The sequence below is a fragment of the Roseiconus nitratireducens genome (assembly GCF_008629675.1).
GTDB lineage: Bacteria > Planctomycetota > Planctomycetia > Pirellulales > Pirellulaceae > Stieleria > Stieleria nitratireducens.
Genome location: NZ_VWOX01000007.1, coordinates 230,687 through 288,357, shown reverse-complemented (window position 1 = coordinate 288,357; position 57,671 = coordinate 230,687). Strand labels below are relative to the sequence as shown.

The following is a 57,671-nucleotide window of genomic DNA, read 5'->3' as shown; positions in this document are numbered from 1 at the left end:
ACCGATGACACGACAGTCGATCCCCGCTGGGGAAAGGTGGGCAAGCAAAAAATCACGGACATGGGCCCGCTGCCGCCCCATCCAACCGAAGGTGTCAAGTTGAACATGGAGACCGTCGACGACGTCATCCTGGACCACACCTTCGAGTTCATGAACAAGGCCAAGAAGGATGACAAGCCCTTCTTCGTTTGGCTGAACCCGACCCGCATGCACGTCTTTACTCACCTGGCACCCAAGTACGAGAAGCTCCGGACTTCGGAAAACGGCTGGGGCGTGTATGAAGCCGGCATGGCTCAGTTCGACGAAATCATCGGCAGCGTGATGAAACAATTGGACGAGATGGGTGTCGCCGACAACACCATGATCGTCGTCACCACGGACAACGGGGCCGAAGGGTTCACCTGGCCCGATGGCGGAACGACGCCGTTTAAGGGTTGGAAAGGAATGGGCGCCGAGGGCGGCTTCCGCGTTCCATGTGTCGTCCGGTGGCCGGGCAAGATCAAACCCGCGGTGGCCAACGGCGTGATGTCAGGCATGGACTGGTTCCCAACCTTGGCCGCTGCGGCCGGATACAAGGGCGACATCGTCGCGGACCTGAAGAAGGGCAAGACGCTCAACGGCAAGAAGTACAAAGTCCATCTTGACGGCTATGACCAAACGAAAATGCTTGTCGATGGTGGAGAGTCGGCGCGGAACGAACTTTGGTACTTCACTGAATCAACATTGGCCGCCGCCCGCGTCGGCGACTACAAGTACGTGTTCATCGAGCAGCCGGACGGTTGGTTCGGCCCTAAGGTAAAAGTGGACTGGCCCGGCATCTACAACCTGCGGCTGGATCCGTTCGAGAAGATGAACCTGGGCGAGTCACTATTTGCCGGCGAATGGTGGGCGTTCGAATTCTGGCGGTTTGTGTTCATCCAAAAGGAAGTTGGAAAACTCGCGCAGTCGGCACTTGATTTCCCACCGATGCAGGCCGGCGCCAGCTTCAACCTCTCGGCGGTCAAGGACAGAATCGAGAAGGCGATGGCGAACCGAACGGGCAACTAGCTTCCTTGCCTGTAATTCCAGCCTCCCTCCGTGCCCGGGGGGAGGCTGAAGCAAAGCGGCACGACCTCTGGAAAGAAGGGTGAATCAAAACTTCTCGACCTCCAGTCGCGAAGCGCCGCCACCCCCCTGCCGTCGGCGCAAGCCGACGGACACCGCCTCTCAATTCCAGCAACCGCGAAGCGGCGACAGCAACACAAAGACCAGCTTCCAATCGGGATACCAAGCCACTTCACAAAAGTTGCTAAAATTCGTCGCGTGAATCTCGCTTCGCAAACGACATGAATCGGAGCAAACTTCATTTGCCGCCGCGGTTCGATCGCGACGCGTCCCGGCACCGTCTTTTCTAGTATTCGGCAAGAAATGTCTTCCGCTTTCCGATCTCGGCCAGATGTCATCTCAGCCGAACGATGCAAGCGGTCTTCGTCGGCAATGGTTCCGACTCTCGCCCTGCTCGTGGCAGACGTTCTGGCTGGTGGCCATGCCCTGCCAGTCCGTGCCGGTGACCCGGACTCGACGGCACTCAATCGCATCTTTGGCGAGAGCACCCTTCAGCAGAACGCCGTGCAGGCCTGCCGATCGGCCCGTCACCTGCCACTTGCCGAACATTACGACAGTTTGATGCACTGGGTGTTGCCGGGTGACGGCCATGGACTTCGCATTGCCGGGGCAATCGTTCGAACGCCCGGGCGTTCGCCCGATCAAGCCGATCCACAGGTGATTGCGTTGGCCGACTACCCTGAATCGGACTGGATCCTCTGCCCGGCTCGCGATCTGGTCCAGATTTCGGAGAAGTTGGGTCGCTTGTCGGATTTAAGAGCACGCATCGACGCGGTCCAGCCTTCGAGCGAACAACATTCGCTCGCGAAACGAACGTTGATGACGTTGATCGACGTGGCCGTCAACGACCGTGACGCCATCGAACAGGCGTTGGCGGATCGATTCTCCGGGCTGCGACGCTCGACAGACGAACATGCTCACGACCAGTGGTGGACGGACCTGTTGGTGCTGTGGACGGTGACGGAAAATCCCGACACGTCGGATTTGGTGATCGAGGACTTTTTCGGTGTCTATCCGGAGCTTCGTCTCAAGATTGTCGATCCCACACTCGATGTGATCGCCGATTACTTGAGTTTTCTTCACGGCCATCGCACCCGACAGAATTACGCGTTCGATTTGCCGGTCAATGAACAACCACTTGAAGGCCTCGACGTTTTTAGTCGATCCGATGCGGCGTCGCATGGACGAGCCGCGCCCCTGACACGGTTTTGTTTTGATGATCGAGGCGTCGTGAAGGTGTCCGGCCACGAAGTGGATTACATCGCATGCCGCAGCCCGGTGGCGGGAGGTTTTGAAGTCGTCGGTGAAGTGGCAACCCGTCCCAACGCATTCAGTAAATTGATGGTCGACGGAGTCGCGTGCCAACCGATGCCCGATTCGAACAAAGTCTCCGTCGCCCGCTTTGGTGGCGGCAGTCAAACTCGCACGATTGACCCTGGCTTGGAACCGCTCGACGGCCGCACGTTGCTGCGTGCGGTGAGCCGCGATGCGAAGACCGAACACTACTGCAACGGCCGCCTGGTTTTTTCCACCGCCCCGACAGGCTCGTCTGCCCCCTGGGCGGCCATTCAAAGTTGGCGACGCTCCATCTGTGAGATCACCGACTTCAGGCTGGCCGGCGATCCCGCCGTGCCTGATCGCATCGACCTGCTAGCCGACGATTCACTTTCGGGCTGGGCTTCCTATGACGATCCGGCGCTGGGCGACTGGCGAGCCGTGGTCGACGAGAAGGGAAACACGATGGTGGTGGAGGAGCGGTCGGCAAGCCCGGCAGGTAGTCATGACGAAAGCCTGCTGTATTACGTGCGGCCGATCGTCTGGGATGCACGGATCACCTACGAGTTTCAATTCCGCGACGGCGTGTGCTCGGTCGATCCCTGCCTGGGGCGGTCGGTCTTCCAGATTCGTCCCGATGGCGTTCGGCTGCACCGAATCACGGACGGGCGTTTTGAACGGTCCGAACTCCGTCCCGACAATTCCCTCTCCTTGAACCTCGATTCCAAAGAGCCATCGTCCGGGGTCAACCCAACACCGCCTTTGCAGGACGGATGGAACCAGGCAGAGCTTTCAATCCAAGGAGATCAACTTGAGATTTTTTTGAATGGCGACCCAATCGTGCGGCATCGCATCAAGCCGCACACCGTTCGCACGTTCGGCCTTTTCCACAATCGGGACCGAACGCGTGCGGTGGTCCGCCACGTCAACCTGGCGGGAGACTGGCCGAAATCGATCCCTCCCCTTCAAGAACAGACGCTCGCTTCGAAGATCGTGAACGAGCTGAATGCGGCCTCCGAGCGACTACCCCAACGGTGGCAACACGATTTTCGCCGCGGTGCCCCCAGCGAATTCTTTCACTTGGGCGGCAACACTGACCGAGTCTCGCAGCAGCCGGACGGTTTGCACATGGACCGAATCGACGACTCGGACAAGCTGGCGATGGATTTCTGTGGCATCATCGACGGAGACTTCGATGTCGTTGCTTCATTCAAGGATCTCAAGATCGGCACCCAGAAGCCCACCTGGCACTGCGGTTTCGGGATAGCAACGCATTTGCAGAACCAGGACCGCAGTCGACTGGACCTCTGCTTGCGTCGCGACCGGCTGAACAGCCTTCACCACATCGCGTTTTCACACAACGAAGTCAACAAATATGGTGGGATCCGTTGGATCAGCGATTCCACTTCACGCGATCAATCCAGCTCGGGCCGACTCCGCTTGATTCGTCGTGGCCGGACGGTGCACGGATTCTTTGCCGGCGGCGATTCGACCTGCTTCCGGCCGATCGGCTCCGCGACGGTTCCACTCGGTCCCGTGCCGCCTCAGTTGCTGCGCCTTTACACCGTCGGCGGCGACGGAATGCACGTCAGTGGCACCTGGGTCGACCTGTCCATTCGTGCCGAACGCATCGACCTGTTGAAACCGGACAACGAATCTGCTTCGCTGAGAGTCCTGAATCAGGAGCGTGACCAGAAAGCTGAACTCCAAATCGATTTCGCCAAACAAACGCTTGAGGAATCCGGTTTGACGATTTCATCAGGCCGTGCGGAGGACCTGGAGCGGACACCGCGTGGTTGGGTCATGAACGCCGGCGGCGGGACGGCGCCGAATCGGATTGCGGTCACCAGGCCGATGCGGCCGACCCGTGCGTTCGACATCGAATGGGAATTCGAGCGACAACGCGCCTCCGGCAAGGTCGCCGACCAAATGACGGGTGAAGCGGTCCTCCGACTCCGTTTGGCGGAGCAGGCACGAACGAAAGACGACCCCACCTACTTGCCGGTCTTGGAAGCCATTTTGACTTTCCGGCACGAGCCCGACGGCCGCATCGCCCTCACGCCAAGCCTCGTGGTCCGTCGACGCGACGGCAAGTTGATGCCCGTTCGGCTACGGACGCGCGAGATCGAAACGCCAGAAACACTCCGCATCGTGCAACACGCTGACCAGCTTTACTTTCTCTATCGCGACACCGGATCCCCCACCGACCGGATCATCGCGACCTACCCACTGAAGTACCCCGTCAGCGCCACCTCAACGGAAGTCTCGGCCGCTGGCACCCGAGACAACGGAACGATGCAGATCCTTTCGAAGCGTTTGACGATTCGCAGCGGCAACGTAGCTTTGTCTGAAACCGAATAGCGACGCTCGCCAGAGCGTGGTTTTCCGCCGCGAACGCGACGGCAGCTACCGAGTTCTGCAAGTTTTCAGCCAGGGTCTGGTTCCGAAAGGCGACTCGGAGGATGACTCAATTCGACGATTCATCTCTGGCAAGCCATCAGAACGTTGCAGGGACCTCTTCTCAGCACCCCCGGGTATCTGGACCGCGGCTCAAACGACACCTTGCGCCGAAGGCGCGACCATTTACCCAGCCCCGCCCGATGGGCTGGGCAATGGACCGGGGCGTTGCCACGGCAGGCGAGCCCGCTGATGTAAAAGTGGACTTGTCTCGGACACCGTGTTTTTCTAGCGTCGCCCGAAGTGCGCCGGCGCCAAGGCCGGTTGATGGAATCATTTCGCGTAAAGTTGAAAGGTGCTCGTGTGCCAAAGGTAACTCGGAACATCGTGACGATTTTGGTCCTGGTCGTCGCCGCGACCATCGGCAATCGTGCTGCCGCAGCCGATTTTCCTGCGCAGATCAAAGCTGGAGAGCATCGTCTGCTACTCAACGGCTGGGGAGCGCGTACCAAGTTCTATCTGGAGATGTACGTCGCCGGACTCTATCTGACCAAGACCAACAGCGATCCCGCAGCCATTGCTGCCGCCAATGAGCCGATGTCGATCCGAGTGAAGATCACCTCGGGCATGGTCAGCCAGGCAAAAATGGTGCAGTCGCTCACGGATGGGTTTCACAATGCGACAGGCGGGAACGTGGCATCGATCCAGCCAGAGATCAATCAATTCCGGAAGTGCCTGACCGAAGCGATTACGAAAGGTGACACGTTCGATTTTGTCTACCTGCCAGAGCATGGGGTTATGATCAGCAAGAACGGCAAGCTCAAGGGCGTCGTCGCTGGAATCGAATTCAAAAAGGCATTGTTCAACATCTGGCTGTCCGACAAGCCGGCGGATGCCAACCTGAAGAAAGCCATGCTCACCCGATCGCTGCGCCGATAGTCCCCGGCTGAAAACGCGCAAAACCCCGCCGTGGCCGTCGCGATTGCGGCAGAAAGCCAAGAGAAAGGGGACGGCGGTGGGACGGGAGTCCTTTTTCTCGCTCGTGCCGATCACATCTGAAGCCGGAGGGTGACTCGTCGATCGCCACAGGAACGGACGCTCCGGAATCGGCCGCAGGGGCATCAGGCCGGCTGAGTTGCGTCGGTCTCCCTCACCGAAACGCCGCAAAGAATTGCTGGACATGTGTCGGTTCGCCCAACCGATGCACCGAAGCGAGTCGTTGAGCCGCATCACGAAACGCGGACTGTGTTCCGTTCGTCTGCTGGTCGACCGGTGTGGCGGCAAACGCCAACAGGTTCGCAACTGTTCTTAGGCTGAGGCTTTGGCGTGCGACGCATGGATACCACGTTGCAGCACGATTGCATCACCCTTGGTCGGACCACATTGAAGCTTTAGCGTGGCAATCGGGCAGGGTAAAACGAGGACCGTACGGTCGATGTCAGATTGCAAAGAACCAGTCGACTGCCTTTCGATTTTAATTGTTGACAGAAGACCTTTAGTTGGCCGACCGACACCGCCGAGAACTGATCGACGCCCTCAAAGTCTAGGAGAACACGGGAGTCATTCTGAAGCAGGTCGGCCAATCGCGAGAAATCTTTCGCGAACGGACAGGTTGATCGGTCCTCGCGGACATCCGTCTGCACAAGAGTTACTCGCACGAAATTTTCGATTTGTTGAATCGTTAAGCGTGTTAACGACGTCGGGATCTCGTTTGGGATCTTGCGCGAATCACGCGGCCGAACGCTCAATGTCGCAACAGCTTCGTTGTAGAGTTCGAACATCTCAAATGTTCGGTGGTGGTACTTGGCCATGAATCGGAGAGATCCGAGGGATTCGCAGCATCAGATGGTTTGCTGCTAAGAAGGAAGACCGCCAGCGATCAGGCTTGCTAGACCGCGGGCGCTGGACGGTCGTCGACGACAGATCAGCGTCACGTGTTCTTTCGCGGAACGCCAATTGCTTTACCAGCTTCGGCCGCGTTCGGCTCGCGGCTTCGCTTCATTGACGGTCACGTCCCGTCCACAAATCGACTTTTGATCAATCGCACTGATCGCTTCCATTCCCGACTCGCGGTTTTGCATTTCAACAAAACCAAAGCCACGAGAGCGACCGGTTTCGCGATCTTTGATCACGTTGACTGATTTGACGGCCCCAAACTCACCGAAGGCTGCTTCGATGTCGTTTTCGGTCGCATCGAAACTTAGATTTCCAACATAAATGTTCATAAGATGAACTCCTTAAAGAAGATTCCGCAACAGCGGACGCATAGGAGTCAAAAGGAGCGATCCCATGGCCTCAGCCAAGAGATAGTGAGTGGCGATGCCACTATAGAGTTTCCAGCCTAGAGCGCCAGAAGAATTAGCATGGATCAGAGAGAACTATGAATAGCCCGGCTCGAAACGAAATCCAACTCAACCGTTACGACAACTGTCCGAATCTACTTTACCAAAGCTCTCTCAATCTTCCTTTGTCGTGGAGTGGTCGTTGCGCACGAAGCGTCATAATTGACCACATAAATCACGAGCAAGCGAACTATACCATGGATCGGCAGCATTTCGACGTGCGTCCATCGGTTTGTCGTCGATTCCCAATCTCAGTTTTACGTAACGCGAGGCGTACACATTCTTTGGGAAAGAATTCAAAGTCCCGAAATAACTTCTAATTTCGACTCGCACCTCCCGGCGCGGCCCTTCGCTAGCAACGATTTTGGACTTCACCAGTCGAGCGGAGGCTCAGATACGGCTGATTTCACAAGGGTGTTCATGCCCCCGTGAACGAACCTGCATGCAGCCAGGCTGCATCGCCTGAGATGGGTTCGGTCGGGCTCAAATCCGCGGCGGTCAAATTCACCTTCGCGATGAAATCTCGTTCACTTCGGTGCTCCGGTTTCATCGACCGGGGCACCGAAGCATTAACTCGCCGAAGTCGGCCACCGGAGCGTTGAAACGAGTCCGGCTAATTCGCTTCGGTCACCCACACCGACTCGCTGAAGCGAGGCGCGGAATTTGCGTGGGCTTGGTCCAACTTCGGCGGCGAACGAACGCGGCTGTCAGTTCGTTCAAGGGCGACCACCCCGACGGGATGAGCGAAGCCATCGCACGTCGTACCGGCGGTAGGGGCGAAGCCCCGGTCATTTGCCCAGCCCAGCCCAACGGGCTGGGAAGAGAATGAACAGAAATGAAATGTTAGGGCCAACGGCCCGGCCCTATGTTTGTCAGTGTGCTTCAGCGTTCATCGAGAGTTGATTCTCACGGCACCGGGGCAATCGATACGCTTGGGACTGAATGCAAATGGCCGGGCCGTTGGCCCTCAGGTTTTCACTGGATTCTGAGACCCAGTCCGTTGGACTGGGCTAGGTAAACGGCAGGGCCTTCAGCCCGGACGATTCTGTGTTGGACGTTATCAAAGGCGCAAGGATTACCGCTGACCATCTTTGCTTTCGGCCACCTACCTGCTTCGGTTGCATCAACCGAACGGGTGAAGCCCGGTTGCTAACTCGCTTCGGTCCAATTCACCGAAGTTGGGAAGGACCATTGCGTTGAGCTCGAGGTGGGTCCAACCTCAGCACTGAACAATGATCGCAACTGATTTGATGAACGGAAGGGATTCCCGCCTTGCAATCAAGTCGCCGTAGGTGGCTTGAGGGTAACGCGGGGTTACGATCGTCGTTTCGCAATGGCCACACATTCCACCGAAGGGCGCGCGTGGGAACGACATCACTTTAACTCGATATCCACGTTCGTGATCGTCCCACTGAATCCGTGGGGTGCCACGTAAGCCTCTGATACGGTAGATCCCAGATCGGAACCAATGTCCAGCGTCTCGGTGGCGGAGAATCGCTTTGGCACGACATGTGGCACGTTGCCGCTTGCGACGCGTTTTCCATTCACTGTCAAAGAAACCGTTCCTCCGATAGCCGGATTGTCTTTCGTGACTGGCTTCTGCTGGTAGTCCATCGCGACCTCGACCTCGCCGCTGGGCAGTTTGGTGTCCGACACGACCCTGTTGCGTTCCTTACCAAAGAAGTTGTACTCGTAAACCAACTTGCCATTTTCGACGTAAAGTGTGAATCCGCCGGAGCTGCCTCCTTCAGCCAGAATCACACCATCGCTACCATCGTCACTCACTTTGAGCGAAGCGGTTATCGTGTGCGAACGCTGATAAATTGGCGGCGCACTGCCTTCGGGGATACGTGTCGTCCCAGGGGCGTAGCTAAAGGACGTTCGGCCACGGGCCACGGAGGGCCGCTCGGGGTTGACGACTCGCTCGGCAAATCGGTCGTCGAGTGGGTAGACCTTGAACTTCTCAGCTTCCTGGTCAAAGATCGCCTGCAACTGCTTGAGCTTCTCTGGGGCCTCGTCGGCTAGATCAACGGCTTCCGAGAAATCTTGTTCGATGTTGTAAAGTTCCCACTTGGTGTTGTCGAAACCTTTCGATCCAGTCAACTCCCAGGGGACGCCTTGAAACGCGGTAGCAACCCAACCGTCATGATAGATGGCGCGGTGGCCGCCCGTTTCAAAGTACTGCGTTTTACGTCGCCCGTCGGCGTTGGGGTTGGCAATCGTGTACCCCATACTGATGCCCGCGATTGGCGTCTGCTTAATTCCATTGACTATCTGCGGTTCCGGAATTCCCACCGCTTCGTAGATTGTCGGGGCAATGTCGATCACGTGATGAAACTGGCTACGGATGCTGCCCGCGTCCTTTACCTTGGCGGGCCACGAAATCACCAATCCGTTGCGAGTGCCGCCAAAGTGTGAGGGGACTCGCTTCATCCACTGAAATGGTGACGAACCGGCCCATGCCCAACCAACTGGGAAATGATTCTCGTGCTTGGGGCCGCCAATTTCTTCCATCTCTTCAAGCTGCGCCTCAACCGTGTCTGGAATCCCGTTTTGAGTCATCACGTTGTTGGTAGTCCCTGTGAGGCTCCCTTCGGCGCTGGGACCGTTATCGCCAGCGACGTAGACAATCATGGTGTTTTCCGCATCGGGCAACGCTCGCACTGCCTCGATCAATCGCCCCACGTGATAGTCAGTGTGAGCGAGGAAGCCAGCAAACACTTCTTGATGCCGCGCGTACAGTCGCTTTGCATCGTTCGACAGACTGTCCCAGGCATCAATCTCGTTCGGCCGAGGAGTGAGTTTGGTGTTCTCCGGAACGATGCCTAATTTTTTCTGACGGGCGAGGGTTTCTTCGCGCACTTTGTCCCATCCGCGATCGAACTCGCCCTCGAACTTGTCGATCCATTCGTCGGGCGCGTGCAGAGGAGCGTGTGTAGCGCCGGTTGCAAAGTAAACAAAATATGGCTTATCAGGACTGATTGATTGCTGCCTTTGAATCCAAGCGATGGCGTCATCGGCCAAGTCTTCGGTCAGGTGGTAACCTTCATCGGGTGTCTTTGCAATCTCAATGGGCGTCGTGTTTCGAAACAACTGAGGGTACCACTGACTGGTTTCGCCACCTTGAAAGCCGTAAAAGTACTCGAAGCCGAGACCCGTGGGCCAGCGCTCGAACGGACCGATAGGACTCGTTTCCCAGTCAGGGGTGTTGTGCCACTTACCCCAAGCGGCAGTACTGTAGCCGTTCTCCTTGAGCACTTCGGCAATTGATGCGCAACTCCGTGGCCACACGGAGTGATAGCCAGGGTAACCGGTGGACAGCTCGGTGATGGTTCCAAAGCCGCACTCGTGATGGTTGCGGCCTGTGAGCAACGCGGCCCGCGTTGGTGAGCAAATGGCCGTGGTGTGGAATCGGTTGTACTTGACGCCAGACTCGGCGAGGCGGTCGAGTGCGGGTGTTGGAATGGGGCCGCCAAACGTCGATGGATGCCCAAATCCCAAGTCGTCGATCAGGATCAGCACGACGTTCGGCGCGCCTTTTGGAGGCGACACTGGCTGTGGGTAGTCCTGCTTCGAACCCTCGAAGGTCTTGTCGATCTTGCCCTTAAACGGGGCATCGGGCAACGGAAGTTTCGAACGGTCGACCTGCTGAGCAAGACAAGGTGGTGCGAAAAAAGCTGCAAACACACACGCGAGACATCTGTCGATGCGGATCATCGTAGGCTCCGGATTCAGTTCATCACAAATAACTTGGCGGGATTAACAGAATCGCCGCCGGCCTTATGGTACCTCAGCGTCCTATTGCCTTCGAATTGATCATGTCGCTGACGCTGCCAACCTGTACCGACATGCTCTCTTGGCTGAGTGGATGCTCCTTGAATGTTTCAACGAACTTGGCGATCCCTTTGCCTGCCTGACCGAGAATCCAGCTTCGGTTTTCAGCCCACTCGTCATAGCCACGGGCTTCAATGAAACGCTCGAACGGGTCGAGTTTCAAGTTGATGATGTATGGAGTGCTCAGGGCAGTCTGTTCGCCTCGAAACCATTCTTCCTGGTCGATGAACAGAAGTTTCCAGTCCCCGTACCGCATCCCATGGAAGGTTGTCTCGGTGAAATAGAAGAACTCTTTACGATTGCTCTTGCCGTTATCCAGCGGAGGAGAAGCATCGCAGCCACCTAACAGTCATGGAGTGGACAAGGAAAATCAGCTGAATTTAGCTTATTGCCGATTATAGAGCCTGGAAAAGGCTTGGCGAGCCTGCTGGCAGGGAAAGGTATTGATTGGACATTAAGATCGGATCCTGGACGCGCAGGTGCGCGTCAAAACACGGGCTGACCCTCTGACAACGTTCTGAAGTCAGGACTCCCGATCGCATTTCCTGCGTCGGATTCGTGCGATGCCTGAAACTGAAGTGCCAATGGTATCGATTTCACCTTTAAAATGTCTCGATACCCTTCTCGAAACGCGGCGGGTGCATCGACCAAACGCTCGAAGCTCACGGCTGAACTAGCATCGGTGTCGCCAGGATCCGGACACCGACGCGCCGTAGCGATCATCCACAGCCTGTTCCGGTTTCATCGACCGGAGAATCATTCTCCTTAGACTTCCGGCGACAGCACGGACACTCGCCCTCGATTCCGCGCGGCAGAGCCGTGAAAGCGTAAGGCTGTGGAATTGTCGTGATTGCCTTGAACGCAGAGGATCGCGATGGGCATAGTGCCGATAGGTGACTCCGTCGACCGAGTGACCGAGAATTTCGACAGCAGACTCGGGCATGTGCTCGTCATAGTAGGTCGCGCATGTTTTGCGGAGATCCTTCAGCAACCAGTTTTTTACAGCACCAGTCGATCGCACGTAAGAAAACACGCTCCGGCGTCTTCCACCGGAGGTGTCCCAGAGCCCAATTCGCGGTTGAAGCGGGTACCGATGTTTCATCGAGTCGTCAGGGGCGGCTTCCCGCTGGTGAGCGAACCGTTCCCAAGCGTCCTCGAAGACGTATCAGTCTCCCAGCGCCTTGTCGCCGGTTCGCCCATCAGCCTGAAACCTTCTCATTCAGCAAATCCCAAGATACCGGCGCCGCGTCGTTGCCGGCCCGCGCAGACGCAGCGCACACTTTTTAGCGTTTCTGTCTTGTCAGCCGATTCGGAATCGCTACTCTTTTAGCGCTTAGGAGGAGACGACATGACGAATTTCGAAAAACTCTCGCGACGCGAACGACAGATCATGGAGATCGTGTACGAGATTGAACAAGCGACGGTGCACCAGATTCGCAAGCAGCTTGATGGAGACCCGACTCCAATGGCAGTCCGTCGGTTGTTGGCGATCTTGATGGAGAAGGGCTACCTGAAGCGAGTGAAATCAGGTCGCGAATTCGCGTATCTCCCCAAGCAGCCCAAAACAAAGGCCGGTGTCAAAGCGCTTCGCAAGGTCGTGAAGACGTTTTTTGAGGGATCCATCGGCGAGGCCTTGGCCACGCATTTGGAACGCCCGGGCGCGTCGTTGTCGTCGGAAGAGGTCGAAAGGCTGAGCCGGCTGATCGACGAGTTCAAAAAAGAACAGAACAAACGGAGAAAACCATGAATTCGTCTGTGTTCAGCTCGTATTTCGGTGGCGTTTTTGATTGGATCGTTGAGTTGACTTTCGGTGGAACGGTGGTCCTGATCACTGCAATCGCGGTGTCGCATTTAGCAAAAGGGAAGCGTGCGTCTTTGCGTCATGCAATTTGGGTTGCCTGCATGGCCTTGTTGGTGGCGATCCCCGCGATGCTGACGTTGCTTCCGCGATTCGATCTCCAGCTAGAACACTTCATGCCAACGGCCGTGTCCGAAAAAGCCAGTGAGCAAACACTTGATCGAAGGTTTTTCGCGACCAACCCTCATGGAAATGAACTGGCCCCACTCGCTGCTGCCACCACATCGAACGAGAACCCAACCGGCTTGATTGATCTCATCCGCTCGGTCGATCGCTCGGCGTCAGTAATTGACGCACCATTGCCTAACACGGGGGCGAATGAGCCGACTTGGTGGAATTCGCAAACGAGATCCGCATCCGTGTCAACCATCTGGAGCCTCGGAGCGTTCATTCTCTTGCTTCGACTTGGCGTCGCCTCCGTGTGGATTCGACGACTCGTGAAGCGATCAGCACACGCAACCGGACTGCCGGTTGAACGCGAGGCAAACGCATTGGCACGCAGCATTGGACTCTGCGGCAAGATTCGATTGCGAATCAGTCCACCAGGACTCATGCCGATGATCGTCGGGGTCGTTCGTCCGGTACTCCTGATCCCCGAGTCTGTCTTGGGAAGAGAATCCGACGACCGGCGAGCGGTCTTGCTGCACGAGCTCGGCCACCTGAAGCGACGCGATCCGTTGTCGCATTTCATAGGAGAGCTGGCCGGCGCGTTGTTCTGGTTTCATCCCCTGTATTGGTTCGCCCGGCGACAGTGCTGCGCGTTGCGTGAAGAAGCGTGTGACGATTTGGTGCTGCGAAGCGAGACTTGCCCGGTCGTCTATGCCCGCTGCCTCGTCTCGGTGGCGTCATCAAATTCGGCGAGTGGCGTTTTGTCGGTCATGGGGATCGCGATGTCAACGCGACGAATTGAGAGACGACTCCGAGCCATCCTCTGCGATTCCGCGGACCGGCGTCCGCTCGGCCGTCAATTGCAAGCGGCCATTATCCTTGCAGCGATGACTTTCTGCGTTCCGGTAGTCATGATCCGGGCCGAGCCGCAGAATCAGCTGCAGATCGCGGAACCGCAACGCGACCGGATCACGGGCGATGCGTTGGAAACGGATGCACCCGCAACGGATGCTCCGGCAACCGATGCTCCGGCTGAATCTGGCCAATCCGTTTCAAAATCAGTTCCCGAAGCAGAGCAAGCTGCTGAGCCTGAAACCGACAAAGCAGCCAAAGAGGCTGAACAGCTGGTGCAACGCGATGCGACAGGATCGCGCGTCGTCTCGGGAACGGTCCTCAATCACAGCGGTTCGCCGATAGAAGGCGCACGAATCCTCACTCGAAGTTGGAACAGCAAAGACAAATCAGAAATCAATGCCAGCGTCCAAACCGCCGCAGATGGAACATTCACGCTTGAATTTGCTGAGACGCATTCGGCTGAACGCGACATGTATCCGATCTGGGTTTGGGCGGAGGGCCATCAAGTCCAAGCCGCTTTATTGGCCTGGCTGTTTGGAGACCAAGATCACGTCCGCAATGTGAACTTTCAACTCCCCAAGGCCAAGCCTACCCATTACACGATCCTGAAGCCTGATGGCCAACCGTTGCCCAATGCACGGCTGATCCCAGAGTACGTCCGCACCTGCCAAGGTGTCTTCGTTGACGGTCGATTCGCCATCGACGAAACGGCTGGTGGTTCGTTTTCGGTTTCCAGTGACGGAGAACTCGCTAAAATCCTTGGCGTCACTTCAGACGAAGAAGGCCATGCGACGTTGGCAAACCTACCGCAAAACCTTTTTGACAGCGTTCTCGTGATCTCGCAGGAATTCGGAACGCAACGATTCGCTGCCCAATCATCGACGCACGAACTACGACTCTCTGAGGTCGGTGAAATTCGCGGTCGCGTGCAAATCGATGATCCGTCGCAGATAGCAGGAACCAAGTTCTTGTTGAAAACACGATCCTACTTTCGACCAGGAGGCCCCTTGGGCGGCGAGGCGGAAGTACGGCTGGACAATAACGGATGCTTTCATGTTCCCGCGCTGGCAGCCACGCGCGATGCGATGTTCGTTTACACGTATGAATGGAACGAGGAGCTTGACGTGCATCCGTTTCTTGATCGAAAAGTCAGACGCCAACTTCACGCGGGAGAAGTGCTTGACTTGACCATTGAGACCGTACCGACCGTCCTTGTGCATGGTCGGGTTCTCACCGCGGACACGCGAGAACCCGTCGTTGGGGCAAAGGCGTTCTTGAATTGCTTGTCCAGCCCGATCAACGGCGTCCGCGATCTCACCGATGAAGACGGTCGCTTTTCCGTCCGCGTCGCACCTGGCCCGATCCTGCAACAGGTGACGTCCATGGGTTCCGACAGATCCCTGTACGAGAAGTACGACTACCCACGATTGGACCGAATTGAGATTCCCAAGGATGTCGAGGAATTCGAGCTCGAACCGTTTCTATTGACGCCCAAACAAATTGTCCAAGGCGTTGTCTGCGGTCAAGTTCGTGACGCAATCGGGGACCCGATCGCAAACAAGACCCTTGTTTTTCACTACCGAGAACGGGGGCGGATCATTGCGCGAACCACCACGGACGAGCACGGCCAGTTTTCTGTCGCGGTCAGGGATTGGAACATCATTCATGAAACGCCAACACGTGCGGCCCGATGTGGATGGTCAATCCTGGAGAATGAAACCCGGATCGAGAATGGATATCAAAAGCGAGAACTCACTCCGCTCGAAGTGGTCGACAATGATGCTGACGCGATGCTATTGGTCCGACCGTAGACTCCAGTCGCAAAGCGACGTCAGCTCCCTGCCGTCGGCGCAAGCCGACGGAAACGGCTTCCCAAAACACCACCAGCCGCGAAGCGGCGACAGCAATCCGCTTCAAGCAGAGGTGAGAAAACCCTCCCTCGCTGCGCTAGCCCTTGCTTGGAAAGAAGGATGAAATAAAGCTGCACGACCTCCTTCCGGGAGGGTGAACTGGCGGAACACGTCGTCGCTGGTCACATATCCAGAATGGACGAAACGCTCGTGCGTCAACTTCCTTCTGTGGGTCAATTTGGTAGGGGTCATCCACAGACTTTCATTCTTGCTGTCCAGCGACGAAAGCACGCATCCCACACGTCGCAGATTTGACTCAGGACACTGGTTTTCGTCACGGCTTTGGAAGGCACGAGGTGCAAGCACGGGGCCGACGTGGCGAACCGGTGTTCGGTATACTTTAAGACCAGGTATTCTACGTTCCGGTGGAACCCTGTTCTTCATGACCTTCCTGGCTCAAACTTCATTGGCTCCCATCCGCGACGATGATGTATCGAACACAATCGGCGATCTTCTTGGCGCTTTCATTCTGTTTCCAGCTGCACGGTTCCGCCCAAATTCGGGTCACAGCCGACTTTCCCGGTGGTTCAGCGGTTGTCGTATCGACCGATGCTGCGAGTCAATCAGTTCATGTTCAACCGCAAGTCCGCCAGGAGCGAGGTTGGCCGTGCTGGTGGTACTTTCAACTACACGGTTTGTCCATTGGCAAGCCCGTCAGCGTCACCGTGAGCGCGAGTTCCACGCCGTTCCGCGCGGGGCGAGTGCTCAGCCCTACTTGGCTGCTACCGGATTCTGCGTCCATCAGCAGTGACAACATCCATTGGCAACACACACCGAAAGCTGAATCCGACGATCGAAAGGCCGTCTACACGTTCGAGGCAACGGCGGAGACGATGTGGGTCGCGTGGGGACCACCCTTCTTGCCGTCACATGCGGAAGCCCTTCTCAGGCAGATCTCGGAGTCGCTTCCCGATTCTGAGTTGTTCGTGCTTGCACGCACACGAGGCGACCGTCCTGTGCATGCCATACGATTCGGTGCCCGCTCTGACGACGCAGGCAAGCCATCAGCCATTTGGATTCAGGCCAGGCAGCACGCTTGGGAAACAGGCTCCAGTTGGGTCGCCCAGGGATTTTTGAATTGGGTGGCCAGTGACGATCCTGTTGCCATCGAACTGCGAAACAAGGCGACTATTTGCGTGGTCCCGATCATGGACGTCGACAACGTTGCAGATGGAACGGGGGGCAAAGATGCAGTTCCCCGTGACCACAATCGCGACTGGGACGACGATCCGGTCTATCCGGAAGTCCGGGCCGCGCAAATGGCCATCAAGAAGCTGAACGCGAGTCATCGATTCGATCTGTTTATCGATCTCCACAATCCCAGTCCCAACGACCGGCAACCGTACTTCTATGGCCCGAAGCTTGATCGTCTGTCGCAGGTCCAGTATCGCAATTACATCCGATGGAAAGCAATCGCCGAAAGCCAAATCGACGCCTTGGAACCAGACTACCGATTCACTTCGTATATCAAGTCACAGCAGGAACTTGACCGAGTAAGCAAGAACTGGGTAAGGAATCACACCTCACCGCAGGTGGTGTCGCTTACTCTGGAAACTGCTTGGAACCGACCGCAGGGAAGTCAGCAGGGGTATCAACAAGTTGGCAAACAGCTCGGCTTGACGATCGCTCGATACCTGAGCGCCGACGCAGATTAGTTGATGTCGAGAAAACGACCTGCGTCCCCTTTTCCTGCTCCAAACTTCGAGCCCTGACCAATGCATTTGATGACTGACCGAGCGAAAATCGTCCGACGGGACTTCGGAAAACTCTGCACGGGTATCGCCGGGGGACTGGGAGTCGGGGGGCTCCTAAGTCGGTCGGCCGATGCCGATGAACTGTCGGTCGAAACGGGTAGTCCACTTGACGATTCCTACCTTGAGAAAGGGCTCAATGCGCTGGCGCGTGCCCATCACATGAGTTCCATGGCAGGGCATCTCGGGGCATCGCTCATCGCCGGATACTTCATCGGAAAGCAACGTCCGAGTCTCGAACCCGAGGTCTTCAACGGGATCAAAGATGACCTGGGACGCGTGATTGGCGGCAAGTCAGTATTTGGCAAGAAGATGTCGAAGCTATCGAAGCTTACCGATGCAGAGCTGTTCGATGCATTTCCAAAGCAGAAGTCGGACGAATCTCTGATCGACGGGATCGCCGAGGGTCTCGAAAAAAGCATCGATCAACCTCGCCAATCTGGGCACAATGTGATCTTCGCATCCCTCGCGATCCGCGCTCTAAAGGAACATCCAAGATTTGCCACGCCCGCGGTGGTCGATGGCATCTTGAAGTTGATGGCCCTATTCGAGAACCAGACACCAGGCAACGGTTACTACGGCAAAAAAAAGGGCCGCATCTACGGGAACAAGATCATCCTGCCGGATGAAGATGGAACTCCGGAGTACGACGATATCGAGGGGATGGTCACCGCCGTGTTGGACGAAGCGATCAAACTCACACCGGAAACTCACCGCATCGGTTACGGTGGGCTTGTCCACGTGATCAACCACTCTGCGGCCATCGTCAATCTCGCTGCTGATGGCTACACCGACTTGGTGCCACGTGCGATCCGATCACATCGCCATCACCTTCGACTTTGGCGGAATCTCCCGAATGTCGCCGATGAAAAAGGGCCGTTGCAGGTTTCCAAATTTACACCTTATACGGCCGACTATTGGACTTCCGGAAGCATTCCCTACGATCGTGCCCTCCTGACTCATCGCGTCAAAACCATGTTCGGATTTGATGAATTGGCCGCTGCGGTTGACCAGGAGGCAAGAGAGAATGCAGCGTATGACAAATTGCGTTTCTTAATGTAGCTTCACGCTGGTTCGTAAACAAAACGAAACCAGGCGAGAAAAAGACCTGCGTCCCCTTTTCCTGCCTGCCAGCGACGGAACGATCCACGCGTCATGCCTGCCTTGTTTCAATCGTTGCCGAACGTCATGAGCCATGAGGATTGATGAACGCCATCGACCAGGTTGCTGGGACGTGACTGGCGGCGAAGTTCGTTGCCGTCGGCATCAAACTCGATCAGGTGCGTGTTTGTGGTCGCCCAGACCGTGCCATCGCCGCTCCCGTGCATTTCCGTGGCAAGTTCGTCGATCGTGCCAAGCAACTCACCGGACTTGGCGTAACGCCTGATTTCGCTGTTCGGGCCAATCACGTAGTCTTCTTGACGCTCGATGACGCTGACCCAAACCTGATCGCCGACGACGGCCAAACTGCTCAGGTGAAGTCCGGCGTAGGTGTTGTGATCGACGACGCCGAACTCGCCCACCCTTCGCATCCCGCGTTTGCTGATGTGCCACAATTGCTCGCGGCTGGCGGGGACATCTGGATGCGAGTCCTCGAGCGCCCAGCATCCGCCCGCCGGGTCAATCGCCAGGGCGGCGAAGGTGTACGCGTCGTCGGGCAACGAATGTTGGACGACCACGTCGCCGGATGGGGAGACCAACTTGGCGGACTTGCCGATCATCCAGAATCCGTTGTCCACCGCACTGTGACGAAGGCTGAAACCGGGGACGGGATGGCGATCGATTTCGTCGCCGTCGCTGCTGAGCACCAGGATCGTACCGGCGTTCAGGTACGAAGTCCGCAGGACCCAAAGATCACCCGTTTCCGGTTGGACGGAAACGGCTTGAGCGGACGGGACGGCTAGCTGATACAGCAATCGACCGTCATCGGCACAGGCATGCAGCGTGTTACCGGTGAGTGCGTACAAACGGCCACGCTGTCGATCCACGGTGATCCGATCCGGACGCTTCAGCCAACCGCTGGGAGCAATCGTCGGCAAGCTGCGGATCAGTTTCCCGGCGGAGTCGTAGAAGAACAAACCGTGTTTCGGTTGTTCCACCTCGCCGGCTCGGTCGCTGATGTAGGCCTCGGATAAAGCGAGTGCCACCAAAGCGTGGCGTCCGTCGGACTGAAAATCGTCGGCGACCGGCGAAGCCTGCATCTTCAGCGACACCGTCGGTGCGGGCGTGGGCTCGGCCAGTTCGTCCGTGATCATCGATTCGATCTTCGCCAAATCGTTGCCACGATACAAAATCGTTCCGTCACGTCCGATCAGAAACTTGACCGGCAAAGATTCGACATCGTAGGCGCGGGGGATCATGGCTTGGAAATTCCGCCCACCCTCGGCGACCACCCAGGGCCAGCTCTGATCGTCGGCCATCCTCAAAGCTTTCTGAAAGTCCTGATCCAGCGAAACAGCCAGCAGTTCGAAGTTGGGTTGCTGACCGAACTTCCGATGCAACTGCAGCAACCGCGGCATGTCGGCGAGACACGGCGCACACCAGGTGGCCCAAAAGTCCAGCAAAACGACTTTGCCGGAGAATTGATCCAACGTGACCTTGCCGTTATCAGTCTTGGCGACAAAGTTCACGGCCGGATCGCCAACTCCCTTAAGTTTGTCCCACTCACCTGTAAGTTCTCCAAGATCCACCGGGTTCGAATCGCCGGCGGTGACTTCAAACTCGAAGCCAGGAACACCGCCGATGCGGCGGCCGGTCCCGCAGACGTCCGGTGAGGGCTGGGCGGTCAGGTCCAGCGAGAATTTGTAGGCCCCGGTCGGAACATCGGGGATGCGGAACCGCCCCTCGTCGTCGACCAGGAATCGGTAGGTACGGTGTTCGGGATGGTCCCATTTGAACTTGGTGGTTTCGATACTACCCGCTTCGTTCATCTCCCAACGGTGTTTTGCCGGTGGCTCACCAGGCAAATCGACGCGGCCGACGACGGTTCGACCGCTGCCCCCAAATCGGATCGTTTGTTTCTGACCGGGACCTAACTGGATCGGTTGCGAAGCGTGCGAGTAGTAGGTCGCTCCGCGGTGGTACTCCTGGACCAACGCCATCGACACGGAGCCGTCGGTGGGGATGACACGGTCCAGCGTCGCGCGGCCGTCTTCATCAGTTTCCGCGTCGATCGAGTAGCTGAAGATGTCGACCACGCGAGTGCGGTCATCGCGGGGGCGAAACTGGACTTGTCGACCAGCGACGGGACGTCCTTCTTCGATGACTTCAAACTCCAGGCTGGCCCAACGGTCGATCTGTATCTCGGTGGACTTGGCCAGTTCCTCCAGCGTGACTTCGGCGTAGCCGCTGTCGTGAATGATTGCCACGATCCCGGCGATGCCTTCTTCGACGGCGTCCAGCTCGAATCGGCCTTCGGCGTCGGTGGTCTTCTGTTGAACCGGATTGTAGGGCCGATAGCCTCGTCGGAACTGGAACGTGTTGCCTTCCACTCCCAGCGCGACGACGGCCCCGCTTGCCCTTTCGCCATCGGGTGTCAGCACGATACCGCGGGGACCCGCGCCGGGCTGCATGCTGATTTTCAGTGGCGACGGTGACGCGGTCGTATCAAACGCCCCGGATATCCAAGGCTTGTATCCGGTCGCGGTCACACGCAGGAAAAGTTCGTCTTGGCCTTCGTCGTACGTCAATCGGAATTCACCATCACGTCCTTGGATGGCGTCTTGGTCGGTCCAGTAGACTTCGCCACCGTCTTGCTGCCAGCCGAACTGTGCTTTGAATTCTTCGATCGGCTGGCCCGTGTCGGCGTCGACAACGTCGCCGGTGACGACAAACTCCGGCGACAGCGTGATCACGTGAGGCTCATCTTGGGCGATGCGACCAAGATCGCGACGACTGCGATAGCCTGAGTGGCCCGAGTCGTAGATTACCGTGTCCGATGGGGCGCCCGTCCATGTGACCATGCCTTCCCCATTGCTCTTGCCACGCCAATCGACCGTGCGAAACCCTCGCCACGTGTCGGCCGTGATCCAGGCTCCCTGAATGGCGTGCCCCTCGGGATCGACAAACCGGAACTGAATCGTGTTGCCGGGCTTGAGTACGAAGTTTGCTTCAACGGTCTCCGAGCCATCAGGAACCACTTGCGTCATTTGCGGGGCAAAGCCATCCGCCGTTGCCGTCAAAGTCGTCTCGCCCTTTTTCAGCCCGAACAGTTCGAACTTGCCCGCATCGTCGGTCGTGGCATCAGGCAATGAGGATCCGAAGCGATCGGTTCCCGGGACGACCTTGACGCCGCTGACGGGATCGCCACTTTCGTTGGTGACCGTTCCGGCGATCGACCACCCACGCTCCAGCGCATAGGTCGCATCGGTGCTGTCCTGGACGTCAAAGTAGTTGTTCTGATAGCGACCGTGTTCGACCCTCAGTTGCAAACCTTCCGGTGGCGACGGTGCGGCGTCAAGTGTCCAGCGACCGTCGGGGCCGGTCTGCGCGTCCAACAAATCATAAACGTGGTTCTGTTTGGGCGGATCGATCGAAGGAACGTAAATCGTCACGTCGGCGTTTTCGATCGGTGCCCCGCTGGTATCGGTGATGATGCCGCCGATGACCTTTCCCGCCGACATGCGAATCGTCTTCGTCGTCGGAAGCAAGCGTGGCAATTGTCGATCAAACGACGCGTAGTAGGGCACGTAGCCGCTGCGATTCACTTTGATTCGAAGGAACGCCGGCTTCTCGGACTCGGGATAGATGAACTCCGCAACGCCGGCCTTGTCGGTGTGGACCGTCTGGCGGGTGTATTGCGTGTCGTGGTAGCGGAACGCGACTTGGGCATCGGCGAGCGGCTCGCCGTTGGCTGCGTCGAGTACGACGAACTTCAACGTGCGGGGCTGGTCTCCTGGCTGCTCGGCCATCACCTGCCGGACGTGAACAATCGTCGTGACTCCACCCGCCACAACCAGCGCCATCGTGCCGGCGGCGGCGAAGCGACCGATTCGCCCCAGCGGCCTTGCGGTGATCCGGCTAGCGAGCGTTCGTAGGCGATCGATGATTTGAGGGGACCGAGCCATCGCCATCCCAAATCCGGGTCGGGCGCCCAGTCCGGCGGCGATTCGAGCCAAGCTGTCTGCGTACCGCTTTCGATCGCAGATCATGTCGGCTGCGACCAAATCACAGACTCGCTCGCTCGCCGCGCGGTGGCAAGCGACGACCTTCCAAACCAGCGGGTGCGGCCAGAGCAAAGCGGACAAGCACCTTAGCAACGCATCCCAACGCAAATCATTTCCGGCAACATGGCACAACTCGTGGGCCAACGCGCTATCCAGATCGTCCGGAGCGATTGAGTCAGGCAAAATGATGGTTGAACGCCAAATGCCGACCACCGATGGTGTATCGATCTGATCGGAGACGACAACGCGTGGCACCTCGACACCCAACTGCCCGGCAAGTCGCCGCATTCGGTCTTCGATCGTTGCATCCGCGGCTCGTGATTGCATCAACAACCGTCGCACCCCGCGAACGCCTATGCTCCACCGACAAAGCGGCCACAGCACGCCAATCGCCCAGACGGACAATAGCAACGCACGCCAATTCCACGGACGCGTGATCGGTGCTGTTGCGGGAATCTCGCGGGGCGTCGGGGCAAGAGATTCCTCTACAGAAGATCCGCCAACTGTCGCGACCGGAGGCCGGTGGTCGGGCGGTGGCTGAAGTTCAACGCTTCGGCGAACCGGTGCGTTGGCGGCGCCTTCTTCGGGCACCGATGATAACGCGGGTGACGCCACCGGCGGCTTCACCGCGACGACCTCTGCCGGCGCCGAGGCGACTTCCACGACACTCCATTGAAAGAGAGGGGGCAAAAAGGACAGACCGGTAAGCAGCACGATCCCACACGCACCGATTCGAAAGCTGCCCTGCTGCCATCGTGGATTGCGACCGCGAAATCGAAAGTACACGGCCCAGACGACGGACATCAACAGCGTCATTTTTGCCAACCAGAGGGCAAGGTCGACCGTGTTCATCGTTTTCCCTTCTTGCCAGGCGTTTGGGTTGATTTGGTGAGACGTTTGATTTCCTGAAGGTCGTCTTCACTGAGCGACTCTTGCTCGGCGAGATTCATCATCAGTTGCCTGGCGGATCCGTCGCAGAAGTTGTCCAGAAGCTCACGAAGCATCGTCTTGTACGCTCGATGCTGCTTGGTGCGTGCTCGGTACACGTAGGCGCGGCCCTCACGCCGCCGCTCGACGTGGCCCTTTTCCAGCAGGACTGCCAAGCAAGCCCGCAAGGCCGCATCCTTGATCGGCGGCTTGTACCGCTCTCCGATCTCTGGCGGCTTCATTTCGCCGTGTTTCCACAGCAGTCGCATGACCTTCAATTCACCCGGCGTCAAACGCATCGTTCTCTCCAAATCCCTCGCGGGTTTCAATAGCGCAGGAATTGCTGCGCTATCCAGAAGCGCAGATCATACTACACTTCGGATTGCCCGACGTGACTTTTTGGGATTTTTTTCCGAACGACCGATCCAATGGCGGCCCGGCCGTTGGCCCTAGAGTTTCATTTCCATTCCTATTCCCAGCCCGTTGGGCTGGGCGAATCAATCGATCGGGGCCTCGCCCCTGCCACCGTCCGACTCTGGCGAGTCAAGGCTGCTGAGAAACTCCGCTTCTCTCGAATTTTTTCCGTAAAATGGACCGACTTCGCGGAGAGTTCCTGCATGGAGCCTGATCACAACGACATTCACGAACAGTTCCTAACGCATTTTGCCGCCAACGAGCCCGCGATTCGCGCGTATGTGCGACGCTTGGTGCCGACGCGACATGATGCGGCAGATGTCATGCAAGGCGTGGCTCTGGTTCTGTGGCGAAAGTTCGATGAACTTGACGACACGGAGCATTTTCGCCGCTGGGCGTTCGGCGTCGCGCGGCACGAGGCGCTCGGCTGGTTGCGCGACAAGGCTCGCAGCCGACTCACGTTGGCCGAAGATGTGCTGCACGTCGTCGCTTGCGAATCGACCCGAGACGACGATCGACTGTCCGCTCAGCGTGAAGCATTGGAAGGCTGCCTGGAAAAGCTGCCCACGCATCACCGAAAGATCATCCTGGCCGCCTACGCGCCCGATGCCGCCATTCAGGAGGTTGCCGGCCAGAGCGGCCGAACGGTCGCGGCCTTCTACCAGTGGCTGCACCGGATGCGTTTACGACTCCTGAATTGCACCCGCCAAGTGCTGCAAGCGGAGGGGCTGTCGTGAGCGAATCGACTGACCTGCGTTCGCTGTTTGCCGACTACGCCAGTGGTGAGATCACCGCGGAGCAGCTTCAAGTCCTGGAAGCGGCCCTCCGCCAGGATGCACTTCTTCGTCGAGACTTCATTGAGTATCTGAATGTCGACTCAGCCCTGGGTGAGCTGGCAGCCCTGCCCGAATCGGAAGTGGTGCGAATCGAATGCGAAGCCGCCGTTGCCGCGGCTGCCGAATCCAATTCGGGCGAAAAGACGCTGGATCGCCCAAGTCGACGTGTTAGCGCTCGCCTGGCCTTCATGGCCGCCGCGGCGGCGCTGCTGCTGGCAGCGACTTTGTGGATTGGCAATCTAACGAATCGTCCGATCGAACCGGTGGCGACGCTCGTCGCTGACGTGGATGCCCTGCTGCTGCGGGAAGGAAACGCGTGGAATGACCACCAACTTCCGGTCGGCAAGTACGAGTTGAACCAAGGCTTGTTGCACTTGCGTTTCGCAGGCGGGGTGACGGTCTATCTTGAAGCCCCGGCACAGTTCGAACCGCTGAGTGGCCAACGTTTGCTACTGCGAAGCGGCCGGCTGTCGGCGAACGTGCCACCGGAAGGAGTTGGCTTCACCGTGGAGACGCCCGAGGCGGAGGTGATTGATTTCGGCACGGAGTTCTCCGTCGACGTTTCCGCCAGTGCCAGTGAAGTGCATGTCTTCGAGGGCCTGGTTCGCGTTCAACCGAGATCGCGAGGAGACATTGCGGCGGCGAATGCCGTCGATTTGCGTGCATCGCAAGCGGTAAAGATTGAAGAGCGGGCCGCGACGCCGGTGGAGATTGAATTGGCCGCGGATCGATTCATTCGCACGTTTGATGAGTCGCGGCGCCGATACGCACGCACGATCAAACGGCTTGCTCCGGTGGCGTTCTACCAGATGGCGATTCGCGATCAGGGCCTGACCTGCATCCCGCCGGAGTACTCAGGCGTTGTGTTGACCGGTGACGGAAACCGACCGCCTCACGCCCGGGGGGTTTTCTCGGGCGGATCGCTGCGTGTCCTGGCGGATTCGACGGGGCGTGGCGGGCGAGCGGAGTCTCCACCACCTCTGCGAACCGGCGCATTTACGCTGGTCGCCTTTGTGTATCTGGAAAGCAGGGCAAAAAACGCCACGGTGGCCACCGACATCCGACGTGATCAGGGGAGCTTCACATTGGCACTTAATCAAAGTGGTTTTGTTCAGGCGACCGTCCGGGACGCCGAGGGCGACTTGCGGTCGGTCGCTAGCGAGTCATTGCTGCCGCTTCGCACTTGGTGTCATATCTCGATGACGGTCGATGGCGATCAGCTGCGTCTTTACAACGACGGTCGCCTCGTCGCCGCCTCGTCCTCAGCTCCGCTCGCGGGTCATGACGCAAAGTCCTTGTGGTTTGGAACGGACCCCGATGGACTTCACTTGTGGGATGGACGCATCGACGAAGTCGCTCTGTTCGACAAGGCGCTCAGCGACGTGCAGATCACAGATCTGTACCAGGCTGCGTTGGAAGAAATAGGGGAATCAGAATGAAGCGGCCCGCGCCTTTCCTGCCAGAAAACCCTGCTTGTCGAATGAATCACCCCATGCGTTTGAATCCAAAACTGCTTGCCAATCTTTGGCCGATCCTGGCGGGAGTTCTGCCGGCGGCGCCAGCAGGGGTCACCGGCATCCGCGCCCGCGACGAGGACGAAACATGATGAACCTGCTTCGAATCCTAGGCAGCAAGAAAGCTCCGAAGACAGGATTGCTCACGATGGTTGTCGCCTTTTTGCTGGCGATGATGAGCTCCACGGCCTGCCTTGCCGAGACCGGCCGACCGCCGAACATCGTTTTCCTGTTCGCCGATGACCTCGGGTACGGCGACCTCGGCTGCTACGGGCACCCTTACGCAAAGACTCCGGCGCTCGACAAACTCGCGAGCGAAGGCACTCGGTTCACGCAGTTTTACGTGACGGGCGTGACCTGCAATCCCAGCCGCACGGGGCTGATGACGGGCTTGTTCCCGGCTCGGTTTTCCAGATACGCGGCCGACTTCGGGTTCGGCGACCGCACCACCATCACGGAACTCCTGAAGAAGCGCGGCTATCAAACGGGCCACTTCGGCAAATGGCACCTGGGTCCCGACGATGCCGACGGGACGTACGGGATCGATACCGTCCAGACGATTGGCAAGAGCCGTGACCCGGCGTCCGGCCGCGATAGCGATCTCTACTCCGCTGCAATGGATTTCATCCGCGAAAACAAAGACCAGCCTTTCTATGTCAACGTCTGGGGCCATGCGACGCATTTTCCCGTCAACACTGCGGACAACCTGGTCGCCGAATTCAAGAATGTGAAAGTCGATCGCGCGGACTTTTCTCCAACCATGCAGCACAAGTTTGACGAGTGTGTGCAGATCGGCGGAGACCTTGACGCGTCAATGCAGCAGTACCTGGGCGATGTGTCTCAAATCGATCGGAACGTTGACCGCTTGCTGAAAACGCTTGACGAGCTTGGCCTGCGGGAAAACACGATCGTGGTGTTCTCCAGCGATCACGGCCCAGCGCCGGTGATCCTGGGAAAGAAAGGAGCACGAAAGTATTCGAACAACATGCTGGGTTACGCTGGTGAGTTTCGCGGCGGAAAGCACACTCAATTTGAAGGCGGCACACGGGTCCCATTCATCATCCGCTGGCCGGGCCACGTCCAGGCGGGACGAGTCGATTCGACCAGCGTTTGCTCGTTCATCGACTGGATGCCGTCGCTGTGCGCCATTGCGGGTGTCGAGGATCTGCCGGTGCAATTGGACGGTGAGAATGTCGCCGACATCTGGCTGGGCGCTGAACGCGAGCGGACAAAACCCCTGTTCTGGAAAGCCAGTGCAACCGGCAGCACGCCCGCCCTGCGAGAGGGAGATTGGAAACTTCATTTGCCGCGCAAGCAACGCGGCGAACCGGAACTGTACGACCTGTCGGTGGATCCCAGCGAAAGCAACAACGTCGCGGGACAACATCCGGACGTCGTGGCTCGCCTCAGCAAAACGTTGCAACGATGGGTCGCCGAGCTTCCCAAAGAGTACGAAAAGTCCGGTGCGGACAACAAAGACTGATAAGATTTTTCGTCGGCATCGAACCAGTGCAAACACGCGAAATCAACTGACATCCTCTGGCTGGTGGGCGGGTGAAAGAATACTACACGAACTCCCGTCGCGAAGTGACGACAGCTCCCTGCCGTCGGCGTGAGCCGACGGAATCGCCTCCCCAAACACCGCCAGCCGCGAAGCGGCGACAGCAACACCGTACCAACGCTGAGGGTCGCAAGATGAAAAGCACCGGACTTCAACTGCTCTTCGTCGCGTTACTGTTACTCCCGCAGTCGCTGCTGGCTGCCGAAAAACCCAATGTGTTGTTCATTGCGGTCGATGACCTGCGTGACACGCTCGGTTGCTATGGCAATGCGGCAGTCAAAACGCCAAACATCGACCGCCTCGGATCACGTGGAGTCGTGTTTGAACGGGCCTATGTGCAGTACCCTGTCTGCAACGCGAGTCGATCCTCATTTCTGACCGGACTGTATCCAGATCAAACGGGAGTCACCGACAATCGAACGCTGTTGCGGGACGTGCTTCCCGACGTTGAAACCTTCCCCCAGCGACTGAAGGGCAACGGCTGGCACTCAGCGGCATTCGGCAAGATCTTTCACCTCGGTGGCGGTCGCAATGCCTCCCTGCAAGCGAGGTGGATGGACTTGCCCAGGTCTTGGCACACCGCCCAGGCGTTCAAAGCCACGCCGCTTGGGACGCGCAAGCGGGCCGGTCGCGATCTTTCCGGCGGCAAACTCAAGTGGTGCCACTGGGGAGCGATGGAGGGAGACGACGACGATCAGCCGGACGGGCAAATCGCCAGTGCGGTCATCGCGGAGATGGAACGCCTGGGGGATCAGCCCTGGATCATCGGCTGCGGGTTCATGAAACCGCACGACCCGTTCGTCGCACCGCAGAAGTATTTCGATCTCTACCCGGAGGGTTCACTGGACCTGTTTCGCGACCCGGACGGCCAAACCCCCGCTCCGCCGCTGGCGGTCGGCTTTGGCCTGTTCGGCGAGGTGTTTGACAAATTTACCGATGCCGAGCGGATGGAATTCCTGCGGGCCTACTATGCGTGCACGAGTTTCATGGATGCCCAGGTGGGACGCGTGCTGGGTGCGCTCGATCGTTTGGGCTTGAGAGAGCGAACACTCGTGATCTTTGTCGGCGACCACGGCTACCATCTGGGCGAACGGTCCTGGTGGAACAAGAACACGCTCTTTGATCGCAGCTGCCGGGCTCCGCTGATCATCGCGGGTCCAGGGGTCGCGCCAGGCCGAACCGCCGGGCTGGTGGAGTTCGTGGATTTGTTTCCCACGATTGCCGAACACTGCGGGGTCGCAACTCCGGTGGGACGCCCCGGAGTTTCGCTCTGGCCGCAATTGAAAGACGCTGTCGCGCCGGGGCGTGAATCCGCCTGGACCATCGTCGTGCGAGGCAACAACCAGCGGGGCGACAGTCTTCGCACCGACCGCTGGCGGTTGACTCACTGGAGCGACGGTGCCATCGAACTTTACGACCACGCGTCCGATCCACAAGAAACTCGTAACGTCGCGACGCGTCATCCCGACGTTGTGGAACGGTTGACTGCCGAGATCAATCGACGCCGCTCGGAGACCAGGAAATGAATCCAGAGATTCACCGTGCCGTTCGCCGCTTTTGCGTATTCGCGATCAGCCTGGCAACTGTTTTCGCCCTCCAAGCCGCCGCGGTTGGCGATGGGCCGTTACCGAAGTTCACTTACGCGGGTGTCGCACTTCAGCCCTCAGACCTGACGATCGCTCCAGCCACTGAACTTGAGCGTGCTTCCATCATCAAAATGGAGGGCCGCGTCCAGAATCCGCTGGGGAAGTACTACCTGTACTATTCGCCTCACAAACATGTGGGAATTAGCCTGGCCTTTTCTGACAGCCTGGCAGGCCCGTGGGTCGAGTACCAAGGCAACCCGATCGTTAAAGATGCAGCCATCCCGGACGTTCGCTGGATCGAGGAAACGGGCAGGTTTCATCTCTGGGGACACAAGAAAAACAAACAAAGCGAAATGTGGACCAGCACGGACGGGCTGCATTTCGATTACCACAGCACCAGCATCACGGCGAACGTCATCGGCACCCGCAACGCCACCTACACCCGAACCTACGAATACCCGTTGGAGCGATATGGCAGCAAGTACATCCTGCTCTATTCGGGTTTTGACCTGAAACGCCAGATCCGCTGCGTCTGGCTGGCCCATTCTCCAGACGGCGAAAACTGGACCCAAGAAACGACGCCTCTCGTCGAACCGATCGAGGGGGAGAACAAAGACATCTACGGCCCCTCGCTGTTCCAGTGGCAGGGGAGAAACTTCATCGTCTACCAGGATCACACCGCCTATCGGGGCGGCAATGTGAAATACGTTGAGGTGGACCAGCAACTCAGCCCAGTCGGAGACCAGGGCGAGCGTCACTTTCTGATCGATCCCCGACCCGATTCACCGGTCGGCAATCGCTACCGCGGCGGCGAATTCTATCGAGACGGCGATACCTTGTATCTGTTCGCCAGCGGCGGCGACGATCCGCGACGAATCATCTATGCAACCGCCCACATCGGAGAAGCCCACATCGAAGAAGCCCGTGCGACGGAACACGCCGCTTCCGAAACAGCCGAGTAGATCCGGACCAGTCTTCGACGCTCGAGACTCGCAGAAGGGTAAAGAGGTAACGACCATGACCCGATCCCTGATTTCGCTTTTCGCGATCACGTCCGTCAGCGTGTTTTTGTGCGCGGCATTCTTTCCGAAGTGCGGCTTGGCCGCAGAGCCGTTTCCCACGGTCAATCAACTGCCGGTGAATCACCAACTTCCGGACCCGTTTCAATTCTTCGGCAGCGACCGAAGAGTCAAGACGCTCGAAGACTGGGAGCAGCGTCAGGCTGAAATGATGGAAATGCTGCAGCACTACATCTATGGCCCGGCTTTTCCGCAGGTCAATCAATACAAAGTCGAAAGCAGGGCGGAAGAACCATTGGCGGGTGGCGAAGTCATCAAGTATTCCGCCGACCTGAAACTCGGGCCGGACCTCAGTGCTCCGGTTTCGATCAGCTACTATCTACTCCCGAACAAGGAAGCCAACTCCATCCTGGTTTACGTGGTGGCCAGGGAAGAACCTGCGGACGAAGACGCCATCGCGATCGCAAGGCGGGGCTACGCCTACACGGCGCTCAAGGTGGGCCCCTACGAGAAGATCGCCAGGCGTTTGTATCCGGAAATCGATGGCACCCGGACGATGGGCTGGGTGTGGGGGATGAATGAAATCATCCACTACCTCACGCACGAGCACCAGATCGACAAAGTCATCCTCACGGGCTGCTCCCGGTATGGTCGAGTCGCACTGCTGACAGGCGCCCTGAACGATCGTGTTGATTTGACAGCTCCGATCACGACTCTGGCCCACGCGGTGCACCACATCGACCAGAGCATGTGGGGTCCGGGCAACGTGAAATGGGCCAACAAGGAATACGAAACCTTTGCCAACCAGATGGATCGGATGCCGGTGGATCGGCATTTCCTTGGAGCGGTGATTGCGCCACGGGCTTATCTGGGCATCATGGGAGCGGAAAAACCCGCCTTCAATCAAGGCCACATCAAAGCCTACGAGTCACTGGCTCCGGTCTACCAGTGGCTGGGAGCGCCCAACAACCTGGGCCTCTACGATCACAAGCCCCGCGGGCACGGCGTGACAATCGACGATCTGCATACGGTTCTGGATTTCGCCGATCAGTCCCTCTTCGGAAAGAATCCCGCCAGCGGCAAGCAGTTCAATCCGACTGATGCATCGGTGGCTCATTAGAACCTGATTGGACAGCGCCACACTCAATCAAAAACACCGTGATTTGCTGTGCAATGAGCGGCAAGGCGCGAGCCGCCGGTTGAGGCAAGAGAACCCGCGGCGAGCGCCACGCGGCTCACTCAAAGTGGCGTTATCCAGCAAATGAGGATCACAGCCGAGAACCGTCGATTGATGCAACCGCTGTGGCTAAGAATGGTAAGTCTTGCCACAGAGACCACCGAGGGCACCGAGAAAGGCTGCACTGAAAGCGAAGGGAAACGCAGATGCTGTCAGCAGTCGTGGAGGTAAAGCGTCACGCGTTTGCCCAGCCCGAAATAACGCCACACTCAATCAAAAACACGGTGATTTGCCGTGCAATGAGCGGCAAGGCGCTAGCCGCCGGTTGAGGCGAGGAAACCCGCGGCCAGCGCTACGCGGATCACCCAAAATGGCGCGGCCCACCTAATGAGCATCGCGGCCGAGAACCGTTGGCAGGTCCAACCGCGGTAGCAAAAAATGATAAGTCTTGCCACAGAGACCACCGAGGGCACCGAGAAAGGCTGCACTTGGCGGGGAGGAAAAGCTGTCAGCAACCATGGGGGCGAATCCCCAAGCATTGACCTGGCCCACCCGTCGGCCATGGCAGTTTGCCAGGATATTCAAGACATTTTCTTGGCGACATCGGTAACAATCGGTCATTGATTCCGCTTCGCTCTTCAAGCATGGCCCACCCACTGACTTGGAGAGATCGAACATGGCTGTCCGTCGATACCGACCGCGAATCGAAGGCTTGCAGGCCCGCCAAATGATGGCCGGCGATGTCGCATTGGATTTCGATTCGATTCTGGTCAGCAAACAAGAAACGACGCAACAAGAACAAAAATCGGCCGCCGCGATTCTGGAGGTCCGGGCGTTCGGCGAAATGACCGGCGCTTCCGACAAGGTCGTTGACCATGCGGTGGAGCAGGTCACCGCCGCCATCGAATCCGGCAAAGACGTGGCGAAAGTGACCGATGACATGAATCTCGCCATCGTCGTCGATGCGATGAACATGCCCAAAGAGTCGCTGCAATCCGGACTCTCCGCCAACGAACTGCTTCAATTCTCCGGCACCCTGCTGACCCTGGACAAGTCCGCCGACACAATCCTCAGCGACCCCAAGACGTTCGTCCGGATCGGCCAGGAGGGACCGAAACAGGGCGTCGAGAATGTCTACAAACGGTCGATCGGCAACCAGTTTGGCGTCCCCAAAGAAGTCTGGAGCCAATTCACGAGCAAACAAATGCTGAAGGGGATCAGCGTTTCGGAACTTCTGAGCGACGATGGCAGCGCCGCCAAGGACGACAAGTTCTGGTCCGACTTTGCCGCCGTGGAAGCGGGAAAGGCGTCCAAGGACGACTTCCTCAAGGAATGGTCCGGTGGAGACTACTCCGATAACGTCTTCGACGACTTTGGCACTCCCGACGGCACGTCGCAGGATACGACTCCGGGCGACAACTCGGCTCCCGAGACGGATCCCGGCTCGGATGTGCCGGACGATTCTCTCGGTGAGGGATTGGAGAACGGGGATGACGGATGGATTGACGTCCAGACGGATCCGATCGTGACCGTGACTCACACGTCCGATGGCGGATTCGACCTTCAAGGTTTCGACCAAGACGGAAACGCGATTTCCGAGCATTTCTCGCCAGACGGGAACGGTGGCTTCTCTGGAGACCAGGGCGGGTACTCCCAAGGCGTGCCACCGGAGGGAAGCTACGCGACAACGACATCCGAAGACGGCGAAACCAGTTTTTGGGTCGACACCAGCTCCGGTGACGATGACTCGGACAACGGAGGTGACAGCGGATCGGGAGACGACGGCAGCGATGACGGTGATGGCAACGATGACGACAGCAGCGACGATTCATCCGCCGATTCCGACAACTCTTCGAATGAAGAAAGCGACACAGACGAAACACCGGTCCCGGACCAGACGGACACCCCGGATCATCTCCTGCTTTGGGCTCTCATGAATGCCCAGTCGCCGGCTGGTCAGCAAATCCTGGAGATGATCGAAGCGGCCGTCGCCTACGCCCAAAACTTTGGGGGAAAGGTGGACCCGGTCGACGAACAATCCGCGATTGCGACGCCGCTACTGATCTGGTCTTTGACGCACCCCGACAATCCGATCGGCCAAGCCTATCTGGATTCGATCGGCCAATCGCTTGACCAACTGGACACCGCCGGTGGCGTGGACAACCACCCGGATGGGTTTGCCGCCAACCTTTGGGATCTCGCCTTCTCGTCCTCCAACATCGACCTGATCATGGCCGGTGGCGGACTGATCGATCCCATCGACGATTCCAGCGGCGGCACAAAAGCCGGGGATGACGGCATCGTGCCCATCATCGGCACGAAGGGTGGTCTGGGAGGCACACTGGCCGACGACGACGAGGGAGCAGGAGACAACGACAGTGGCGAATCATTCTTGATCAACGTCGATGTCGTTTTCAGCCTGAACCTCGGTATGATCGACGCATTGGCTTCCAGCATCGCCAAATGAGCGGCGAAGGAGACGGGAAGCCGCGTCCATGTGATCTCGCGACCTCCGAACGATGAGAAAGCGGGCGATCAACCGCTTGCACGGCAGGTGCCCGACGATACAGACGACGGGTTCGGCAACCTCGAAGCAGCGCCGGATGCCTTAACTGTTGCAGCCACTTGTCCTCTCACGCTGGATCACCAGTAGCTTGTAACGGTGTCACCGGGCCGCAGCTCCATGAAGTGCTCGCGACCGTCAGCACCCTTCACTTCGGTTTCGATCACCTGTGCGCGGGCGGCATTGCGTGAAACGTCGGTTACTTCCACCCAGGCAAAATACACTGAACTGCCTGGCTTGCCTTCGACCGGTCGACCGATGATCAGCCGGTCACCGACTTGAATGGGGCGATCCGGATGATTGTGTCGGACATCGATCGTCACCGTCCAATTGTCGTTCACTTCGTCGATAAACCCGATGGCGGCCACGTTGGGATAGGAACCCGCGCCGCTGTAAGGCCGGGGGACCTCCCTGGTCGTATATCTTGACACGTCAAATCGGGTTGGCTTCAGAGAGACACCCTCAACGTGCGGAACCCCGTCCGTCCTCTTGAGGGAACCGACATCGATTGCTCCTTTTTGATCGCTGGGGCGTTCTAGCTTGATGACAGCTTGTGCCTGGTTGTTTTCAAACACGGATGGAGGAGGCCCCGGCGGCTGCTCGTGATTCAAGCAGATCTCAATGCGATCCGCATTGCCTCGAATGATCCCATGACGAACGTGGACACCAATGTCGGGGGCAACTTCGCGGATCGCAAGTCGGGCCGCCGGGCGTCCGTCGTCAATCGCCAGTAGAAAACGCTGCGTTTCTCCCTCGGCATCCATCCAATGCAACACGTCGCCAACGACCTGAATCTTAAAACGGTCTTCGCCCGTCGAATCAGCGGTAAAACGGCCTTCCCAGTTTCCTTGCAACGCGGACAACAAGCGTTTTGCTTCCGGCAATTCTGCTTCTGCTCTCGGCTCCAAGCCAGGCGAACTCGTTCGCGGAGTCCCGCGTTCGGCGGCGGAACCATCCGACCGAAGATCCAGCCCGGGCGCGTTCGGCGAAGCCGACTTCCTCCGAGTGGCCGCATAGACTTGACGCCCCACTTTGAATGGGTCTTTGGGGTCATTGATCCGCAGCCTTGCCCAGGAACGATCGGTACCGATTGCCACGATCTCCGCTTCGCCCCCGCCTTCGGGCCACGTATGGATTCGTTGCCCCAACTCTAGTCCATCGTCTCTTCCAATAGAAAGCTCAACGGTTTCAGCTCTCACTCCCACAATGGTGCCGACGCAACGCACGTTCTTATTTAGATCGCCAGCTGCGTCGATCGCCGATGGCTGGTTATGCTCGTTATCCAAGTAGAGCATCATGCGGGCTCGATGAGTCATCAACGCATCGTCGACATCAATCACCGCGTTGGTCGCCAGTGACCGAAGACGCAGATCGATTCTGTCGCCAGGATAACATCCCAGCCGCCAGAGAACTTCGACGAGATCTTCGCTCAAACGCTTCCTCCATTTGTCGCGAAACATTTCACGAGTCTTGTCGACTAGTTCCTCGATCGAAAAATGCTCGACGCCTAGCAATTCAAACCGTTCACCATTGAACGTCACGATCACATGATCTTGATCAAATTCCATCCTTGTGAAGGGTGTGATCTTTGGTGGCATGTCGGCCAGAGCGACGCCGGGACCCTTGCGCCCGATGGTCACCGCCGAGGTGTCTCGAGATTCGATACGCACCAACCATTTGCCGCCGGCGTCGATGGAGACCTTGTCACCTTGCAATCGGATCGTTGAATCGGCGGAATCGACCTCGAGAACATATTCGCCGGCACGCAATCTTGCAAAAGTCCCGTCCCGCGTGGCGGACAGGTTGTCGACCACTTTTCCGTCGCGACGAATCAAGATGGGAATCGGGTTCTCGGAGTTGGTTTCGATTCGCAGGGTGCCTTTGCTGGTTTCAAGCAGAATGACCGTGGCGGCGATGGCAACGAAGGCGAATGCCGCCAAGCTGCCGATCCAACGCCGGGGCGGCGGCGACTTTCCTGCGCTGGCTGCCGCGGTTTCGATGGCTGGTGTGCGGAGAACCGGTCGATTCGCCTGGGGGTTGAGCAAATGGGCGTGCCAGTCGCGGAGCAGCTGCGCGACTTCGGCGGCCGTTTGGTAGCGTTCGTCGGGCGATTTGTTCAGCAGCACGAAGATGATCTGCTCCAGCCAACTCGGAACCTCCGCATTGATACACCGAAGCGAGCGAGGCTGGTCGCTTCCGATTCGGTTCAGCACTCCCATCGTCGTTTCGGCCCGAAATGGACTTCGGCCGGTGAGCATGAAGTACATCACGCTGCCCAGTGAAAACAAATCGCTGCGATGATCAATCGAATCGCCGTGAGCTTGTTCCGGGGACATGTATTGCGGCGTCCCGGCGATCACCCCCGATCGAGTCATGCTCGCGTCGTCGACGGCGCGAGCCAAACCAAAGTCGGTGATCTGGACTCGTTCCACCCCGTTTTCCAGCAAAATGTTGGCGGGTTTGATGTCACGATGAACCAAACCTTGACCGTGAGCGGCGGCGAGTCCTTCGGCGACTTGCGACGCTATGCGGACGGTTTCGATCACTGTCATCACCCCGTCCGTTTCGACACGCTGCTGCAGGCTCTTTCCTTCTACCACGGGCATCACCAAATACGGCAGCCCGTTGTGCTCGTCGACCGTTTGGATCGGGACGACATGCGGGTGGACAACCGCGGCGGCACTGCGAGCCTCACGCGAAAACCGTTTGCGAGCCGCCGCGGAACCGGCCAATTCGGGTGACAAGACCTTCACCGCGCAGTGACGCTGCAATGCCGTATCGTACGCCCGCATGACGATCCCCATCCCCCCACGCCCAAGGAACTCAAGGACCTCGAACCGCGAAAACCTCCCCAGGGAATCGTGTTGTTCCGTTGGATCAAGAAACGATGGACGCTGGGCGTCGGCCGAAGGAACGTCAGCGCGTGAACCACCCACCTCTGCAGCGAGCAGGCGAGTCGCTTCGTCCCAGTCGAAGTCGGCCTGCGCGATCGATTCCAGCTGGGCTTGGCATTCGCAACAGGTTTCGACGTGTTCTGCAAGTTCGCTGGAAGCTGAATCGCTCTCGGATTCCAGAAAGTCCTGCAATTGACGGCGGTCATAATGAATTCTCGCGATCATCTCGCCTCACCTCGGTTTTCAATTTCGCCATCACCCGGCAGCGAGCCACGCGGACGCTGCCTTCGCTGCGTCCGAGTTGTTGTGCCACCTCCGCGATGGATTGCTGCTTGATGGCTGTTAACCAGAACGACTGCCACGTCCCTTCGGAGAATTGATCGCGGATCCGGTCACACGCCAGTCGCAACTGCTCCCGCTTGACTTCAGCGTCCCACAACGTCGCCGTTGCAACGTCCGCTGCAATCTCACTCAGTTTCTGTCGCACGGCCGAATCGCCTGACCCAACATCGACGGCCGGTCGCCGCAGGCGGTCAATCGCCGTGTCGCGTGCCAGCTTTCGCAACCAACCACGAAACGAACCACAGGAGTCCGGATCAAAGTCGGCAACTTTGCGAGCCACAATCGAAAAGACTTCCTGCGTCACGTCTTCCGCATCGGCATGCTGCAACCGGCGAGCCCGCGCGACGCGGTAAATCACATCGTGGTAGAGACGCACGAACTCCGCCCAAGCTTGCTCGCAAGCCGGATCGGCCAATCGGCCAATGAGCGTCGGACGTGTTTCTGGACCGTGCAACCAGTCATCTCCTCAAAAGCAACCCGAGTGGAGAAGCCAATTGTTACACAAAAAACTCACGAACTCTCGGATTCGTCGGTTTTGCACCCATTCGCGATGGCCGTTCCGGCGATCGCTGGCCGCTGTCCAAACGGCGACCGGCACAGTGGGCCCGACGGAAATCGTCCTCTTTCCTTGGGCGGGACAGGGGATCCGAGATCGTTTGGTCGCGGTGCTCTCGAAAGACAGATCAAACGGTCTGCAAAAGGACGGCCCCGAAGGGAGAGATGGTCACCGCAGCCATGCTGTATTGGGACCTGACCGGGGTAGGGGTCGCCCGAAGCCAAGAAAGGCATTGCGAGGTTGGAATCTGATCTTTGTCGACTGGTCGATCAACTGCTTGCATTTGTGGGTCCGTTCCGCAGAGGTCCATCTAGCGGTCAATGTTAGGCGTTCTCTGGTTCACCCTCCCGCGCGCGGGAGGGTCGCGGAGGAGCTTGCGACGACGCGGGGAGGGTTATTACGGGTCCATGCGTTGTTGACATTCGCTTCCGGTTCTGCCCTCCCCGGAGTCTCGTACCTCGCCTCCGACCCTCCCGCAAAGAGGTCGTGCAGCTTTGCTTCACCCTCCCTCCGGGAGGGTCGCGGAGGAGCTTGCGACGACGCGGGGAGGGCTCGTCCGGGGTCGTTGTATTTCAGCGGATTCTTGAAGACACCCTCCCCAAAGGCTCGTGCCTCGCCTTTGACCCTCCCGGAGGGAGGGTGAATTTCAGAAAAGCACGTCTCTTACCGGCTCGGAAAGCTGCACGACCTCCAAACGGGAGGGTGAAGTGCCGGAACACGTCGTCGCTGGTCACAAATTCTGGCTCGATGAGCCAATAGCGCAACGAGCGGCGAGACGCGTGCCGCCGGTGGCTGCGAAAAGACCCGCGGCTCATGCAAGGTGGTGCCGTCCAGCTAGTTGACGTCGATGAGTTCAACGACGAAGTGAAGGTGCGAATGAGGCGGGATGGAGCCGGGAGAACCTTGTTCGCCGTAACCGAGCTTTGAAGGAACCCACAGTTCGATCATTCCGCCCTCACCAACAAGCTGCATCCCTTCCGTCCAACCGGCGATGACATTGTCGAGGGGAAAAGTGGTCGGTTCACCTCGCTCGTAAGAGCTGTCGAAGACATTTCCACTATGGAGCCAGCCACGGTAGTTGACCGTCACCGTCTTGTCGGCCGTGGGCTTCTGCCCGCCCGAATCTCTCAGAACCCGATACCTCAGCCCGGAGTCGGTCGCGACGAATTCAGGCACCTCACCGGCGTCGACCGGTCCGGTTCCCTCCTGAAACTCAGTCCGGTGGAAAAAAGTCGTGGTTTCCCAGGGCGCTGCCGGTGCATCGGATGCTGAAACATCCGCTGGTGCGATGCTTGAAGCGATGTCCGAGTTGCGTTTCGCAGTCGAACGACACCCCAACACAATCAACGCGCAAACCAATAAACACCACGACAATCGATTCTTCATCGCCCTACCTGCTCCAGCCTAGCGTCCTGCCACGATCCCCACGCGGGTCGGAGAAAATCTTTCCTCGACGGTTTCAAGGGAGCCTAGCGAATCACGGCGTCGACCGAAAGCCATTCTTGGTGGAGCGGGATGTCGTCAGTGGAAACGCCCGAAGCAGGCGCGGATCACGGCCGGATGACTTCGACTTGCCTGCAATCCGTTGGTAACAAGGCCGCCAAATGTGCGTGGGAAAGTGGATGGCGAAGCCTGGTTGGGTTACCCTGGGTCCACGCCGACTATTCAAATCGCTCTCAGCTCCTCCGTTGCCTGCGATTGGTCAACCGCTACGAGGGCACCTTGTCATAGGCCCCCGGCGGCCAAGCTGTCACGACGCGGTTTGGTCTGATGCGTTTGCCAAAGCCGCAGGCCATCACGCTTTTGGATCCGATCGGAATGAATCCCTATCGCCATCTGTTGGGAATCGAGACATCCCCGCAACCAAATCTGTTTGAGCTGCTCGGTCTTCCAGAGTCCGAAACTGATCCTCAAGCGATTAAGGAGGCTGCCAATGCGCAGATGCGAAAACTGCGTCAGCACAAAAGCGGTCAGCGAGGCGGTCCGGACCACGAGGCGTGCAGACAGCTCGCTGCCGAAATCAAGCGTGCCTATCAGGAGTTGGCAAGTCCTCCGCATCGACAGGACTATCTGTCAAAACTGTCTGCCGCGCGCCAATCATCCTCGCACGCAGCCCCGACCGCGCAATGCATGCCTGTCCCGTCGGCCGACACGGCCCCTGACGCACGGTCGTCTAGAAAGGCCGAGCTGTTCGTAGCGGCGGGCCTGCTTGTCCTCGTTGGTCTCGGTGGCGCGGCGTACTTTCTCATGGGCGGTGCAGAGCCAGCCGTCGTCGCAAACAACACCGCAAGCTCTCCGCAACCCGCGATACCGGAGCCCGGTCCCGCAGATACCGAAGCTGCCTTGAAAACGGATCCCGCCTCGCCGGCGGCTGGCGAGACAGTTGACCCGGCGATTAACGCTAGGACGGATCCCGCTTTGCGAACCGATCCAGCACCTGAATCGATCCGTAGGCGAAATGTGCCTCAGCCATCAGCCATTGAAGCTGACAACACTGCAACAAGCGAATCGTCGGCTGGCGGTGGAACGGTGGAACAAACGGAAGTCATTTCGTCGCCGCGGGTCACGATGCCGACTCAAGTCAATGCTTCGCAATCAAGCGAACCACCGAGTGCTGACACCGCTGCTCACTCTTACGAATCGCAATCTTTCGGTGAAAACCCACACGTCGTCGATAAGCAGCTTGCGTCCGAAGCAGAGGCCATCCTCCGCCGGAATTGTTATCGATGTCACGGAGAGAACGAGTCCGACGAGGGTGGATTCGGTTTTGTTACCTCGCGTAAAAAGCTGATCTCGTCCGGTTTCGTTGTCCCGGGCAGTTCCAAGGATTCCCTGTTGTTCGAGCGAATGGTCTCGGTGGATTCACCGATGCCTCCCGATGGAGAATCGCCACGTCCAACCGATGAGGACGTTGAGACCATTCGCAGTTGGATTCACTCCGGTTCCAAACCGTTCAAGGAATCGGTGCCGCAGCAATTCGTCACCCCGGATGCGTTTTATGAAGTCTTGGCTGGGGACTTGAACACCGTTCCAGCCAAAGAACGCGTCTATGTTCGTTACTTTTCGATAACGCATTTGGCGAACGCCGGCTATTCCGAGGATGAGCTCGAAATCTACCGCACCGCGCTCGCCAAGTTGCTCAACAGTCTGTCTTGGAATCGGCAGCTCGCGAATTTGCGGGTCGTCAACAACCTGGAAACGGTGTATCGGATCGACCTGCGCGATCTGAAGTGGACGGACAAGAGTTGGAAATCGATCCTGGCGGGCTACCCCTACGGATTGTTGCACCCGAGCGAGGCCGCTGTCACAGTCCGCGATCAAACTCATTCCCTGATTCCCGTGGTGCGAGCGGATTGGTTCACGTCGGCCGCCTCGCGTCCGCCGCTCTATCACGATTTGGCGCAGATCCCGGCGACCGATCGCCAGTTGGAGCAACTACTTCAAGTAGACGTTCAGCGCAATTTAGAAGAAACGCGTGTGGTTCGCGCCGGTTTCACTCGATCCGGTGTCTCGCAGCACAATCGCTTGATCGAGCGTCACGAGTCGATATTTGGAGCCTACTGGAAAAGCTATGACTTCGCCGGGTCGTCCGGCCGCAAAAACTTGTTTGACTTGCCGATGGGACCGGGTAAGACGGCAACCGACTTCGAACATGACGGAGGTGAGATTATCTTTCAACTTCCCAACGGGATGTTGGCTTACATGCTGGTGGACGCTGAGGGGAAACGCATCGACAAAGGCCCCACCAGCATCGTCAGTGACCCGCGTCAGCCGGACCGTGCAGTGGTAAACGGTGTCTCCTGCATGTCGTGCCACTACGGCGGATTCATTCAGAAGTCCGATGAAATCCGGCAACACGTGTTGGCCAATCGGGCAGTCTATCCGAGAGCGGATGACATTCTTGCTCTCTACCCCGATTCGGAAACCGTATCGGCTGCGATCGCCAAGGACACGAAGGCCTACCTGACAGCCTTGGCAGCCAGCGAGATTGGTATCGACCAGCCAACGCAGGCGGGCGAACCCATTGTCCTGGCATCCTTGCGATACAACAACGAGCTGGATCTGCCGTTGGCGTCGGCTGAACTTGGTATGACGCCGGAGTCAATGTTGGAAGAACTCACGAAACTTTCCGATTCCAATCTAAGTCGTCGCGTCGGCTCGCTGCTCCGCAAAGGAGGTGTTGTAAAGCGAGAAACATTCGTCGACTCGTTTTTCCAATTGACGAATGCACTGAATCTTGGGCGCCGCGCGACGGTGGCGGTGCCCAATGCAATTGCCGACGTGCCGCCGCAAGCTACCGCGCAGCCCCCCGCTCCCGCGATTAAGCGGATGAACATCTCCTCGTTGCCGATGGGGACCCAACCCGGCGTGGCAGAACAAGCGTTGGCAACAGCGAGGCAACTTTCTACTTCAACCAAGTGGCGCGACGCGGCTCCCCACTTTGAAATTGCCATCCGAGCTGCGACGACAGCAACGATCCGACTGAAAGTCTGTGAGGAAGCCGTTGAGTTCTACCAGCGAATGGAAGCGGTGGAAGCGGTGCTGGACGTGTACTGTTACATCATCAACAGCTGCCGCACGCCGCGGGAAGTGAATCGAACACGCGAACAGATGTTTGCCACGTTGCAAGCGATGACCGGGAAAGATCCTTCTTGGAGTCGCTCTACCGAACCGTTTCAATGGCCACTGTCAACCACGCGGGCGATCGCTAACACGTTCGAACCCCAGCTCGCCAAATTCCCCAATCACGAGCCTACCCTGCTCGTGTTGGATCATTTCTATTCGAACATCCAGCAGGACGACACAAAGCATCGGGTTGTGCTGGAACGACTCGACAAAATTCTCCGTGCGCGTGGCGAACGGATGAAAATTGAGCGCTGCGTCACGCTTGCCAACCTCATGGTGGAAGCGGGTAACGGACTGGAAGCCGCTCGGTTGACTGAAAGAGAGATCCCCTCCGCGTTCGGAACACAAAAAGCGAACCTGTATCTGCTGCAAGCATCGGCTTTCGTGGAATCCGGCAACAAGTCGAAAGCCATGACGTCGCTCGAGCAGGCCTTTCAAGCGTGGCGAGCTGCACGATCCCACGCGATCGCCAACGCCTACGTCGAGATGGGGGATCTCTACATGCGGCTTGATGAACGCGACTTGGCGGCCGAGCGATACCGATCCGCGCTCATCGCGCAAGCCCCCGACTACTCGGTCGAACAGTTGCAGGCGAAGCTTGCCCGAGCGGTCGGCCAGCAACCAACGCTTGCCGCCATGCCCGACGGCCAAGCAGGCTCCGGTGCGGATGCACCCTCCGACGAATCGTTGCTCGATCCCAAACGCCGATTCGCCATCGCTGCCGCTCAGGCCGAATCAAACGCAAGTACCCATCCAACCTTGATCGTGAATTCGATGATGGAAGCCGCAGACCTATGGATCAAAGCGGGAGACAACGCCCGGGCGATCAAAGCGGTCAAGAAGGCTTCGGCTGCCAACAAGCGTGCTGGCACATCAGCTCGCTCCAATCACGACAAGCTCGCCAAGTTGTTTGTCCGTGCGGGCGATCACCAAGCGGCTTTGAATCAATGGATTGTCGCGCTCAAGAGTGAAAAGCTTGCTTCGTCGATCTCAGGCTACCAGGTTCAGATCGAAGCGCTGATGCAGGAGGATGCTTCGCTGACCCTTGACGATCAAACGAAACCCCTACTCGATCCCAAGTATGCTCCGCGAGTCCAGGCCCAACAGATCGAAGCGAGCCGATCCTACGATGCTTCCGGGCGCGCGGCGAATCTGTTGCGGGCAGCGGGCTACTGGCACGAAGCAGGCGAGAAAGAAGAATCGTTGCGTTGCATGGCCGCTGCTGAGAAGGCCATCGACACCATCGCCAGCGGCGCAAACAGTTCACGCTCGGAGACGCCCTACACGCAGTTGGCAGACGCGTACGCTGAGCATGAGATGCCAGCCGATGAAGTCCGCTGCCTGGTCGCTGCGGTCAAGCATTGCCGCAGCGATAGCAGCGCGCAACGGTATTTTGAGAGGATCAAGCTGCTGTGCCAAACCCATTCGCTGCCCGTTCCAAAATTTGATGCTGAAGTCGCCAAAAAGCTTGACCCACTGAACCGATATCGCGTGCAGGCAGCCGACTATCACGAGCAGGCGAAGCAGACGCCCGCGTCCGCGGGAACGTACTACCGCATGGCTGTTGAGGCGTGGGTACGTGCTGAAGAATACGAGAATGGCTTGTTGGTCGCCAACGAGTGGGCAACGCTACTGTTAAAAGACAAAGAAGACCGACAATACGAATCCAACCTCGGTCGACTGGCTGACTTGTACGTCAAACTGAAGCGAAATGATCTGGCGAAGAAAAGCTACGAAGAACAGCTGAAGGCGACGACGAGCGACTCCCGCAAGCGATCCGTACAACGCAAGATCGATCGACTTAGCGAGTCGGAATAGCGGCGCGAATTTTGGCGGCCTGCGCCTCGGCAGCACGAGCCTTTGCGGCATCGATGATTTCTTGATTGGCCGCTCCCAGCAGGTCGATCGTCACGGTAGCCTTCGTTTTTTCTTCCGGAATCCAGTAGCCCTCTCCTGCTTCGGTCGGCTGCGTCACGCCATCGGTCAATGCGTCACGATCGTCCAGGTGTGTTGGCAGTGTTTCAATGCTGCTGACTTCGCAGGGCCGTCCCAGCGCGAGGTTCTCCGTGCCGGCATACACTTCGACCTCGGCGAGCCCGCTGCCGCTGCCCGCCCAACGCGTGGTTTCGATTCGAACCTTGTCAAATAAAACATTGGGGAGGCGAAAGGCGCTGTTGTCGCCGCGGCGATTGAGTCTGGCAAGTTGGTTCGTCCAAACCACGCGGCCTTGCTGCAGGAGTTCGATTTTGACCGCGACCGTGGATCGATCGTGCAGCTTGGCTCTGGCGGGAAGATTCCAAACCACGATCCCCAGCTTGCCAGCGTTTCTCTTCAAGCGAAGCGTCAGATTCGACTGTGCGACCGAGCGTTGGTAAGTCGCCTCGGAGTCACCCAGCGTTGCGGCACGCTTTTTCATCGCCTCTGCCACCGCGCGTTCGTACGTTTCGGTGGCTTCTCTGCGAGCGTCGGCAACCTGGGTCTTGGCCGCATTGACGTAATTCTCGCGGACTCGCTGTGAGACGTCGTTAATCCGTTCTTGATCGGCCGTGACTTCTTTTTGTCCATAAGTACCACCCGCCGCGATGATCTTTTCCGCACTGGCGATAGCCTTGTCGTACGCGCGAAGCACCAGCTTATCCGGATCCAGTTTGGTCGGGTTATCGCCCTTGTTGATCGTCTCCGTGATCCTGAGATGAGCTTGCCTGCTGCGCTTGAGCGATTCGAGGAAATGATTCGCAGTTGTCGATTCTTGCTTGGCAGGTTCTTGCCAGGCGGAGCACCGGGAGATCGCGGTCACCAACACTAGCACAAACACAGAGATTCGTTTTGCGTTCATCAACAGCGCGAGTTTCCAGATGGGAGGATCCACTACGGGTGGCTACAAGTGTAACAGGTTTGCGGCATCGCTCTTAAGGGACGCATCTGGACGAACCTCACTGAGCGACAAGATTGTCTGCCAGCTCGTTGAGGTAGTACTCAAGGTGAGAGTATCCCATGTGACGATCGTTTTTCGATTCACCCGCCGCCACCACCGTCGTCGCGTCGGCGGGATTGTTGAAATCCAGGTTGTGCGCCTTCTCCCAGACATCCGGCAGCCCGTCGTCGTCGGTGTCTTTGGGTGCTTGGTTTTGCGCCAGGCCCTCAAGGAACCATTCGTCGGTTGGCTCGAGCGGAGCATTGCGACCCCAAGCACCTGTTTTGGTTTTGACTTCCTGGACGGTGCGTTTCGTGACCCGGTCGCGAGGCCAGCAGCCCGCCCTGGCGAGAGTCAGCGCGAACGCCGTCTCCGCATCGACCAACTCGATGGGCGGTGTCTTGGCTGGGGCGTCTAACTCACGCCCATTGTTGTTGAATTGCACCCACTTTGGTGCGCGGTCCGGTCCGCCCCACTTCCAATGCCGAGGATGGCCCTGATCACCCCAGTCCTCGAAGTAGTTGTCGCGTACGTAATAGCTCATGTGCGGCGAAAGGGCGAAGGGGTACATTCGATCCTGCGTCTGCGGCCCGCGTCGGTAGTAATTCTGATACAAGTTGACGGGGCTCTTGGCCGCTGCACCGTGACCGTCATCGGCGTAGCCGCCACGGCAGTTGTAAATCAAATTGTTGCAAAAATCGTTTGCCGCATGTTCGCGGTACGGTGCCATGCAGGGGACGCGTCGTGCATGATGCGCCCAAAGGTTGTGGTGCACCGAGACGGCACCACTGTCTTTTGCAGCGGAGATCAGTCCAAAGTTATGTGCACCTTTGCTGTGCCCCTGATCGTCAGATTCCTCGATGGTGCAAAATTGAACCGTCACGTCATGCGCGTGGTACAGATCGATGACTTCGTCGTTGCCCCAGCTCAAGGACAGGTGGTCAAGGATCATGTTGTAGGTACCCGAACCCTTGGGGCCGAGACCACCGAGTTGAATGCAGTCGCCTCCGGAGCCAATGTCACGACGAGGACGAATGCGAAGATGCCGAATGATGATGTCGTGCACACCATGGTCATAACTTGAGACGACACCCTCGACCGTGATGCCCGCCCCCGGAGCCGTTTGCCCGGCAATGGTGAGGTAGGGATTGGTAATTCGAATGTTGCCGCGAATGACGCCACTCACCTCGAAAACGACGATTCGTGGTCCATCCGCGGCACAGGCTTCCGCGAGGCTCCCCGGGCCCGACGCGTCAAGATTGGTTACCTTGATCACCTTACCGCCTCGCCCGCCTTTGCTGGCCGCCCCCCAACCCTCAGCGCCAGGAAAAGCCTTCAATTCAGCGGCCTGTGCCATGGTCGAGCCGCTTGCGATCGCGACCAGCCAAGCAGCAGCGGTGATCCGATTGAATCCCAAAACGTTCATTCAGGCTACCTTTGCGTCAGTTGATTCCATCACTCCTGGCCAACACGCCCATTCCAAGATAGTGAACGAAGTACTGACTTGCTCGATGTTCTCGTTCAAACTGGTCGATCTCACAACGGATGTGTTCGCTGCCAAGAGTTTTTGTTCAGTCCCCGTTCGTCGCATTCGGAAACTCACCAGTCTGCATCGGCCGGGACGATTCTGTCGTAGCGCCACCAGACCGTGTTCGCATCCGGCCGATTGACGAGCAGGCTCTCGTCGTTGCCACAAGTGTTTGCCGAAAAAAGACTTGCAGGCTAGCCTGGAAACAAGTTCGCTCCGCGGGCGCGTGCCCGTCCAGGGTGTCGCCTGGCATCGACTCGATTGAGTCGATGCGACAATCGAAACGACGAACCGAAATGCCCGTTCACCACGGCAAGGCCTTGCGATTCGTTGATGGCGAGAAGAGGGTGATGCTGCGGGGTGCCGGTTGATGCGGTCCACGTCGCTCAAGTTTGAGTCTTTCGACTCATTGACATTCCGGATCACCGATTTGCAGAATAGTCGTTCCTGGGCCGTCATCTGGACTGCGAAGGAAATCATCCAGGCGTTTCAAGCAACCGGGTGGTGACGGATTTGCCCATCTAGAAAATGGCGTTCAGACAGGTTGTGAGAAAACGTCAAATGGACGCGTTGGATATCTTTGCCCTGATTGTCTTGCTCGTTCTGGCCGCCACGATCGCCGGTGGAGCGTTGCTGCTGGGCTATCTGCCGGGACGCATTGCCCGGAAACGCTCGCACCCGCAGGCGGATGCGGTTGCCGCTTGTGGTTGGATTGGCCTGCTGACGGGTGGCCTTTTGCTGCCGGTCGCCTACGTGTGGGCCTTCTTAGAGGTACCGGCGGATTCCCAAAAACGCATGGAGAGCGACACGTGATTGTCTTCCTCACCCTGCTTTACGTTGCCGCGCTGATGCTTGTGTGGAAATTGGGCATCATCCGCATGAACCTGGCCTGGAAGCTGTCACCCATTGTCTGGTTCTTGGTGTTGCTGGTCGGATTGTTCATTCCCATGCAGTGGGGCGCACCTGCCGGCCCGGTCGCCGTGTTCCGATTCGTGGACGAAATCGTTCCCGCGGTGTCCGGCCAGGTGACCGAAGTGCCTGTCAAGCCGCTCACCAAATTGAAACGGGGAGACGTGCTGTTCCAAATCGATCCAGCGCCGTTCCAGTACGAAGTCAGACGTTTGGAAGCAGCATTGATCGATGCAAAACAGCAACCCGAGCTACTTGCAAGTGATGTGTCAATCGCCGAGGCCGCACTGGCGACCGCCGCCGCCGAGCGTGAGCGAGCCAGCGGCGAGTTCCAACGGAGTGAGAAACTCTTGCCCAGCAACGCCGTTTCGCAACAGGAATACGACGACGACAAACGCACGGCGGAGGTGGCTGATCGTGCGTACGACGAAGCGGAGGCACGATTGCAACAAGCCAAACTGAAACTCGATGCCTCGACCAGCAGTGGAGTGAACACGGCGGTCGCCCAAGCCGAAGAGCAATTAGCCGAGGCGAAGTACAACCTGGAACAAACCACCGTGCGCGCTCCCGCCGATGGCATCGTGCAACAACTCGCACTGCGGCCAGGCACACGCGTTGCGGCGATCCCCCTGAGCAGCAAACTCGTCTTTATCGAAAGCGACCGGCAAAGGATTTCGATGGCGGTCAACCAGAATCAGTTGCGCTACGTGAAAGTCGGTCAACCAGCAGAAATCGTGCTCAAGTACCTGCCGGGAACAACGCTGCAGGCCAAGGTTCTGGGGATCGCCGACGTCACGTCCGGTGGCCAGGTAAGAAGTTCGGGTGTGATCGAAGATGTCTCGCCGAAGCAAGAATATCCTGAGCCCCTTCAGGTGGTGCTGGAAATCACCGATGACCGTGTGTCCGTCGAAGAGATTCCCGGAGGCGCCGTGGGGACCGCTGCGATCTATACCCAAAAATCGCAATTCACCCACCTGATTCGCCGCGTGATGATGCGCATGCAGACCTGGCTGAACTACATCCTTTGACCAAGCCTGGGCATCTCTCCGGAGCAAAATTGCCAATCGGCCAGCCTGCTCCCAACCGAGATTCGAATCAACGCAACCGATTCGTCCGATCAAAGCTTCGCGGCAGGCGTGCTTGGCGAAGCGGGCTCGAAGCGCCTGCACCTGGCTCACGAGTGTGCCATTGCGTGAACCGCGTGACATAGCCGCGGGTTCTATCGCAACTACCGGCGTCTACCGCCTTGTCGCTCATTGCACGGCAAATCACGGTGTTTTTGATTGTAGGTGGCGCTGTCGATCTACGCGACAGCGAAAAGTGTCGTCTTAGGGCTCGCTTTATGAATCACTGAGAGCGAGTCCAGTTACGGCGGACGGCGATCCTCGCATCTTCTTCACGCAATTTGAGCAGTTCCACTCTTGGACTTTCGATTCCGGCGATCTGCACCATGCGGGCAGATTCGAATGTGATTGTTCCGTTCGGCCGAGTGGTCTACTTCATGGCCTCTGGCAGACGACCGGTTGCTGTCGGACACAATTGAGAGGTTGGCCTAGCCCCAGCGGTGCGCGGGTGTGCCCACTGGTGGCCGCACCCGCCCACTGGCGCGCGTGCGATTTACCGGACTTACAAACCGAATGAAATACGACATCGTGATGATTGCGCACAACCCAATGCCAATGCTTGAAGGCGTGCGGAGCCTCCTGGAAGAGCAGTGCGATTCGGTTTTTATCGTGGCCGATGAAAGCGCGCTCCTGCGAACCGCCGGAAAGCTACGTCCCGATATGATCGGTCATCGATGTCTCGTTGCCAGTGATTGGCACAAAAAATGTGGTAATGGTCCATCGCGATCGATATTGCCCCCAAGCCCGTTGGCAAATGGCACGTTGGCGAAGCGAAAGGCACGGTGCCGACCGTCACGAACCTCTACACCAATTCCAAGGAAGACGTGTCCGACGGGGTCCGGCATCTCCCGCTTGTCATCCCGCTTGGCGACGAAGCAAGTCGGTAGCAGGTGCTCCAGAAGTACCCGCCGAACTTCAAGGTGGTGATGCTCGGTCGGACCAAATGACCTTGCCCTGCGAACTCGACGTGGGCCGACCTGCGATAGTCCGTAAGCCCACGTCCACCTTTCTACGAAGACCTTGAAACATCAACACGCTTTGCACTTTCGCGATTACTAAAAGGAACAGCATGAAAGTCATGAGGCCAGCTGTCGTCGTGGCGACGGCATTTCTTTTCGTCAGCTCCGCGTGGGCGCAACAAGAGTCGACGGACGATTCCTCATCGGATCTCCTTCGAGGATTCGAAGGCAAGATCGAGCTGGACGTCCGTGATTCCAAACCGGATTGGACACCGTTCATGCCCAAGAAGGCACCGGAAGGAGCGCCGAATATTCTGTTCATTTTGTACGACGACACGGGCCAGGCGGCCTGGTCTCCCTATGGCGGCCGCCTCAGCATGCCGACACTCGACAGCCTCGCCGCTGATGGGCTGATTTACACCAATTGGCATACTACCGCCCTGTGCTCGCCGACACGTTCCACATTGCAGACCGGCCGCACCCACTGGATCAATGGGTATGCCAATGTTGCCGAAGGTGCAGAGGGATTCCCGGGTTATAGCACTCGCTTTCCCAGAGAGGTCACGACCATTGCGGAAGTGTTGCAGTCCAATGGCTACGCCACCTTGTGGCTCGGCAAGAACCACAATGTGCCGGAAGTTGATGTGGCGCCGGGCGGGTATCGCGGCGAGTGGCCGTTGCAGAAAGGATGGGACCGCTTTTACGGTTTCCTCGGCGGCGAGACCAACCAGTGGTATCCGTTCCTGGTCAAGGACAACGATTTCATCGAGCAGCCGTACATGCCCGAGGATGGTTATCACTTGTCCAAGGATCTCGCGGATCAGGCGATCGAGATGCTCCGTAACAAGAACGCTTCGAATCCATCCAAACCCTTCTTCATGTGGTTCAACCCCGGGGCCAACCACGCGCCACACCAGGCTCCCAAGGAATGGATCGCCAAATACAAGGGCAAGTTTGACGACGGTTACGACGCCTATCGCGTATGGGTAACTAAACGGATGAAAGAGAGGGGCATCATCCCCGAGAATACCGTCAACACCGCCGTCAATCCTCTTCCGAAAGACTTGGCCAACCCGTTGGATTACGTCCGTCCGTGGAACACACTGAACGACCAGGAAAAGCAGCTCTTCAACCGCATGGCGGAGGTCTGGGCGGCCTATTCCTCTTACACGGACCACCAGATCGGCCGTGTCATCGACTACCTGAAGGAAACAGATCAGTACGAAAACACGCTCATCATTTACGCTGCCGACAACGGCACCTCCGGAGAGGGATCGCCCAACGGTTCGGTCAACGAGAACAAGTTTTTCAACAGCTTTCCGGACAGTCTCGAAGACAACATGAAGTATATCGACAAGCTGGGCGGTCCCGACACCTACGAACACTTCCCGACCGGCTGGGCTGCCGCCTTTTCGGCGCCTTACAAGTTCTTCAAACGCTACTCAGAGTACGAGGGGGGCACCGCGGATCCGCTGGTGATCAGCTGGCCCAAAGGCATCAAGGCACGTGGCGAGCTGCGCCACCAGTACCACCATTCAACGGATATCGTGCCGACGCTGCTCGAGATCACCGGACTCGAAATGCCGGAGTTCAATCACGGCGTAAAACAGTACCCGCTCTACGGCGTATCCATGGCCTACACGTTTGATGCCAAACCGGACGCCCCGACGCAGAAACGGGTCCAGATCTACGAGATGTTCGGCACGCGCGGTATCTGGAAGGATGGATGGCATGCAGCCTCCGTGCACGTTCCGCTGGGTGGAAAAGGGGACTTCGATCAGGACGAATGGGAGCTTTACAACATGGTGGAGGACCGCTCGCAGTCTAACAACCTCGCCGACAAGTACCCGGATAAGCTGAAGGAGCTGAGAGACCTCTGGATGGAACAGGCGAAAGAGAACAACGTGCTGCCACTGGACGATCGCCTTGCTGTAGAAATCATAACCGTCCCACGCCCGACCGAAGAGCCTCCCCGCGACACGTACCGGTACTACCCAGATACGGAACCTGTACCGGAAGGGGTGGCGGTCAACGTGCGGGGTCGTTCGTACAAGATCCTTGCCAACGTCGAGGTCACCGACAAAACCGAAGGCGTGATCTTCGCCCAAGGTTCACGCTTCGGCGGCCATGCGCTGTTCATCAAGGACCAGAAGCTCTACTACGTGTACAACTTTCTTGGCATCGAGCCGGAGCAGGTGTTCGAGTCTGACGTGACACTCAAGCCGGGTAAATACACCCTCGGCATGGCGTTCGAGAAGACTGGCAAAGGCGACCATGGCGAGACCCTGGGCGAGACCAAGCTCTATGTCGACGACAAAGTGGTGGCGTCCGGCAAGATGCGCACCCAGCCGGGCAAGTTCAGCTTCTCCGGTGAAGGCCTCTGCGTCGGATACGACAGCGAAGACGCGGTGAGTACGCTGTACAAGGCCCCGGGCAAGTTCACCGATGGCACGATTCAGGGCGTTGCAGTGTCGGTCAAGGGCGAGCCTTACCTGAACCTCGAACTCGAAGCCAAACGCATCATGAGGCGGCAATGATTTGTGCCGCTCGCAGGCAATGACTTGGACGGGAAATCGCCGTTTCTTTGAGTTGTTCGTTCTCGTCGTGACGCTCGGCCTCTGGCCGGGCGTCGGCGGGGCGGACGATCCGCAAACGTCGCCGCGCGATGTGCCGCCGGTGGCTCAGGATCAGCCGAAGCCTGAATTGGAACGCCCCACGGCGTGGGGCGAACCGACGGAGGTGCAGATCAGAGTCATCGTCCTTGATATCGATGAAGTGAATTCGGCCGATCAAAGCTTCGCCGCAAGCGTGTTCTACGAAGCCCGCTGGAAGAGTCCGTTTCTGGTTCACGAAGGCCCCGGACCAATCAATCGACGATTGACGGAGATTTGGAATCCTCAGCTGACCATCGTTGGCTTGCAGAATCAGTGGAGGTCGTATCCTGACTTTGTCGAGATTCAGCCCGATGGAACGGTGATCGAGCAGCAAAAAGTATGGGGCCATTTTTCGCAACCCTTGGAGCTGCACGATTTCCCATTCGATAGCCAGGTCCTCTCCATTCATCTGGTAGCGCCGCGACTTTCGGAACAAGACATCACCGTCGTACCACTCGTCGCGAACGGAATTCCATCTCAAATCGCAAAGTCGTTCTCGTTACCGGATTTCGACGTCGTCTCTTGGAAAGCGGAGCCACGGCCCTACCTGGGTGTCGAGACTGCGGAGGGTCGCGCCGGGTACGAGATGCGAATTGGCATAACCCGCCGGGCAGGCTACTACATCCTGAAAGTGATCATTCCCCTGTGCCTGATCGTCATCATGTCGTGGCTGCCAAGGTGGATTGATCCCGAGCAAGTCGGAACAAGTATCGGCATCTCAACTTCCGCTTTTCTGACGCTGGTTGCCTATCTGTTTGCAATCACTGTGATGCTGCCCCGCGTTTCTTATGTCACTCGCATGGACCGGTTCATCCTGTTATCGACACTCTTGGTCTTCGTGGGCTTGCTTCAAACGGTGTCCAACACCACCCTGTTAAAACGCGAGAGAAAGGCACTGGTCAATCGCTTCGACCGCTGGTCCCGCTGGCTGTATCCGATCCTGTTGATCGTTGTTTTGAGCGTTTCCTTCATGCTCTGAAGAAGAACCGGCCCCCATCGTGACTGACGCACACACAAACCATGGGGGTGAAACACGCCGACAGCACTCACCCGACCATGGTGTCGCGGTTGGCGGACGACCGTGCATCATTCCGTCCTGAACGATCTTTTGCGGATCAGCGTCTGTTGCCGCGAGGTTTTCCGCGAAGGCTCAATCTTACTCCTTCTCGGGTTTCGGTTTGATGCGTCGTCAGCCGTCGCCGAATCAGCCGTCTGGAGTGTCTCGAGCGAGTCTTTCGAATGGTGGTCCGTCAAGTTGGCGACGAACGGTCGAAATCACTCGTTGGTCGCAGCGAGTGAAGCGGCCAACTGCTTCTTGATGTCAGTCCATTCAGTTGCCGAAGCCACCAGCTTGCCGTCGGGGCCGATCAGGTAGTACGTCGGCACCGAGCTGATTGCCAATTGACGGGCCATGTCGGAACCTTCGCCGAGGTAATTCTGGCACCAGCTCCAGTTCATTTGCTTCGCCAATCGGCTGGCTTGACCGGAGTCTTCATCGATGTTCAGTCCGACAAAGGTGACGGCGTCTGCCGCCAGATCGTCGGCCGTGTGTTGGATGTCGGGCATGCTCGCGAGACACGGAGCACACCAACTGGCCCACACCTGCATCAGGACATGACGCCCCGCCATCTCGTTGACCGTCTGTTGTTCTCCAGTCGCATCAACGAACTCGAAAGCACGCATGTCGCTGCCCGGACGCGGCCCGGCGCGGCATGGCACTTCGATTCGACCTAGATCCATCGTTTCATCGCCTCTCACCTGGACGGGAACGATCTTCTCGCCCACGGTTTCGACCAGGCAGCCAGCGGGTTGCTCGTAAAGGCGAATCACGAGATCGTAGTCGCCCGGGGCAATTCCCGTCACCCGCAGGTCTCCGTCAGGGGTCAGCTTGACGAAATGGTGCTCGCGCGTCGCCAGGTAGTCAGAAAAATGTGGGTCCAGGCTCCAGGCGAGCTGCATGGGACTGGACGGATCAAAACTCAACGGCGGAAAATCTTCGGGCAACTCGCGTATCGAGCGGTCGCGGCTGACCAGGTAGTTGAGTGAATACTGACGATCCAGCGGGACTTCATCGCGACCGGTCGCCACCACCTGCCCGGTCAGGACGGCACCGTCACCACCAAGTTCCACTTCGCGGCGTTCACCCGGTCGCAGTTCCAGAGGCAGGCTCTGTGCCGACGTCAGCGGAGAATCGCGCCAGGGCCCCAGGTACGGTCTCAGGCTACCGGTGACGGGCGGAAGACGTTCAAACGAAAACGTGCCGTCGGGCCCGGTTTGAGCGTGGTAGGAATCCTGGAATCTCGGTTCGCCCAGTCCTCGATTCACCAGAGCGCTGAAATAGATGGACTGATTCCCCACCGGTTTGCCGTCTCGCATCAAGCGACCAGAGACTTTCGCCCACGGCTGGAGTTTCAGTTCGCCGACGGAATCGTCCTCCGGCTGGAGAAGCTTCTCGACGAAGCCCGCCTCGTGCAGGACCCGAAGCCGAACCGGCTCCGTGGTCGCGCCCAGTTCAAACCGGCCATCGCTGTCGGTTTCTCCGATCCGCTCGCGAAACCCGCTGGGTTCCCCGTTGCTCGTGTTAGGAACCCAGGTCGGGGTGCCTTCCAGGACGCTCGCGTTGGCAACCGGCGTGCCTTTTGCGTCCAGAACGCGACCTTTCCGAGCCGGCGCACGTTCCAGTTGCGCGTTGAGAGTGGCTCGACCGTCCAGCGGGCCGAAGGACTCTTCGCTGATGATGGACCGATAACCCTCCGCTTCGAAACGGACGCGATAGCGATCGTTGGGGTCGGCGCTGCCCGTGAGCGGCAGCTCGTAGCGGCCTTGGGCCCCTTGCTTCACATCCGCATACCGTGTGCTGAAAAAGTTGGGACGAAAGACAATGACCGGCATCACTTGAAAGTCTGCGATGGGCTCGCCCGTCGTTTTATCCGTCACCAAACCCGTGGCAACTCGCGCGCTCGCGAGCGTCACGACGTGGGGATCGCTTTTCGCAACGAGGGCAATCTCCTGTCGAGCAAACCCCTTGGCTCCCACGCTGTATCGAACTGGTTCTTCGGGTGCCCAGTCCCAGACGAACACGCCTTGTTCGTTGGCTTGTCGGGGAATTCCGTAGTCCGGGACGTTCGGATGTTTGTGGTTGTGCAGGGCGTTCGAGCCCTGCCAGGTATTCGATGCGCTTGAATTTGCCAGATAGACGCCCACCTTTGGCACGGGACTTCCCGCGCTGTCGACGAAGCGAATCGTGATTCGCTTACCCGGTTGCAGTTCGAACGGTTGTTCCGCAGAGTCACTGCCGACTTTGATCATGCGTCGCTGTGCGGCAAAGCCGGGAGCAACAATCGTGATCGGGTATTCGGCTTCGGGCAGCGGTGGCGTCCGAAAACTGCCATCGCCTTGCAGTTCTGCTTCAAAGACGCCGTCGTTGAAATATGGCTCGTCGCTCCAAACGACCCAGCCCTTGGTGACCGGCTTTCCTTCTCGGTCCACGACGGTTCCATGGACGGGCGTTCCGCGGTGCAGGACGACTTCCGCCGCACCTCGCCGAAGCTCAGCGGTACCGACACCTTGGGCGCGTTGAGATTCGCCCCAGTACTTGTCCGTGACAAAGTCGTCGTGGCTCAGTTTCAACTCGAACGTCCAGTCGGTTCCCTTCTCGCGCTGGGCTGGCGCATTGTTAAGCTGCCAACGTCCGTTGGAGTCCGTCTTCACCGTCGGTTGGCCAAAGGAATCGGTAAGCCACGTGCTGACGCCCGGCACGTCATCCACTTTCACGCGAACGTGCACGCCTTCGATGGGCTGGCCCGCTTCGTCGACAATCCGACCGCCGATGGGATGGCCTTTGGCAAGCCTGAACTCCAACTCATCAGGAATTAACTCGCCTTCACGGTGTGTTCCCTGTCCGAAGTTTTTGAATTGCCCGACGTAGCCCGGTTGTTTGGGCCACAAGCGAAGGATGTTGAGCCGCTTTGGCAACCGCAGAACGACCATTCCGTTTGCATCGGCAGTGTGCTGCTTTGGCGTGCGGTAGCCATCGTAACCCTCGGCGTACCAGACTCCGATTTGCAGCATCGCACCCTCAAGCGGTTTCCCCTGATCGTCCAGAATGCGAATTCGCATATCGCGAAGGCTGGCGTCGGCGGAGTCGCTCGCTTGCGTTTCACTCTCCGTTTCCTTCTCGGTGTCGGAGGAAGGCGTCTGGGCCCGTGTCTGGAACTCGGCCGTCCCGACAAGGCAGACGAGCGCCGCCGCGAACGCGAACAACATGCGAGCGGACGTCCGACTGAGCGACACATGCCGGCGAGTACTGTCGAGAATGGCCATGATCCGACTCTCGACATTGCTACTGTGAGCCATGCCGACGGCGGTCGCGTTGGCCTGATGGCGGTAGGACCGGGCAATGTCCAGCAAGACGTCGGCATACCCCGCGGGCTGCTGACCACAACTGAGCACCAAATCGTCACAGGCCGTTTCCCGCAGCTTCCGCATTTGAAGCAGGCCGTACCAGGCAAGCGGATGAAACCAGTACAAACCGAAAGCCAATCTCGCCACGGTTTGTGCGAGCACGTCTCTTCGTGCCACGTGAGCCAGTTCATGAAGCAGGACCAGTCGCCTCCGCTCAAGACTCCAGCACCTCGCATCGTTTGGCAGGATCACGGCAGGATGCCATACTCCGGAACTGACCGGTGAATGTGCTTCCGGGTGTTCGAGCAACTGAACCCGTCCCCTTACGCCAAGCATACGAGAGGTTTCGCTGAGCAACCCGATCCAATCCTCGTCCATCAGCCTGGTGCAACGGCCAAGCATGCGGTTGAGCAGCCAGTGCCGCCAAACGGCACGAAGCAGAATGATGCCCGCGCCGGTGCCCCAAACAATCACCAGCATTCGGGACCACGAGAATGCGAAACTGGACGCCAAGCTTGCGGTTGCCGACGCGGCAGGGGCGACCTCCGAGCCGGGCGATTCCTGC

31 protein-coding genes (2 of these 31 running past the window's edge) are annotated in these 57,671 nt (G+C 58.2%); 20 read left to right on the top strand and 11 right to left on the bottom strand.

Translation table 11 applies throughout. The annotated features are described in order from the left end of the window. From FYK55_RS14430 to FYK55_RS14420, 3 genes are all read left to right on the top strand, one after another. A protein-coding gene (locus FYK55_RS14430; protein ID WP_201743718.1) for an arylsulfatase crosses the window boundary here: on the top strand, positions 1–1,047 show its 3' portion. The gene continues 588 nt to the left of window position 1, outside the view; the window shows 1,047 of its 1,635 coding nt (coding positions 589–1,635); the start codon falls outside the window, past its left edge; its stop codon occupies positions 1,045–1,047. A gap of 429 nt (positions 1,048–1,476) precedes the next feature. Next, complete coding sequence (locus FYK55_RS14425) at positions 1,477–4,740, top strand: DUF1583 domain-containing protein (RefSeq protein ID WP_161604508.1); 3,264 nt, start codon at positions 1,477–1,479, stop codon at positions 4,738–4,740. Between the two features lie 432 nt (positions 4,741–5,172). Continuing rightward, positions 5,173–5,715: a chalcone isomerase family protein gene (locus tag FYK55_RS14420; protein WP_235908692.1), complete on the top strand. Its 543-nt coding sequence runs from the start codon at positions 5,173–5,175 to the stop codon at positions 5,713–5,715. Between the two features lie 452 nt (positions 5,716–6,167). Here the strand turns inward: FYK55_RS14420 and FYK55_RS30115 are convergent, their stop codons facing one another. The 3 genes from FYK55_RS30115 to FYK55_RS14405 all read right to left on the bottom strand — a co-directional run bounded on the left by FYK55_RS30115 (position 6,168) and on the right by FYK55_RS14405 (position 10,835). Beyond that, positions 6,168–6,557 carry an STAS domain-containing protein gene (locus FYK55_RS30115; RefSeq protein ID WP_390621729.1) on the bottom strand — a complete coding sequence of 130 codons (390 nt, stop codon included), beginning with the start codon at positions 6,555–6,557 and terminating at the stop codon, positions 6,168–6,170. A gap of 180 nt (positions 6,558–6,737) precedes the next feature. Next, positions 6,738–7,001: an RNA recognition motif domain-containing protein gene (locus FYK55_RS14410; protein WP_150077127.1), complete on the bottom strand. Its 264-nt coding sequence runs from the start codon at positions 6,999–7,001 to the stop codon at positions 6,738–6,740. Positions 7,002–8,492: 1,491 nt separating this feature from the next. Continuing rightward, positions 8,493–10,835, bottom strand: a complete 2,343-nt coding sequence (locus FYK55_RS14405) for a sulfatase-like hydrolase/transferase (RefSeq protein WP_150077126.1) — start codon at positions 10,833–10,835, stop codon at positions 8,493–8,495. 139 nt (positions 10,836–10,974) lie between these two features. On the opposite strand from FYK55_RS14405, the gene FYK55_RS29120 reads away from it, so the two are divergent. The 5 genes from FYK55_RS29120 to FYK55_RS14380 all read left to right on the top strand — a co-directional run bounded on the left by FYK55_RS29120 (position 10,975) and on the right by FYK55_RS14380 (position 18,496). Further along, positions 10,975–11,298 (top strand): hypothetical protein, encoded by a 324-nt coding sequence (locus FYK55_RS29120; RefSeq protein WP_161604505.1) that lies wholly within the window; start codon positions 10,975–10,977, stop codon positions 11,296–11,298. A gap of 1,002 nt (positions 11,299–12,300) precedes the next feature. Continuing rightward, complete coding sequence (locus tag FYK55_RS14395; RefSeq protein WP_150077125.1) at positions 12,301–12,699, top strand: BlaI/MecI/CopY family transcriptional regulator; 399 nt, start codon at positions 12,301–12,303, stop codon at positions 12,697–12,699. Beyond that, a complete protein-coding gene (locus FYK55_RS14390) occupies positions 12,696–15,584 on the top strand; it encodes a M56 family metallopeptidase (RefSeq protein WP_150077124.1) in 2,889 nt (962 codons plus the stop codon). Before FYK55_RS14395 ends, FYK55_RS14390 begins: the two co-directional genes overlap by 4 nt. 524 nt (positions 15,585–16,108) lie before the next feature. Further along, on the top strand, positions 16,109–17,338 hold the full coding sequence (locus tag FYK55_RS14385) for a M14-type cytosolic carboxypeptidase (protein ID WP_150077123.1): 1,230 nt from the start codon (positions 16,109–16,111) through the stop codon (positions 17,336–17,338). A 69-nt stretch (positions 17,339–17,407) separates the two neighbouring features. After that, positions 17,408–18,496, top strand: a complete 1,089-nt coding sequence (locus FYK55_RS14380) for a hypothetical protein (RefSeq protein WP_201743717.1) — start codon at positions 17,408–17,410, stop codon at positions 18,494–18,496. 107 nt (positions 18,497–18,603) lie between these two features. On the opposite strand, the gene FYK55_RS14375 is transcribed toward FYK55_RS14380, so the two are convergent. Beyond that, positions 18,604–23,451 carry a carboxypeptidase regulatory-like domain-containing protein gene (locus FYK55_RS14375; RefSeq protein WP_150077122.1) on the bottom strand — a complete coding sequence of 1,616 codons (4,848 nt, stop codon included), beginning with the start codon at positions 23,449–23,451 and terminating at the stop codon, positions 18,604–18,606. Next, positions 23,448–23,825, bottom strand: a complete 378-nt coding sequence (locus FYK55_RS14370) for a BlaI/MecI/CopY family transcriptional regulator (RefSeq protein ID WP_150077121.1) — start codon at positions 23,823–23,825, stop codon at positions 23,448–23,450. The genes FYK55_RS14375 and FYK55_RS14370 overlap by 4 nt, the downstream gene beginning before the upstream one ends. Positions 23,826–24,143: 318 nt before the next feature. Between FYK55_RS14370 and FYK55_RS14365 the strand changes: the two genes are divergently transcribed. The 7 genes from FYK55_RS14365 to FYK55_RS14335 all read left to right on the top strand — a co-directional run bounded on the left by FYK55_RS14365 (position 24,144) and on the right by FYK55_RS14335 (position 34,100). Continuing rightward, positions 24,144–24,677 carry a sigma-70 family RNA polymerase sigma factor gene (locus FYK55_RS14365; RefSeq protein ID WP_150077120.1) on the top strand — a complete coding sequence of 178 codons (534 nt, stop codon included), beginning with the start codon at positions 24,144–24,146 and terminating at the stop codon, positions 24,675–24,677. Continuing rightward, positions 24,674–26,215 carry a LamG-like jellyroll fold domain-containing protein gene (locus tag FYK55_RS14360; RefSeq protein WP_150077119.1) on the top strand — a complete coding sequence of 514 codons (1,542 nt, stop codon included), beginning with the start codon at positions 24,674–24,676 and terminating at the stop codon, positions 26,213–26,215. The genes FYK55_RS14365 and FYK55_RS14360 overlap by 4 nt, the downstream gene beginning before the upstream one ends. A gap of 163 nt (positions 26,216–26,378) precedes the next feature. Beyond that, a complete protein-coding gene (locus FYK55_RS14355; RefSeq protein WP_235908691.1) occupies positions 26,379–27,773 on the top strand; it encodes a sulfatase family protein in 1,395 nt (464 codons plus the stop codon). Between the two features lie 212 nt (positions 27,774–27,985). Beyond that, the gene (locus tag FYK55_RS14350) at positions 27,986–29,377 is read left to right on the top strand and encodes a sulfatase (RefSeq protein WP_150077118.1); all 1,392 of its coding nucleotides are present in this window, start codon (positions 27,986–27,988) and stop codon (positions 29,375–29,377) included. Next, complete coding sequence (locus FYK55_RS14345) at positions 29,374–30,399, top strand: hypothetical protein (protein ID WP_150077117.1); 1,026 nt, start codon at positions 29,374–29,376, stop codon at positions 30,397–30,399. Before FYK55_RS14350 ends, FYK55_RS14345 begins: the two co-directional genes overlap by 4 nt. Before the next feature lie 55 nt (positions 30,400–30,454). Beyond that, a complete protein-coding gene (locus FYK55_RS14340) occupies positions 30,455–31,576 on the top strand; it encodes a glucuronyl esterase domain-containing protein (protein WP_150077116.1) in 1,122 nt (373 codons plus the stop codon). A gap of 733 nt (positions 31,577–32,309) precedes the next feature. After that, positions 32,310–34,100 carry a hypothetical protein gene (locus FYK55_RS14335; protein WP_150077115.1) on the top strand — a complete coding sequence of 597 codons (1,791 nt, stop codon included), beginning with the start codon at positions 32,310–32,312 and terminating at the stop codon, positions 34,098–34,100. A 176-nt stretch (positions 34,101–34,276) separates the two neighbouring features. On the opposite strand, the gene FYK55_RS14330 is transcribed toward FYK55_RS14335, so the two are convergent. The 3 genes from FYK55_RS14330 to FYK55_RS30110 form a co-directional block, all read right to left on the bottom strand. Further along, on the bottom strand, positions 34,277–37,315 hold the full coding sequence (locus FYK55_RS14330) for a serine/threonine-protein kinase (RefSeq protein ID WP_150077114.1): 3,039 nt from the start codon (positions 37,313–37,315) through the stop codon (positions 34,277–34,279). Further along, on the bottom strand, positions 37,293–37,886 hold the full coding sequence (locus tag FYK55_RS14325; RefSeq protein WP_150077113.1) for an RNA polymerase sigma factor: 594 nt from the start codon (positions 37,884–37,886) through the stop codon (positions 37,293–37,295). Before FYK55_RS14325 ends, FYK55_RS14330 begins: the two co-directional genes overlap by 23 nt. A gap of 936 nt (positions 37,887–38,822) precedes the next feature. Then, on the bottom strand, positions 38,823–39,374 hold the full coding sequence (locus tag FYK55_RS30110) for an FKBP-type peptidyl-prolyl cis-trans isomerase (RefSeq protein ID WP_150077112.1): 552 nt from the start codon (positions 39,372–39,374) through the stop codon (positions 38,823–38,825). A gap of 1,143 nt (positions 39,375–40,517) precedes the next feature. On the opposite strand from FYK55_RS30110, the gene FYK55_RS14315 reads away from it, so the two are divergent. Beyond that, positions 40,518–44,432: a c-type cytochrome domain-containing protein gene (locus tag FYK55_RS14315; RefSeq protein WP_235908690.1), complete on the top strand. Its 3,915-nt coding sequence runs from the start codon at positions 40,518–40,520 to the stop codon at positions 44,430–44,432. Here FYK55_RS14315 and FYK55_RS14310 read toward each other — a convergent pair. Together FYK55_RS14310 and FYK55_RS14305 are read right to left on the bottom strand one after the other, a co-directional pair. Beyond that, a complete protein-coding gene (locus FYK55_RS14310) occupies positions 44,416–45,450 on the bottom strand; it encodes a hypothetical protein (protein ID WP_150077110.1) in 1,035 nt (344 codons plus the stop codon). The two genes, FYK55_RS14315 and FYK55_RS14310, sit on opposite strands and share 17 nt — an antisense overlap. Before the next feature lie 97 nt (positions 45,451–45,547). Next, entirely contained in the window at positions 45,548–46,954 is a 1,407-nt protein-coding gene (locus FYK55_RS14305) for a pectate lyase family protein (protein ID WP_150077109.1), read from the bottom strand. A gap of 663 nt (positions 46,955–47,617) precedes the next feature. Here FYK55_RS14305 and FYK55_RS14300 point away from each other — a divergent pair. From FYK55_RS14300 to FYK55_RS14285, 4 genes are all read left to right on the top strand, one after another. Continuing rightward, positions 47,618–47,869, top strand: coding sequence for a DUF3302 domain-containing protein (locus FYK55_RS14300; protein WP_150077210.1), 252 nt, complete (start codon positions 47,618–47,620; stop codon positions 47,867–47,869). Beyond that, on the top strand, positions 47,866–48,993 hold the full coding sequence (locus tag FYK55_RS14295) for an HlyD family secretion protein (RefSeq protein WP_150077108.1): 1,128 nt from the start codon (positions 47,866–47,868) through the stop codon (positions 48,991–48,993). Before FYK55_RS14300 ends, FYK55_RS14295 begins: the two co-directional genes overlap by 4 nt. A 1,165-nt stretch (positions 48,994–50,158) precedes the next feature. Continuing rightward, positions 50,159–52,585: an arylsulfatase gene (locus FYK55_RS14290; RefSeq protein WP_201743716.1), complete on the top strand. Its 2,427-nt coding sequence runs from the start codon at positions 50,159–50,161 to the stop codon at positions 52,583–52,585. A gap of 19 nt (positions 52,586–52,604) precedes the next feature. Continuing rightward, a complete protein-coding gene (locus tag FYK55_RS14285; protein WP_150077107.1) occupies positions 52,605–53,681 on the top strand; it encodes a hypothetical protein in 1,077 nt (358 codons plus the stop codon). A 296-nt stretch (positions 53,682–53,977) separates the two neighbouring features. Here FYK55_RS14285 and FYK55_RS14280 read toward each other — a convergent pair whose 3' ends face one another. Next, positions 53,978–57,671 carry the 3' portion of a M56 family metallopeptidase gene (locus FYK55_RS14280; protein WP_150077106.1) on the bottom strand. 395 nt of this gene lie beyond the right edge of the window, so only the last 3,694 of its 4,089 coding nucleotides appear in the window; its start codon lies off the right edge, out of view; its stop codon occupies positions 53,978–53,980.

What these genes read in the sequence shown, in the direction of transcription:
- FYK55_RS14285 (WP_150077107.1), top strand. Translation starts at nt 52,605, where the DNA reads ATGACTTGGACGGGAAATCGCCGTTTCTTTGAGTTGTTCGTTCTCGTC.
- FYK55_RS14330 (WP_150077114.1), bottom strand. Translation starts at nt 37,315, where the DNA reads ATGATCGCGAGAATTCATTATGACCGCCGTCAATTGCAGGACTTTCTG.
- FYK55_RS14405 (WP_150077126.1), bottom strand. Translation starts at nt 10,835, where the DNA reads ATGATCCGCATCGACAGATGTCTCGCGTGTGTGTTTGCAGCTTTTTTC.
- FYK55_RS14290 (WP_201743716.1), top strand. Translation starts at nt 50,159, where the DNA reads ATGAAAGTCATGAGGCCAGCTGTCGTCGTGGCGACGGCATTTCTTTTC.
- FYK55_RS14335 (WP_150077115.1), top strand. Translation starts at nt 32,310, where the DNA reads ATGGCTGTCCGTCGATACCGACCGCGAATCGAAGGCTTGCAGGCCCGC.
- FYK55_RS14425 (WP_161604508.1), top strand. Translation starts at nt 1,477, where the DNA reads ATGGTTCCGACTCTCGCCCTGCTCGTGGCAGACGTTCTGGCTGGTGGC.
- FYK55_RS14370 (WP_150077121.1), bottom strand. Translation starts at nt 23,825, where the DNA reads ATGCGTTTGACGCCGGGTGAATTGAAGGTCATGCGACTGCTGTGGAAA.
- FYK55_RS14310 (WP_150077110.1), bottom strand. Translation starts at nt 45,450, where the DNA reads ATGAACGCAAAACGAATCTCTGTGTTTGTGCTAGTGTTGGTGACCGCG.
- FYK55_RS14345 (WP_150077117.1), top strand. Translation starts at nt 29,374, where the DNA reads ATGAATCCAGAGATTCACCGTGCCGTTCGCCGCTTTTGCGTATTCGCG.
- FYK55_RS14385 (WP_150077123.1), top strand. Translation starts at nt 16,109, where the DNA reads ATGATGTATCGAACACAATCGGCGATCTTCTTGGCGCTTTCATTCTGT.
- FYK55_RS14355 (WP_235908691.1), top strand. Translation starts at nt 26,379, where the DNA reads ATGATGAACCTGCTTCGAATCCTAGGCAGCAAGAAAGCTCCGAAGACA.
- FYK55_RS14410 (WP_150077127.1), bottom strand. Translation starts at nt 7,001, where the DNA reads ATGAACATTTATGTTGGAAATCTAAGTTTCGATGCGACCGAAAACGAC.
- FYK55_RS14395 (WP_150077125.1), top strand. Translation starts at nt 12,301, where the DNA reads ATGACGAATTTCGAAAAACTCTCGCGACGCGAACGACAGATCATGGAG.
- FYK55_RS14380 (WP_201743717.1), top strand. Translation starts at nt 17,408, where the DNA reads ATGACTGACCGAGCGAAAATCGTCCGACGGGACTTCGGAAAACTCTGC.
- FYK55_RS14390 (WP_150077124.1), top strand. Translation starts at nt 12,696, where the DNA reads ATGAATTCGTCTGTGTTCAGCTCGTATTTCGGTGGCGTTTTTGATTGG.
- FYK55_RS14350 (WP_150077118.1), top strand. Translation starts at nt 27,986, where the DNA reads ATGAAAAGCACCGGACTTCAACTGCTCTTCGTCGCGTTACTGTTACTC.
- FYK55_RS14340 (WP_150077116.1), top strand. Translation starts at nt 30,455, where the DNA reads ATGACCCGATCCCTGATTTCGCTTTTCGCGATCACGTCCGTCAGCGTG.
- FYK55_RS14305 (WP_150077109.1), bottom strand. Translation starts at nt 46,954, where the DNA reads ATGAACGTTTTGGGATTCAATCGGATCACCGCTGCTGCTTGGCTGGTC.
- FYK55_RS14365 (WP_150077120.1), top strand. Translation starts at nt 24,144, where the DNA reads ATGGAGCCTGATCACAACGACATTCACGAACAGTTCCTAACGCATTTT.
- FYK55_RS14300 (WP_150077210.1), top strand. Translation starts at nt 47,618, where the DNA reads ATGGACGCGTTGGATATCTTTGCCCTGATTGTCTTGCTCGTTCTGGCC.
- FYK55_RS14375 (WP_150077122.1), bottom strand. Translation starts at nt 23,451, where the DNA reads ATGAACACGGTCGACCTTGCCCTCTGGTTGGCAAAAATGACGCTGTTG.
- FYK55_RS30110 (WP_150077112.1), bottom strand. Translation starts at nt 39,374, where the DNA reads ATGAAGAATCGATTGTCGTGGTGTTTATTGGTTTGCGCGTTGATTGTG.
- FYK55_RS30115 (WP_390621729.1), bottom strand. Translation starts at nt 6,557, where the DNA reads ATGTTCGAACTCTACAACGAAGCTGTTGCGACATTGAGCGTTCGGCCG.